Below are 57,671 nucleotides of genomic sequence, written 5' to 3'. Positions count from 1 at the left end.
GACCTTCCCTTGCGGAGTGATTTGCTCCGTTATAGCATCAATTCGAATCGGAGCGAATTGCTCCGTTTAATATCGATACCGGTAAGAGGATTATGATGCGCGCTATTGTGATGAACGAGTTCGGACCGCCAAGTGTTCTAGAAATAAGTGAACAGCCCGAGCCGATTGCCGACCCAGACCAGGTCGTTATCGATGTGGACTACGCGAGCGTCACCTTCGTCGAGACGCAGGTTCGCGCCGGAAATGGGCCGTTTGGCAATCCGGGGCTACCCCGTGTCCCCGGCAATGGCGTCGGCGGAACCATCGTTGCCACCGGCCCTGGGGTCGATCAAGCCCTCTTGGGGAAAAGCGTTGTTGCAACAACGGGCGGCGCCGGCGGCTATGCCGAACGCGCACTCGCCAATGTTGACGACGTCGTCTCACTACCCAAAGGTGTCGAGATCAAAGCCGCAGTCGCGCTGATCGCCGACGGTCGAACAGCACTCATGCTCTTCAAACAAGCTGAGATCAAACCCGGTGAACGGGTACTTGTAGAGGCTGCCGCAGGTGGCGTCGGAAGCCTGCTTGTTCAACTTGCTCTCAATAGTGGGGCAGTCGTCATTGGCGCGGCGGGAAGTGCCCAGAAGGAACCGCTCGTGCGTTCTTTTGGCGCGACCTTTATCGATTACAGCCTGCCTGACTGGAGTGAGAGCGCACGAGCAGCTCTCAGGCAGCATGGCACGTCGGAACTTGATGTTGTCTTTGATGGTATCGGCGGTCAGATCGGAACAGAAGCCAGCAAACTCCTCCGTCGGGGAGGACGCATTAGTCTCTACGGAATCGCGAGCGGCTCCGACACCGACCTTTCTCACACCCACTCCATCCAAGTCATGGGGCTTTCCACCGCGCCACGTGCTTCGGAGACTTTTTCATATATCCAGCAAGCTCTCGAGCTTGCTGCTAACGGCATAATTCGGCCTGTGGTCGGACAGATATATCCGCTTGAGGATGCCGCGCTGGCGCATGCGGCGATCGAAGCGCGCACGACCGTGGGAAAGACGCTCCTGACCGCGAAGCGTCTTAGCGTGTCATAATGGACGTCGCATTTGAAACACCCCCGGTTCGAGCAGGTCTACGAGAGTGGCTTGCTCTTGCAATTCTCGGATTCACCGCAGTCCTCGTCATGATGAACATGTCGACGCTGTATCTGGCTCTCCCTACCATCAGCTTGGCAATCTCGCCTACCGCTGCCCAGTTGCTCTGGATCATGGATGCCTATGGTTTGGTAATCGCGGGCACTCTGATCACCATGGGTGCATTCTCAGATAGATTTGGGCATCGTAGAATACTTCTGCTCGGCGCTACGATATTTGCGGTAGCATCGACCCTTGGGGCCTTTGCCACAAGTGCCCCGGCACTCATCGCGGCACGTGCACTCCAAGGCTTGGGGGCGGCGGCACTTGCCCCAACGTCCCTCGCGCTCATTCGCTCGATTTTTGAGGATACTGGCCAACGCTCGCTTGCGATTACGATATGGATGGTCGGATTTCTCATCGGAGGAGCTTTAGGTCCCGTCGTCGGAGGAGTTATCCTGACGTACTTCGCCTGGACTGCCATCTTCCTCATTTTTCTTCCGGCAATGATATTGCTTGTGTGCACTATACCTCTCCTAATTCCGGAGCGGCGCGAGAAGGGACGAGGCAGCATCGATGTCTACAGTGCGGTAATGTCGTTCCTTATCCCACCCATGATCGTCGTGACGATCAAACAAGGCACGATGACTGGCCTCAACGCCAATACAGCTGCAAGTTTACTTGCCGCCGCATCCCTTATAGTCCTGTTCATGCGGCGACAGTCCCGACTGGATAGGCCCTTCTTGCCTATTTCACTGTTCAAAGGTCGCACGAGTACATGTAGTCTGGTGGGCATGACGGTCGCAGGTGCAATCCTGTTCGGCACTAGCCTCATCACCTCCCAATATCTGCAGTTAGTGTTCGGGTTTTCCCCTCTCAAGGCGGGATTGTGGCAACTACCGGGTGCAATAGGCAGTGCTGTTATTGCAGTCTGGGTCTCTTCCCTGGTCGTGCACTATCAGGCACGAATGCTAATGGCAGTCGGGTCGGTCGCGGCGCTTTGCGGCCCGCCTCTTCTGATGTTGGGAAACAATAGTCCACTTTTTCTCGTAATCGGCTCGGCTTGTTTGCTGGCGGGCCTCACGCCATTTATGAGTCTCGGAACAGGTCTGTTTCTTCAGGCAGCTCCTGAAGGTGCAGCTGCATCAGCCTCAGGATGCACAGAAACCGGTGCCGAGCTCGGCGCAGCGCTCGGAATTGCAATATTCGGCAGCCTGGCAACGTCGGTCTATCGAGCTCATATGACCGAACACATTCCGGCCGATCTGCCCTCGAGCATTTCCAATGTCGCAAGCGAGACTCTCGCCGGGGCCATTTCATCAGCCCAAGCTCTACCGACGCATCAAAACGCCATGCTGCTATCTATAGCTCGGGAGGCTTTCTCAAGCAGCCTCTACATGCATGCTTGCATGCTGTTACCGGCCGTCCTGAGTCTCGTAATTATCGCACTTGCAATTCCAGGATCGACCAAAGCCAGCCGAACATCATGAGAAAAGTCTTTCAATTGCTCATCCTTCCGATGCAATCAGAAGGCCCCCGTACGACGGGCAGGTTGAGAACCTGATCGTTGCGCGGACGGGATCAAGGGCGCAAGCGTACTATCCTCTGCATTATTTGGGCCCGGTTGGAGATTGACCGGATTATCGGAGCGCTAGCCTAGCGATCGGCCCGACCGTCGACGACGGCATGGGCCGGTCGGCCCTCCGCCGACTGCAACGAAAACCGCAGGGCCATAGGAGCCGTTGTCGACGACATGTCGATAATCCTGTTCGCTCAGATTGCTCACTTAGTTGGAGATGGTCGAAACGACACCAAATCATGGCGGTGCAAATTAGCCGGCCACTTACTTTGCAAGCACTACATCGCCACGAGATCTTATTTCGATTGGTGTCGTTCTTGAATTCGATAGGACGCGACGCCGCAAAAAGAACGTTTCAGTTGAAGATATGGTTCTTACGGAGGCTTTCGATAGCGATATCCAGAAACGCGCGGACCTTTGCGGAGGCATGTCCCCCCTCGGGATGCAAGATATGTATCGGCATCGGCGGTTCTTCGTATTCGCTGAGCACGATCTGAAGATTTCCGGCTATGAGCTCCGGACCTACCTGATAGTGGAGGACCCTCGTAAGGCCATAGCCTTGTCGTGCGAACGCGATCGCCGCGTCATTGGTATTGCACCGAAGCGTCACATCAACTGTAACGCGCTGGCCGTCGGTGAATCGCCAATCAGGCGATGACCAGGCGCCGGTGGACGCAGCAACACTGTGACCTTTGAGATCCGCCGGCGTGCTCGGAACGCCGTTCCGCTCAAGATAGTCCGGCGAACCGCATATAACTCTTCGGACCGTTCCAACTTTGATCGCTGTGAGGCCCGAATCCGGGAGATGGCCAATACGCACGGCCACGTCGATCCCTTCATCGACTATGTTGACGGGGTGATCGATGAAGAGAGTCCTAGCCTTCATGGCCGGATATGTCCTGAGATACTCCATCAATATCGGAAGCACATGCATTTGGCCGAACAACGTCGACGCGGTCAGAGAGAGCGTGCCGGTCGGAGTGGCATACGAGCCTCCCGCTGCGGCCTCAGCTTCTGCGATGTCCTTGAGGATCCGGCGACAATCCTCCAAATAGCGCGATCCGGCCTCGGTCATCTTTACCGAGCGGGTCGTGCGCACGAACAGGCGCGCTCCGATCAACGCCTCAAGCGATGCCACGGCTCGTGTCGCGGCAGGCGCGCTCATGTGCATGTGGCGAGCCGCCTCGGCAAAATTCCCGGTTTCGGCTACCTTCACGAAAACCCGCATTGCCTGCCAACGATCCATCCGCTTCCTAACTCCTCGATTTACCGGGAATAATAGTAGGATGCTGCCGGAGGCAAAGCAGCAGTTTCCATGCGAGTTCGTTCCCAATCGCGAGCCAGGCTGGTAAATGCGGCCGCCATTTTCTCGATTTCCGCACAGCTTCGCGGGGACAGGCCCGGACGAAGAGCGCGTTGACGGTTTTCCTCGCCAGCCCTCAGCGCCAAGGCCACTGCCGTCGATGCCTTGATATCGAAGCCGCCTTCCCCTTGCGCGAATCCAACTCTGCCGGTGTCATGCCTGTAGCGCGGGCAACGTCTCCCTATCCTCGGGGCAAGGAAGAATTTCCGTGCGCCGCAATGAGCGTGAGTTCCACCGATGGTCGGAGGCGCTCGTCGAGCTTGAACTCGGATATGGTCGATCCCTCCGAAAGGTAGCCTGTGATCTAAAAGCCGAAATCACTGAGGCCGGGATGGTCTTCCGGTCGACGGCCAAGCGTCCAGCGAAACTTGCGGTCGACCTCTGTAATCGGATGTTCGTTGATGCTGGCGTGGCGGTTCCGCATCAGGCCGTCCTCAGCGAATTCCCAATTTTCGTTCCCATAGGCGCGAAACCACTGGCCGCTGTCATCGTAATACTCGTAAGCGTAGCGCACTGCGATCCGGTTATCCTGGAAAGCCCATAGCTCCTTGATTAGACGGTACTCTAGTTCCTTGTTCCACTTGCGGGTCAAAAAGGCTTCGGCTTCTGCGCGGCTAGTCACGAACTCAACGCGGTTTCGCCAACGCGTGTCCAGAGTATAGGCGAGAGCAACCTTAGTGGGATCACGGGTGTTCCAACCATCTTCCGCAAGACGGACCTTTTCTATTGCGCTCTTTTTAGAAAATGGGGGCAGCGGGGGGCGAAACATTCTGTATCTCCTCTAGTTCTCGGAACGATACTCTCGTGTATCTCAGTTATAGTGGCCTGAAAGCGGACATAGAGTCGGGACGGCGGAGTAATCCCGCCGTCAGACAGCAAGCTGGATGCCGCCCCGGTTCTGGTCCGAGGGAACGGCGCAGCAGAGCAGGATTTCATTTTCGTCGACCTTAGCGGTCGGCTCCTTCAGATACGTAACACCACCCTTGATCAGTGTGGTGCGGCATGTGCCGCAGTTACCAACCCTGCAACTGAATTCGGGTTCGAGACCGCGTCGTTCCGCTAGCTCCAGTAGTGTTCCGGATCCGGGCGTCCAACGCGCCTCCTTTAGAGAGTTTGTGAACATGACTGGCACGGGGTGGGTGGATGGAGGCGTGCGGGCGGAAGCCGGTACAAGCGCGCTCCAGTCAGCGGCCCGGTTCAGGGACGAAAGGCCAAAAGCTTCAGCATGGATGCGATCGTCGGCGATGTTGAGCCCGCGAAGGCCGTCATAAAGCATTTGAGAAAATTGCGGCGGACCACAGAGATAGAAATCATAGTCGTTGAACGGCAGATGGTTGATAAGCAGCGCAATGTCGATCCGGCCAGCAGCCTCGTAATCGATACCCATTTCGGCCCCGTCGATGTTGCTCAGGACCCGAACAACCCGCATGGCACCTTTCGACGCTCCCGCAAGTGCCGATATCTCTTTTTCGAAAGGACGTTCAGCCAGCGAGTGGACGGCGTGGAACAGCGTCACGGGACGGATGCGCTGTTTTCGGAGCCCCTCGTAGACAACATGGCGGAGCATTGCGAGCAGTGGCGTGATTCCGATGCCACCAGCAAGAAGCACGGCGGGCCGCTTCTCATTCGCGTCCATTATGAAGTGGCCGGCTGGTGCCCGGGCCTCGATAGAGTCTCCCACGGAAACTGCATCGTGCAGGAACCGCGATACCAGCCCGTCTCGCTTGACGCTGATGCGGTAGACGCCATCAGAGGGTGCAACCGAGAGGGAGTACGTGCGTATAACGGACTTGCCGTTCTCTATAGGCTTTACCCGTATCGGCAGGTGTTGCCCGGCGACATATGGGAGCAGTCCCGCCCCATCCCCTGGTTGCAAGTAAAACGAGCGAATGGTCTTGCTTTCCTCTACGATTTTGGTCACCGTCAGTGGGCGCCAGTTCCGGGCAAGTCCGGCAGCGCGGAGCCTGTCCGCGGCCTGCTTCCAGCTCCCCGTCATCAGTGAGCTCGGAGACCAGCCGTCCTTCTGAAATGCCCAACGCAGGGCCAGCGCATTGGCTCGGCGGACGATCTGCCGGGGCCTGAACGTCCAGAACCGTTCGGCTCCCTGGAAGGCGGCGATCTCGGGAGAGTCCAGAACAAGCTCCGCGTCACCGGTCATCTGCAGCATGTCACCAGTGGAGAAGTCCACAAAGAGCAGGCCGGCCTTCCCGTTCAATAGGATATTGCCGAGCGTCGAAAAGAAAAGGTTGCCGTCAAAGTCTGGTATCGTCAGCGTCGCATCGTCGCCCACACGCACGAAGCCGGCATTCCCACCACGATGGGAAACATCCACCTGACGTCTGTCCCCACGATCAACATAGGACGCAACAAAGAAGGCGTCGGCGCCGGCTATCATCGAGCGTGCGGGATCATCGAGTTCGCGCAGGCGCTCTATGGACTTCAGAGGGGCTTGCCCCGCTTCGCGGCTAAAGGCGAAATCACGCAATTGGATATAGCGTGGGCAATTTCCGAAGCTTTGGTCGACGTTGACGCGAAAGCCCTCAGCCATCGCAGAAACGAACCCGTTCATACGATTGCGCCGCCGCGTATGCATTTCAATACCGAGCAGACCCACAGGCTTGCCGTCCGCGATACCATCGCTGGCTGGGTCGTCCGGGTTCGTTTGCGCGGCAATATCCAGCATCGTGGGCGAGGGAGAATGCATGAAGCCCGGTTGGCCCTCAACAAAGGTCGCCCAGGCGTCGCCTCCTTTATCGACGCTGCCGAGCACAATATATGGAAGCTGGGCGTAGAAGTCGCGATGCTGGTCCGGCATGTAGGCGCGCACGACACGCCGACCGACCTCTCCCATACGTTCTAGGGCTCCCGCTTTCTTCTGCAGAAACAGCTCGCCTTCGTGCCATGTCGGTAGCTCTTGGTAGATCATGCGCTGCCCCGAAAAAGGGTATTGGAGCGCGCCAATTGGCACGCTCCGATCACATTCAGGCGGCTGCAAGCCCTGCCGGCGTACGAACAAAATCGACGAAACCCGGCAGTGCCTCTACGCGGCTGAGAAAGTCACCAACCGCGGAGTAGGTCGACAGTTCGACATTTCCTTCAGGCGCGCGCGCAACATAGCTGTAGATCGCGATGTCTGCGACTGTCGGACGGTCGCCAACCAACCAGTCGCGGCCCGCAAGCTTGCGTTCGAGTCGGTTCAGCACCGTATGTGCGCGATTGATGACTTCTTCCGCGTTGAACTTGGCACCGAAGACAGTGATCAATCGTGCTGCGGCTGGGCCATAGGCAATTTCGCCGGCAGCCACCGATAGCCAGCGCTGGACAGCGGAGGCGCCGATAGCGTCTTCCGGCAGCCATTCGGAGCGGCCGGTCTTTTTGGCGAGATAGATCAGGATGGCGTTGGAATCAGAGATGAACGCACCGTCATCTTCGAGGACGGGAACCTGACCAAACGGGTTCATATCGAGAAATTCCGGTTGCTTGTGCGCACCCGACTTGAGATCGACCTCGACCAGGTCGTGTGGCAGGCCGAGCAGTGAGAGGAAGAGGCGTGCCCGATGGGAATGGCCAGACAGAGTGTGATGATAAAGTTTCAATTTGCGCTCCTGCAAGAAATAGGCCGGGCCTTTTCCCGATCCGCAGTCGCAGGGTGCACCGGACAATGTTGAGGCAGAACGCCCGAAATCGTCATTTCATTATTGCGCTGAGCGCAACAATCTAAGGCCGCAGCGACTCATCTAAACGCTCGGCGCACGAAATGCGCCGGTCCCGACCCACGACAAGCAAAGGAACGTGTAGGCTTCTATCCAATCAGGTCCAGGACAGTTCGATAGAGATGGCTGTGGTCACCATCGAACCCCTCGACACCTTGTTTCGTCACCATATTCCGCGTTGGCGGATCGAGATACCAAATGGCCCTCTCTGAAGGCCCTTGATACCAGCGGATATTGAAGGCGCAGAGAGTCCTGAAGAAGAACAGCTCGGAGTAGCCTTCAATGTGGTCACGTATCCACCACGCCAGAGGCAGATGATTCCCCGTTTTCCTGTAATGCTTGAGATAGGCCGGGATAAAAACGGTAACAGTTCCGCCTAAGAACCCTTCACTATCGCACCGGTCCCAGATGTGTCGTGCGGCATTAAGGTCGTTATCGGTACACCAGCAGGAGCTGTCTCCCTCCTTGAAACGCTCGTTGCAAAAAGCATTCAGCGTCGGGGAGCGGTATGCGCTGCGAATTGATACATGGCCGAACGCGCGCTTTAGGGGCTCTAGCAACCGAGTTGCGACCTCGCGGCCTACCTGCAGGGCAAGCTCCGGATCTTCAGGAATGTTTGGGATTCCGTAGAAATTGCCCACCTCCGAGTACAGCATCTCACGCATAAAGAAGTTTTCGGAAAGTTGCTGCCGACCCAGTTCAGTCAACGCAGTAACGTTTTTGATCGATTGAGGCAGTGCCATCTAACTAGCTCATCATGTTGATCGGAGGTTGCTGCTGTCGTCTTCGCTTTGCGATCGTTCAAAGAGGGGGTGTGGACGCGGCAGGATGATTGAAATGATCGCTCGGGCGTTGGGACCAGGAAATCCAAGACCTATCGCCCGGGCATGACGTGTCACTCACCTTGGTGCTTATTGACTGGCAGGCGCACACGCCAGATTCGATCGTCGTCCACGCGGTCGCCGAGGTGAAATGTGCATCGGCCGACCTCTTCAAAGCCGTGACGAGCATAGAACCGTTTGGCCCTCTCGTTGTGATCAAAAACTGTAAGGTATACTTCGCGTGCACACGTGGCAGCTGCGGTTTCCAGAGCCCACCTTGTCAACCGATCGGCAACGCCGGTACCGTGCCACAGCCGCACAACATACAGTTGCTGCATTTCCAACGCAGTCGGTTCCGGATCGACGGCGGGCGCCCGCAGTGGGGTCAATTTCGCATAGCCAATCGGCTGCCCCGCTGTCACTGCCACGAGCCAGCGTATGTCAGGCGCGTTGAAGTCGTGGGACATAGTCCCGCCGGGACGATACACTTCGTCACAAAAGCGCTCGAACGCCTCTGACTCGTACCGATGTGAGAACGTATCGGCAAATATGCTGCGTGCGACCGGCAGAAGGCGATGGAGCAGGTGCTCGTCTGGCTTTAGGAAAGCCACTTCTTCTAACAACATAGATATGTATCCCTCATGGTTCGGAGGCGGCTTGTTCGAATTATCAGAGCGAAACCGCGACTAATTTGCGCACCGTCGCTTTCCCAGTCGACATTACCGATACCTCTCGGTTGCCTTTCCGAACGAGGCGCTAGTCATGATGGTCAGGCAGAAAGCTGGCGCCAATGCCACGACGATGAACAGCCATCGCGCCGCATTCGCGACATCCATGCCTCCAGACAACGTGCTCCCTCCAGCCAGATTGACGGCCAGGCCTGCCAGGGCAGCGCCAAAGGCCGTGGCACAGAGCTGCACCGTCATGATGGAGGACGCAGCATTGTCGGCTTCGGCCGGCGGCGCCACGCGGAGGACCATTGCGGACAGATGTGGGTATGCCAGGCCGACGCCGGCCCCTCCGAGCACTAGAGCGCCGCAGATGAGGGTCAGAGGCAGCCAATCGCCGATCTGTCCTGCCCAGGGCAAGGCAGCCGCGAGAATAATCATGGCACCAAGCGAAAGAACCGGCCCAGCGCGCATCGCAATATTGCGCCTCCGGTCCTGGAGGCCCGACGCCAATATTGCTGCCGCAGTCCAGCCCGCCGACATGACCGCTGCGATATAGCCGGCTTCGAGGGGCGAGCGACCATGGAGCTCCTGCAGGAAGAGCGGCAGGAAAATCTCTGTACAGGTCACGGTGACCGCCAGCAGCGCCGACGTCGCATAGAGGCTTCCAAGAGCTGCCGGAAGCCGAAACGTATCCCGGGGCAGCAGCTTCCGACTTGACCACCGTTCCATCAACACAAGCATCACAATCAAGACGGACGCAGCGGCCATTCCTAGGGCGATCGACCCTAGGTCCCTACCGATTCCGCCCCAGGATGCCGCGAAGACGGCAAGCGTCAAAAGGAGAAGCTGGGCGAGGGGCAATGGCTCTGCCGGGCTCCTCTCGGCCTCGCGTTTCGGCAACACAAACACCGCAGCTAGGACGACAAGCGCGGCAACGGGCACCAGAGCCAGAAAGGCGCCGCGCCACAAGCCTAGCTCGGCAAATACGCCGCCAACAGCAGGCCCCAAAAGCGTTGCAATGCCCCACATGCTGGACAAGAGCGCGAGTGCACGCGGCCAGAGCGGCTCGACATAAACTCGGCGAACCATCGCGTATGCCAAGGCCAGCAAGATACCCCCGCCCAATCCTTGTACCATCCTGCCGACAAGCATGATTGGCGTATCATTGGCCCAGGCGCAGACCAGTGTTCCAATGATGAAGATGATACCGGCTGCGCCATAGCCTCCCCGCGGCCCCGCATGCGCAAGGATAGGAGAGGACAGTGCCGCCCCCAGAATTGAAGCAACCACGAAAAGCGTGGTGTTCCATGCATAATAGTCCATCCCACCAATCTCGCGCACCACGGATGGCAGGATCGTGGTCGAGATGTAGAGATTGACTGCATGGAGAGCGACACCGCCACTCAGTGCAATTGAACGGATAAGGTTGCTGCCGGAAAGCAGCTCGCCCCAACCTGGGGCCGTTGAGACCGCGTGCGTGTCGGTCATTGAATCGTCCTTTCGGCATCAGCAAGGTGGGCGAGCTTGTCGGGATTGCGCATGATGTAGATGCCCGAAAGATTGCCCTGCCCGTCACATCCAAAACTAACAGACGCGACGATGTTGGGGCCGTCGAACACGATGGCGCCTCGTGCCCCATTGATGTCGACGCGCTGCCACCTAAAGCCGGCCCAAGACTGATTGAGGGTTCCACCAACAAAGGCGAGGACATCGGCCTTGCCTGACAGAGGATCCAGAAGCGCCAGCGCCTTGCCTCCCCCGTCGGTGCGAAGTTCGATGTCTTCTCGCATGAGGTTTGCAAGCTGCTGCGTGTTTCCAGTCACGATTGCCTGCTGGAAAGCCCCCAGCAGTTCGTCCTGGCGTTCCTTCGGAACGATGGAGCCAGGCTCCTCACGACCGATACGACTGCGGGCCCGGGAGACGAGTTTACGACAAGCCGCCTCCGTCACGTTCAAGGCCGCAGCGACATCTTCGTAAGACTGGTCGAATATCTCGCGCAGGAGATAGGCAGCGCGTTCCTTGGGCGCGAGCCTCTCCAGAAGGAGCATGAAGGCGAGAGAGAGTGTGGATGACAGTTCAGCCGCATCCTCAGGCCTGTCTTCGGTCATCGTCTGGATCGGCTCCGGAAGCCAAGCGCCGACATAATCTACCCGCGACCGACGCGCAGATCTCAGCATATCAATGCATCGGTGCGTGCAGGTTGCAGTCAACCAACCCGCAGGGTTGCTTACCCCCCCCTGGTCGCACCCCTGCCACTTCAGATAGGTATCCTGGACCGCATCCTCCGCCTCGGCCAATGACCCGAGTATGCGGTAGGCCAAGCCAGTCAGAAACGGGCGGCGCTCTTCAAACAAATCTGTCTCGGGCCTGGCCATGTCAGTGTGTCGACACCTGAATGCGGTTCCAGAGGTTGATCATCGCAATAGTGGCGGTCAGCGCGCTGATCTCTGCATCACTGAAGTGCTGACGCAGATCGGCGCGCAGGGCGCCATAGTCGGTCTTTCGATCGAGTTGCGTGAGCGCTTCGGTCCAGCCGAGTGCCGCGCGTTCCTTCGCCGAAAAGTCGCTGACATGCTCCCAGACCGCCAGACGGTCGAGCCGCTCATTGGTCTCACCATCATCGCGGGCTTCCTTGGTGTGCATCTTCACGCAATAGGCACACGCGTTGATCTGCGAGGCGCGCAATTGCACCAGATGATGCAGCATCCTGTCGAGACCGTGCTCATCAATTGCACCATGGACTTTCTCCAAGCTGGCGAAGACGTTGGGTACATTCTTGTAGTGATTTACGGGATTGGTCGTCACTGCAGGCTCCATCTGTAGGGTTGCATATATGTGACGATCCAGACAGTTGAGTTGTGACGTGTTCCCGACCAAATTTTCGCTGTTGACCGTTTAGACCCGGACCAACATCACGGGGAAATGACTGCCCGCAGTCACTGCACTTGAATAACGCTCAAGGCCAGTGCGGTCAGAACCGATGCCATCACCCATCGCTGAACTCTTGTCCAAACCGGCCGGGTGGCGAACCAGCTTGCCACCGAGGCCGCGGCCAGGATTATCACCGAGTTCACGACGAAGCTGACTGCGATCTGTACGGTACCCAACAACAGGCTTTGCGCGAGCAGGTGACCTTTGGTCAGGTCAAGGAATTGCGGCAAGAGCGACATATAGAGAAGCGCAATTTTAGGGTTCAGGAGGTTGGTCAGAAATCCCATTGCAAAGAGGCGCATTGGTGGGTCGAAGGGGAGGTCAGTTCGCGGGCGGAATATTGACCCGGCGCCAAGCCTGATTGCGCACCAAGCGAGATAGAGCAAATACACCGCACCAACGACCTGGATCGCCCTGAACGCGAATGGAAGCGCAAAGATCAGAGCCGTCACACCGAATGCGGCGCAAAGCATGTAAAATATAAATCCGGCGATAAAACCGAGCAGCGAAACAAAGCCGGCGACGCGCCCCTGCAATACGGCTCGGCTGAGCAGATAAATCATATTTGGCCCTGGGGTTAGAACCATCCCAAGGGACACAAGGGCAAACGCCGTCAGATTTGTGTATGAAAGCATGGCCTCCCTCCGCACATTGCAAAGTGAGCGTCGCTCATCCACACTCTCGGTGCAATTTTAACATTGCACTCGGAGCAATATAAGTGAACGACTATCGTAAGATTGCGGACGCCGTCTGCGAGGAGATTGCTTCGGGCAAGCGCAAGCCGGGAGAACGCCTGCCCCCACAGAGGGACTTCGCCTATGAGCACGGAATAGCGGCCTCCACTGCATCCCGCGTCTATGCCGAGCTTGCAAAAAGAGGACTGGTTACCGGCGAAGTCGGTAGAGGTACATTTGTCCGTCTCCCAGCTTCGCGACAAACTCCAGCTCTTACCGAACCGGCGACTTCGGCCATCGACCTTGAGCTGAATTCTCCCATCGTTAGCGGGCAGTCGGCGATCGTGGAGCAATCCCTCAAGGCATTGCTGCATGCCACCGCTCTAGAACAGCTATCCAGACCGGCGGGAGCAACAGGAACACGTTCGGCGCGGACTATAGCTGCCAACTTCGTTGGCCGTGGCGCCTGGCATCCCGATGCTGAGGCAATCATGTTCACGGGCAATGGGAGGCAGGCCATAGCAGCAGCCCTTTCTGCACTTGCACCACCTGGTAGCAGGATTGGTGTCGAGGCACTCACCTATCCCGTCATCAAGGGTGTCGCTGCGCGACTCGGGATCACCCTGGTGCCAATTGCCTGTGACACCGAGGGCATGGTGCCCGCTGCGATCCGACGCGCGCACAGTGCCACTCCCCTGAACGGCATCTATGTTCAGCCGAGCCTGCACAATCCGCTGGGTATGACAATGAGCTTGGAGCGGCGCGGAGCGATAGCCTCAATCCTCGCGCAATCCGACCTGGTTGCGATCGAGGATGGCGTCTATGGCTTCCTCGTCGATGAAGAACCACTCGCCAAGCATGCACCGGATCATGTGGTACTAGTAGACAGCCTCTCCAAGCGGATTGCACCCGGTACAACGCTGGGTATCATTGTTGCGCCAGCACACATGCGCGAGAAAATGCTCGCTAGCGTGCGAAGCGGTGCCTGGTCACCCTCGGGTCTGCCCCTGGCGCTGGGCCTACAACTGATGCTTGACGGTTCCGCGCATCAAATTGGCAAATTAAAGCGGGAAGACGCCAAGGCTCGCCACGCCCTGGCCAGGCGAGTGCTCAGCACCTTCGAGGTTAGCGGTGACGCGCGCGCCTACCACATTTGGGCAAGTCTGCCCGACCAGTGGCGCGCCGAGACCTTTGCCATATTTGCAGCGCGACAGGGTGTCTCCGTGTTGCCTGCGAGCGCCTTCGCATCTTCGCCAGGGCACGCACCGAACGCCATTCGCCTAGCCTTGTCGGCTCCGACCATGCCGATGCTGGCCACCGGCCTCAATATACTCAATAGCCTTGCAGCATCTTCACCGCATCTGATCGAGTGAAGCGACAGCGCGTTGCCGTTTGACAGCCAATGCTTCACCAGATGGGCCTTGGGGTAGCGAGAGCAACGCTATCGATCCGTTGCACGGGAAAAAGTAACGTCCTGCAGAGCGCAATCCACCTCTGCCGAAAATCGGCACGGTTATCCAAGGAATGATATTCGTACGATCGATTTTCTTGATCATCTTCATCGATTTTACGGCTCTTAATATATTGCAAATTTCAGCGCAGCATTGAGATACCGGTGCGCCGATGCTCTGCCAGCAGCTGGCCATTTTCGCACCTTCTGGCCCACTATCAAGAAAGCAAAAGGGAAGTGCCATGAAGGTGCGCTTCGATTTCCCCACAGTTGCGCCTGATGCTTACGACGCGGTCGTGGCTCTGGAAGCCTATGTCCGCCGAGAGTCTCGTATCGAGCCCCGGCTCCTACACCTCATCAAGGTGCGAGCATCACAGATAAATGGCTGCGGCTACTGTATTGATATGCACACCAAAGAGGCGCGCCGTGACGGCTTCAGCGAGCAGTGGATTAACCTTATAAGCGTCTGGTGGGACTCGCCGGTCTTCGATGCCCGTGAGCGGGCGGTGCTTGGCTGGACCGAGGCGTTGACCAACGTCGCACAGACACGCGCACCGGACGTGGCCTTCCAACCACTCCAGTCGTTTTTCACAGAGGCGGAGATCACCCGCATCAGCGTTGCAATTGCGACGATCAACGTCTGGAACCGCCTTTGCATTGGATTTAGATCACAGCATCCAGTGGATGCGAGCTGACCCACCCTGTGACGTTTGTCCTTTCTGTCCGATCAACTGATTTCTTGGGTGAACGATGTCCAGCTTAGCTCGCCCAGCGCGGCCACCCTTTGCGGAAGCCTTTCCTTTGCTGATCTTGACGGGCACATTTCTGGCCATAGCGGTGCTATTGTCCAAACTGGCCGCAGCCAATGGCGCACCAATGCTAACTTACCTCTGCACAACGATGGGGAGCGCTGGGCTGATAATAGCCGTTGTTTTGAAGGGGCAAGCCAAATCCGGTACGGCCCCCATAGTTCTCGGCGCGTATAGTCTGGGTGCCGGTGCTCTAATGGCCCTTGGCAGCGCGATTGGCTATGTGACGATCGACAAAGTGGGGGCGTCATTCATCGCCGTAGCCATGGCCTTTCCCCCATTGTTGACCTGGCTTCTGTCATTGCTCACCGGGCTCGAAACGTTTTCGCTCCATCGTGTCCTTGGGCTGGTGGTCAGCCTCATTGGCGGCGCGCTGCTTGCCCTCGGAAAGGGGCTAGAAATGCCGAGCACGGAGGCCGCCACGGTGCTGCTGGCCTGTGCTATGCCGATCGTGCTGGCGGTTGGAAACGTCTATCGTTCTCTACTATGGCCAAAGGACACTTCCGCGCGGCAACTAGCGGGTCTGATGCTGCTTTCCGGCGCAGCGCTGACTTTGCCTATCGCCCTTTGGCGCGAAGGTGCCGGTGCGTTTGTTGGGCTGTTTCAGCCGTCATTGGTGCTAATCCTGTTCTGCGCAATCGCTTCATTTGTCGTCCAGTATCTAACCTTCTTCCGCTTACAGCAAATCGCAGGGCCGGTCTATTTGAGCCAAACCGGCTCGGTTGCCGCCATCATGGGCACGCCGATTGCGATCTTCATCCTTGGGGAGGCCGTGCCGAACGGGTTTGCGCTGGCTGCAATTTTCATCATTATTGGTCTTACGATATTTCAGCTGTCTGCGATCCGGTCAGGCTGGCGGTCGTGACTGCAAATAATCCAGCGGATACGGCGCTTGCGCTGCGACAGTATATGTCGCGCGCATCGGTGCGCGACGCATTCTCATCATCGGGCTTTTGGTCACGACAGCCGGCGCGGCCCTTGGCGCGGCGATACCAGGACTGCTCAGCCTGTTTTCCGGCCGAATTATCGAAGGGGCGGGTTTCCTGCTGGTGACAGTCGCGGCGCCCTCGTTGCTCCAAGAAGTTACGCGACCTGCTGATCGTGATCTGGCCTTCGCCCTCTGGAGCTGTTTCATGCCGATAGGCATGGCGGCGGCGATGCTGGTGGGACCGTTCTTCGAGGACTGGCGAACAATGTGGTGGGTAAGCGGCGCCCTGGCGCTGGCCATCTGCATCGCCGTTCCACTTGTCATTTCCGCCGGCGGGCAAGGCCAGACCATGTCCTGGAGCAGCTTGCTCCGCGACAGCATGACCGTGTCGCGCGACCGGGGCGCTATTGGACTGGCGATCACCGTTGCGCTCTACAGCATGATGTACTTCGCGGTCTTCAGCTTCCTGCCGGTGCTGCTGATGGAGCGGTTACAGGTGACGCACCAGACGGCCGGACTGCTCAGCGCACTGGCTTCGGCCGTGAACGTTATCGGCAATCTGACGGCGGGTCTGCTCCTCTACAGGGGATTTAGCCGCCCGGCGCTCCTGATCGCCGCATGCATTGTCATGGGATTGGCCGGCTTCGGGATCTTTCTCCCCGTGCTGCCAGATAGTGCGGCATTCGGGCTGTGCCTTTTGTTCTCGACTGTCGGCGGTGTGATCCCCGCGATCCTGCTGTCTTCCGCGCCACTCGTGGCGCCAGCGGCAGGATTGGTTCCGATCGTTCTGGGTCTGATCATTCAAGGCAGCAATCTCGGGCAGATTCTTGGCCCGACAGCCATCGGCGGCGCACTGGATCGGTTCGGCTGGGATTCCGCCGCCTACATCGTGGCGGGCACGGCGGTGATCGCCGTGCTCGTAGTGGCCTCGACGCTCAGGCGAGTCGGGGCAGAGCGGGTAGGCTGCGGGATGGGAGAGCACTGATGAGCATCGAATTCAACCGCACGATCCTTGCGACGCGAGACGCGCACGGCACTGCCCAGTTTGTGGCTGAAATGCTCGGGCTCCAGCTGCCGCGCAAATGGGGCCCTTCTGGATGGTCACCACCGATAATGGCGTCAACCTCGCCTACATGGATGCGGGCCATTGGGCGCATCGTCGAAACTGGCTAATGCGGAGTGTGGGGGACCGTTGCACGTAAATGCCGCTGTGCAGTCGCTACTAAATGATGTCGTGCGAGGAGCGCGCGCAGGCAAAGGCGTCGCCCCTGCCCATTTCACAGGTGCCCACCGCGCGGCGCACTTAATGGCAGCTTTCGGAATTTTTTAAGCTTCGTCCAATGACTGATAAGGGGCGCAGTGACGACAGCCCTCGACAGTCAACGGCGCCGTTTTCTTGGTGGCAGTTTGGCTCGGATGCGAAGTGCGCGGCCTTCGGGTTGATCGAGCTCAAACGCCTCAGTTTGCCGAACCAGGTCGCTAAGCTTGCGGAAGCCAAAAGTGCGTGGATCGAAATCCGGAGCTAAGTTTGCGAGCTGATTGCCCACTGCCCCGAGTGGTACCCAACCGTCTTCGGTGTCCATCTGCTCGATGACACGCAATAAGATAGGCACCGCATCCACTGGCAACTGAAGGGGGGCAGCTTTTGCGCCCGAGTCTTCCACGTTCGCTGGTGCCTCGGGCAAGAGGTTTTCGGTGTAGACAAAGCGGCGACAAGCTTGTCGGAAACTTTCCGGCGTTTTCCGCTCGCCAAATCCAAACACATCGATACCCTGCTCTCGGATACGAGCAGCAAGCCGAGTGAAGTCACTGTCCGATGACACCAGGCAGAAACCGTCAAACCTCCCGCTGTGCAGGAGGTCCATAGCGTCGATTACCAATGTGATGTCGGAGGCATTCTTACCAGTAGTATAAGCGAACTGCTGTTGGGGAATAATGGCGTGCTTCGCCAACACTTCAGCCCAAGCCTTCGAACGCGAACTGGAAAAGTCCCCATATATGCGGCGGACACTCGCCTCGCCGATCTTGGCTATCTCCTCGAACAGGCCGTCGGCAATTCGAGCAGAGGCATTGTCGGCATCGATGAGGACGGCCAGGCGTGGTGAGCGAGTTTCAGGCATCTGGAGATCCATTGGCAGCCGTTGAATATGGCCAGGCTTGGCGGCAACTGGTCAAGGGCTGATAGAGTGGTCGACAAAACGTCCGCTTTCGGTAGGCCGCCCCGCCGGCTTCAATGACTGAAATGGGGGCGCGATGCGGTCGCTTCCAAGTGAGCATTGGGAATGACTGCGTCCCGCCCAATGAAAAGCCCCGGTTTCCCGGGGCTTTCGCTTGTCATAGGAAGTTGAGGCCAACTGATGACGACATTGAGTGCGCACAAATCGGACTTTTGACCATCCTTATGGGGCGATCATACCTCACCAACAGACGCATTTAGCAGTGGTGGTCCCTCAACTCTCACACCCCAAACACGTCCCGATTTGTCCCAATGCCCGCTGACTGCATTCAGCTTGAAGGAGGTGAGGCAAACTTTGCCCCACTTCTCTGCGTCTGATGCCAGGAATCTGGTCAAACCTCATGGGCAGCGACAACCAACAACCGTCTTTCAACCTCAACTACACCCCGTCGTCGTGCCACACGTGTCGCACTTCAGACACGTGCCGTTTCGCACCATGGTGAAGTTGTTGCACTCGGTGCACTGATCCCCCGTATAGCCCTTCATCTGGGCCTCGGCTCGCAGTAGCCCGGCGTCGCGTGACGGGGGCGGGGCGGGGATGGGCGAGAGTTCAGCGGTGTTGAGGGCGGTGGGCGCTGGATCGATCTTGAGGGCTGTGGCGCTGCGCATCGTGGTGACAGCCGAAGTGCTCGCTGCGGTCGGGGCGTAGCGGGCGGCCTCTGCCGTCGGGACCAGCATCAGGCTGACATTGGCCGTCTTGCCGCGGGTCATGCCACGGGAGACAAAGCGCTCAGCGGGCACCGGGGCGGGCACAGGCGCGGCGCGCGTGCCCTGTTCCTCGGCAACGCCCTTGCTGAGCGAAGTCGGGCTTTCGGGATTGACATGGGCCAGGTCGTTTCGATCGAGATAGGACACGGCCAGTTCGCGGAACACATAGTCGAGGATCGACGTGGCGTTCTTGATGCGATCATTGCCCATGACCATGCCGGCCGGCTCGAAGCGGGTGAAGGTGAAGGCCTCCACATATTCGTCCAGCGGCACGCCATATTGCAGGCCCAGCGAGATGGCGATGGCGAAATTGTTCATCATGGCGCGGAAGGCGGCGCCTTCCTTGTGCATGTCGATGAAGATTTCGCCCAGGCGTCCGTCGTCATATTCGCCGGTGCGGACATACACCTTGTGGCCACCAACGACGGCCTTCTGGGTGTAGCCCTTGCGACGGTCGGGCATTTTTTCGCGTTCGCGTAGGCGCTCGACGATCTTTTCGACAATGACTTCGGTGCGCGCGGCGGCGGGCAGGGCGGCGATGGTTTCCACCACGTCGTCCTCATCCTCGTCGTCAGCGGCGGCGAGAATGGATGAATTGAGCGGCTGGCTGAGTTTCGAGCCATCGCGATAAAGGGCGTTGGCCTTCAGAGCCAGACGCCAGGACAGCATGTAGGCGTTCTTGGCGTCCTCCACCGTCGCGTTGTTGGGCATGTTGATGGTCTTGGAGATCGCGCCCGATATGAAGGGCTGGGCCGCCGCCATCATCAGGATATGCGATTCAACCGAGAGGTACCGCTTGCCGATCTTGCCACAGGGTGTGGCGCAATCGAAGACGGGCAGGTGCTCGTCCTTCAGAAAAGGCGCGCCTTCCAGGGTCATCGCGCCGCAAACGTGGATATTGGCGGCCTCGATGTCCTTCTTCGAAAAACCGAGGAAGGGCAGCAGCTCGAATGAGAAATCGGCGAGCTGTTCGTCGGTGACGCCGAGCGATTTCAGGAAGTCGGCGCCGAGCGTCCACTGATTGAAGACGAACTTGATATCGAAGGCAGACTTCATCGCGGCGTTGAGTGCGGCGATCTTGTCATCGGTGAAACCCTTGGCCTTGAGCGAGGCGGGGTTGATGGCGGGGGCCTGGTTCAGGTTGCCATGGCCGACTGCATAGGCTTCCATTTCGGCGATCTGGTCTTCCGAATAGCCCAGGGTACGCAGGGCCGGGGGCACGGCGCGATTGATGATCTTGAAGTAGCCGCCGCCGGCGAGTTTCTTGAACTTGACCAGCGCGAAATCGGGCTCGATGCCGGTGGTGTCGCAATCCATGACGAGACCAATCGTGCCGGTGGGCGCGATAACGGAAACCTGGGCGTTACGGAATCCATGCTGTTCGCCGAGAGCGAGTGCATTGTCCCAGGCGGTACGGGCGCGCTCGGACAGATTGGCGTCGCCGACATTGGCATGGTCGAGGGCGACGGGATTGATGCTGAGGCCTTCATAGCCTTCGGCATTGCCATGGGCGGCATTACGATGATTGCGGATGACGCGCAGCATATGCTTGGCGTTGCGCTTGTAATCCTTGAACGGCCCGAGCTCCTTGGCCATTTCGGCCGAGGTGGCATAGGAAACGCCCGTCATGATGGCGGTGATGGCACCAGCGATGGCGCGGCCCTCGGCGCTGTCATAGGGAATGCCGGAGGTCATCAGCAGGCCGCCGATATTGGCGTAGCCGATGCCGAGTGTGCGGTACTCGAAGGAGCGTTCGGCAATGGCGCGGGACGGGAACTGGGCCATCATCACCGAGATTTCGAGCACCACGGTCCAGAGGCGGACGGTGTGTTCGAACGCGGCCGTGTCGAAGGACGAGTCGGCGTTGCGATAGGGCAGCAGGTTGACCGAGCAGAGATTGCAGGCCGTGTCATCGAGGAACATGTATTCCGAGCACGGATTGGACGCGACGATGGGGCCGGCGGCCGGCGAGGTATGCCACTCGTTGATCGTGGTGTGGTACTGGATGCCCGGATCGGCCGAAGCCCAGGCGGCGTAACCAATTTGTTCCCAGAGGTCGCGGGCCTTCAGCGTCTTGATTGTCTTGCCATTGCTGCGCGCCGTGAGGTTCCAGTCGCCATCGGATTCGACGGCCCTGAGGAAGTCATCAGTGACGCGGACGGAATTGTTGGAGTTCTGGCCCGAGACCGTGAGATAGGCTTCGCTGTCCCAATCCGTGTCGTAGATGGGGAACTCGAGATCGGTATAGCCCTGGCGGGCAAACTGGATGACGCGGAAGATGTAGTTTTCCGGAACCAGTGCCTTCTTGGCAGCGCGGACTTCGCGCTTGAGGGCGGGGTTCAGGGCCACGTCGAAGCAGTCGTCGCCATTGCCTTCGCAATTGACGGCGGCCTTCATGATGGCCTTGAGGTGCTTGGACACAACCTTGGAGCCGGTGACGAGAGCGGCGACCTTCTGCTCCTCCTTCACCTTCCAGTTGATGTAGGCTTCGATATCGGGGTGATCGATGTCGATGACGACCATCTTGGCGGCGCGACGGGTGGTGCCGCCTGACTTGATGGCGCCGGCAGCACGATCGCCGATCTTCAAAAAGCTCATCAGGCCCGAGGACTTGCCGCCGCCGGAGAGCTTTTCGCCTTCGCCACGAAGTTTCGAGAAATTGGTGCCGGTGCCCGAGCCGTATTTGAACAGGCGAGCCTCGCGGACCCAGAGGTCCATGATGCCGTTGTCGTTGACGAGATCGTCGTCGACGGACTGGATGAAGCAGGCATGCGGCTGCGGGTGTTCGTAGGCCGATTTGGACTGAACGAGCTTGTGGGTGAAGGGGTCGACGTAGAAATGGCCCTGTCCGGGGCCGTCAATGCCATAGGCCCAGTGCAGGCCGGTATTGAACCATTGCGGGGAATTGGGGGCGACCCGCTGGGCGGCGAGCATGTAGGCGAGTTCGTCGAAGAAGGTGCGCGCGTCATCCTCGCTGTCGAAATAGCCGCCCTTCCAGCCCCAGTAAGTCCAGGTGCCGGCGAGGCGGTCGAAGACCTGGCGCGAGTCCATTTCCGAACCGAAACGTTCGGCCTCGGGAAGTTTGGCGAGGGCTGTCTCGTCGGGGACGGAGCGCCAGAGCCAGGATGGGACGTCGTTCTCTTCGACTTTCCTGAGAGCCTTGGCGACGCCGGCCTTGCGGAAGTATTTCTGCGCGATGATGTCCGTAGCGACCTGCGACCACGCCGCGGGCACGGCAATGTTCTCGAGCTTGAAAACCACCGAGCCATCGGGGTTCCTGATCTCGCTTGTTGCCGAGCGGAACTCGATCGAGCCGTAGCGATCCGCGTTGGCAGTCGTAAATCGGCGTTCAATGCGCATGGTCGTCGTTATCCCCAAGTGTCGGACACGCATGTGCCCACCAGCCGAAAATCGGCTTCTCATCCAGATCTGTGTGACGCTTTACCAACCGAAGCCCGCGGGAGGTGCGGACCTCAGATTTTGCCCCGTGTCCCGGGCCTGCGGCGGTCGTGTTGCCGACGCTTTCTACCCGGGATCTGGTCCGGCACTTCGCATGGTCCCGAACCAGCAATCAGAGTTAGGCGATTCAGGGGGCGCGTCAACGCTGGAAATCACTAGACCTTGTGTTGGGGGTTTGTGCTCAAACAAGGTCTAGTATGGGTAATATGTGAATTGCGGGGACAAATGGCAAGCAAATCAGCGCATTTGCAAGTCGATTTGAACGCCAGTTCTGGATCGTAAACACGCCCGAGGAACGGCACGAAAGTCCAACGCTAACCGCGTATGATTCCTAGCAGTTCGACCGAGGAGGCTGCTCGTTCAGTAAGCGTTATCTATATCAGGGCAATGCCAGAATCAATTCAGCCAAGTCGCTGTCAAGGTCAGAATTTTTGGCGATTCGATGACACCTTGGCACACCACATCTAGTCGGTTGCCCTCAGGCCCTGGAGCTGCTTGTAGATCACCCAGATGGCGAGCGGAACCATGGCCAGGCCCGCCCAGCCATAGGCGGGCAGGATGCCAAGCCGGTCCGCCAGCAAACCGAAGGCGAGCGTGCCCAGGATGCCCGAGACGTTCTCGGCCATGACGAGGGCAGAGGTCGTCGTGGCGCGGCTCCGGCCGTCCATGACCCTGTGAAAACGGGACTCTGCCAGCACACTGATTGGCGCCATGACGACATAGGCGGCGCACAGCAGCAGCACATACCAGGGGCTGGTGCCAATGGAGGCCAGGACAAGCAGTGCGCCGCCGATCAACGGGAGGAGCCAGGCGAGATATGGTCTTCCCGAAAGGCGGTGGGCGAATATGCTTGAAAGCGCGTAGATGAATTCAACTGCCGCTCCTGAGACACCCCACATCCAGATCGGGAGCGAGACGGCAAGGTAGTAAAGCTGATCGAACTCTTCGATGAGTTCGAAAACGATCAAGCCGGCCGCGATATAGGTGGTCACGAAGCGCAGGTCTGCGTGTTTCCTGAACTCGTTGCCGGCGTCGATGAAATGCGAAAAGTAACTGCTTGCCGGTTCGTCGGCTTCGGATGCGGGTCCTGACCGTCGGGGGTCGTGCAGGAAAAGCGCCAGGCCAGACGCGAGCAACAGTGGCGGGATGGAGAGCCAGAGGCCGTATTCGAAACCATAGTAGGCGACGAAACCACCGAACAATGTGCCGGCGCCGATACCGAGCTCCTCGGCTGCGTTGTCCCGTCCCAGCACCTTGTCGAATTCCGCCTCCCGCCCTTCATGTGCCATCCGCTCGTAGAGCAGCGCCTCGCGGGAACCGGACTGGAGGGCCTGGGCGAGGCTCCAAGACAGGAAGCCCAGCGCATAGAGCCAGAAATTTCCGGCTGCAGCGATCCAGAGCAGAAAGGTCAGCGCTTTGAACAAAGGAGCGGCGACCAGCAGCCATCGACGATCAAAGTGATCGGAGAGCGCGCCGGAAGGCATTTCCAACACGATTGCGGATGCCGACCAGAGAGCGAGCAGCACGCCTATCTGGGCAATCGAGATTCCCTCGAGCTCGAACAGGGCCGTGTAGAAGGCATAGGCGAGGATGAAGTCGAACAGAAAGGCATAGCCATAATAGCAGCCGAGAAACCGCTTCAGGCTCATGGTGCTTCGCCGAGCGTATGGGCGAGGAGGGCGACCAGATGCTCCCGCATGGCAGGGTCGGATGGTCCCGGATTGCCATTGAAGCTCATGCCGTGCTCGGACATGAAATTGAGCAGGAGCTCGGCCACGTAGAAAGAGTAGATGGAGTCCTGCTGCAATTGCATCCGGGCCATCCAGGGGTCGACATAGCTGGCCGGGCCGACGCCGAAGGCGAGGAGGGCTGCGCGCGTCAGGGCCGGGGCATAGCGGGGATCGCCGTAGCAAAGGTCGTCGACATCGACAATGCCGGAAAACTGGCCAGTTGCCGTGACGATGACATTCTTGGTGGTCGTGTCGTGAAGGAAGGGCGTCGGGGCCATGTCATCGAGCACGGTCCGTTGGCGCTCGAAGCGCTCAAGGACCGGAGCGGCGACGCTGACCGGAAAGAGGCCGTTGGCGGCAATGCGCTCGACGGAGCGCCGGATGCCGGCAGCGATGACGTCACTCCAACACCGGTGTGGTGTTGTCTCAGGCCGGGCAGCGAAGCCGAAGCCCGGGGCCGGGCCGAGTCGCGCAGTGGCCAACTGGGCATCAGCGACGCGAACCGCAATTGCGGCGAGCCGCATGCTGTCGAGTCCCGCCATGACGTTTCCCAGATCGGTGCCTTCGAGACGGGTCATGATGACAAAGGGCAGGCCGGCGTTGATGCCGTGGGCAATCACCGCGGGGAGAGGAACGCCTAGGGGAGTCAGGCGCTGCCAGAGGGCGAGGCCGTCCGCCATGGCCTCTGCCTGGTCGGGAAGGCCAATACGCAAAACAACATTCTCGCCGTTATCCTCTATATCGAAGACGTAGTAGGCGAGGCCGGTGGTGAAACGGCGCGCTTTGGCATTTTGCCAGTCAAGCACGTCGGCGACGATGGCGCGGGCCGTTGCTTCGTTTGGAATATGGGGCTGGCCGGTCATACGGGCATCTGAGCGCAGCGGCGGGGCGTTGTCGAGCAGTGGCCTTGCCCGCGACGACTTTTCCCTGTCATGCACTAGGCTCCCTCGCGCCAGCGTGCTAAACCGCAGGCCAATTCGCCTACTAATTCGGAATCGTCCCGTGGCCCAATCCGGTATCAAGCAGTTCCTGTCCGAAATCTTCGCCTGGTGGGGCGGCAACACCTGGGGCACGCGCCTCTGGATTCGCCGTTTTGGGGACTACGTTGGCTCCGACGAATTCGGCAATCGCTACTATCAGGATCGCAAGGCGAACCGCCGCTATGTCACCTATGCTGGTGGTTATGCCGACGCCTCTTCGATCCCGCCGGGTTGGCATGGCTGGATGCACCATCGTTCGGATGTCGTGCCGGCAAATGCAAAGTATGAGCCGCGCGCCTGGGAAAAGCCACATCAGCCGAACCTGACCGGCACCGCCGCGGCTTATCGGCCGGATGGCAGCCTGCTCAACAAGGGCGAACGCCCCCGCGTGACTGGCGACTACCAGGCCTGGTCGCCCGAATAAGGGCAGGGCGGTTTGCGTATTTCTTTAAAAACTCTGCTCCGGCCGCTGCTGACAGCGGCCGTTTTGGCCTTGGCGGGCCTGGCTCCTGCACAGGCGCAGCCGCAGGCCAATCCCGTCGCGACTTTTGCCGGGCTCGACAAGATCACGGGACGCATCACCCGCTTTGACGTCTATATCGACGAGACCGTGCTTTTTGGCGCGCTCGAGCTGACACCGCGGGCCTGCTACAGCCGGCCCAGCAACGACACGTTGCAACGGACCTCGGCTTTCCTCGAAGTCGACCAGCGCAGCCTGGATGGCACAACGGAACGAATTTTCACCGGTTGGATGTTTGCCGATAGCCCGGCGCTGAATGCCGTCGACCACGCGGTTTATGATGTCTGGCTGATCGAGTGCAAAACCTCGACAAACGTCCCGCCGCCCGACCAGCGCTGATTTTTTCTCCCATGCGTGTTTAATCCCTGACCGGCCCTTCGTCGCAGAAGGGAAGCGCATTTGCGCGCGGGGAGAACAGCATGTTGCTCAGGGACAAGGTGGCAGTGGTCTATGGAGGAAGCGGCGCCGTTGGCAGCGCCGTGGCGCGGGCATTCGCGCGCGAGGGGGCGGTCGTTCACCTCGCGGCGAGGCGGCTCGAACCGCTCGAAGCGTTGGCCCGGGAAATCCGCGAAGCTGGCGGCAAGGCCTATGCGGGCCGGGCGGACGCGCTCAGTGCGGATTCGGTTGCGGCGCATCTGGAGCAGGTGACGGCCCAGAGCGGGCCGGTAAAAGTCTTCTTCAGCGCCATCGCCTGGGGTGACTCGCAGGGCACAGACCTCGTCGACCACGACTTCGAAACCTTCATGCGGCCGATCCAGACCGGGCTCAAATCCTGGTTCCATGTCGGAACAGCCTATGCCCGCCATATGGGCGAGAACGGGGGCGGTGTGATCCTGGGCTTTACCGCCAATGCCGGTCGGCAGGCGTTCAACCAGATGGGCGGATTTGGCATTGCCTGCGCGTCCGTGGAGCACTTCCTGCGGCATCTCGCGGTCGAGAATGGTCCCAAGGGTGTCCGTTGCTGCTGGGTGCGCTCGCCGGGATCGCCGGATACGCCCGGGATCAAGGAAGTCTGGACTATCCACGCCAAGGAGCGCGGCATGACCTTTGACGAGCTGCATATGGAATTTGCCAGGGATACGCCGCTTCGGCGGATTTCGTCGCTCAGCCAATGCGCGGATGCTGCCGTGCTGCTGGCTAGCGATCTGGCCTCGAGCATGACCGGAACGCTCGCGAACGCTACCAGCGGCGCACAGGTCGACTGAGGGGGAGAGCTGAATGCTGACATTGCCGAAGACGGAAGAGCGCAAAGCTCAGGCTTATGTGTATGTGCCCTTCACCGTGACCATGCGGCAGATGCAGAAGCCGGCAAAGGAAGGCTTTCCGCTGGTGTTCGCGCATGTTGAAGTGCATGGCCTCAGGCCATTGGGCGCCGCCTTCTACAATTACCGGCGCATCAACATGTCTGACACGCTGGACGTCGAGGCCGGCATTGCCGTCGAAAAGCTCGGGCCGGAAGAGGGCAGGGTGAGGAACGGCACGCTGCCACCAGGAAAATTCATCGGGTTGAGCTGGACGGGGCATCCGGATCAGCTGATCACCGTCACCGGCGTGCTGATTGGTTGGGTGAGGCAGACTGGGCAGCAGTTCGATGTCGAGGAAAAACCCGACGGCGATCACTTTGCCTGTCGGCTGGAAACCTACGACACCGATCCGGCCGAGGAGCCGGATATGGATAAGTGGGTGACGACACTGGCTTTCAAGCTGAAGGAGTGAGGGCGGGCTGACTATGCCCGAGCTGCCGCGAAGCCGCCCTCGGGCCTGACCCGAGGGCCACTCGTCGCGGGCACATATCTTGTCTGGTGCTGTTGAGAATGGCCCTCGGGTTAAGCCCGAGGGCGGAACCGTGAGTTGGCGATATCTTGCGTTGACCGTTGCACCGCGCCTTCAGAACATCTCGTCCAGCGTGCAGTAGTAGTGATACTTTTCCTCGTCCCATTCGGCGCCATATACGGCGAGGAATGGCGCGATGTGTTCCTTGCCGATATTGAACTCGATACTGCGGCAGGCCAGGGCCAGGTCCTGCCAGACATCGGCTAGACCCATGCGCCCGCAATCGACCATGCCCGAGAACCGGCCATCCAGCGCCAGCACATTGGGCGTGGAAGCATCGCCATGGGTGACGATGAGCTGTTCGGTGGAAGGGCGATGGGCGCGAAGCCAGTCGAGTATCTGGTCGGTCGTCCACCCCTTACGCTCCCTGTCGAAGTCGGCTTCGTCGACAAGGCCAGCGGCCACGCGGGCTTCGGCTTCAGTCAGACGGGCCTCGATGCCGTGATTGAAGCTGCAGTTGGTCGTGTCGAGCGCATGCAAGCGCTTCAGGCCCTGTGCAAAGGCGCGCACGAAGACTTCGGGCTGACTGGTATAGTGTGTCAGGTCCTCGCCGGGCACGGCGCTCATCAACAGCCAGAGGCGGTCGGCGGACTGTTCGGCGTCGATGACGCGCGGAGCCTTGAAACCCATGCGCGTAAGCCAGTTGAGGCGTTCGATCTCGCCCGGCAATTCGGATAGCGCGTGCACCGGCTCAGATTTCAGGAAAACGGAATTGCCGTCGCCGAGCGTAATGCGCCAGACCGAAGCGCCAGACTCGCCAATAGTGACGGGCGACCATTCGAGGTCGCGCAGGGGCGAGAGGCTTTCCGGGAGGGCTGCGGGCTTGGTCATTGGTGATCCAGGGCGTGCCAGTCGGCGTCGCGCGAGGTCGCGCGGACCAGACGGTCTTCATATTCGGAACGGGTGATCTCGATGCCGCCGAGCGAGGCAAGATGATCGGTGATGAACTGCGTATCGAGCAGTTCGAAGCCGCCGGCATTGAGACGCTCGACCAGGTGCGCCATGGCCATTTTTGACGCGTCGGTGCGGCGGTGAAACATGGATTCGCCGAAAAAGGCAGCGCCGATGGCGAGGCCATAGAGTCCGCCGATGAGTTCGTCGCCATCCCAGACTTCGACCGTGTGGGCGACACCGCGATTGAACAGTTCGCCGTAGACGGAGCGGATCGTGGCGTTAATCCAGGTGGTGTCTCGGTCCGAGCCGACCGTGGCACAGCCTTCGATGACCCCACCCCAATCACTGTCGACGCGAATGTCCCAGCCGGATTTGCGCATGGTCTTGCGCAGGCTCTTGCTGGCGTGAAAGCCATCGAGCGGGAGGATGCCCCGCATGTCCGGGCTGACCCAGAAGATGTCGGTATCCTCAGCGTCCTCGGCCATGGGGAAAATGCCGGCGCGATAGGCGCGCACGATCAGTTCGGGCGTGAGTTCGACGGTAAAGGGGTCGGTGCGCCGGGCCATGCTGGAAATATAAGGGGCGCTGCCGCGCCCCTCAATGCCTTAAGCCTTGTTATTGGCCAGGAAGTTTTCCAGCCAGTGGATGTCGTAATTGCCGGTCAGAATGTCCTGCTCCTTGAGGAGGCGCTGGAACAGCGGCAGCGTGGTCTTGACGCCATCGATGACGAACTCGTCCACCGCGCGACTGAGGCGCTTCAAACACTCTTCGCGGGTGCGGCCATAGACGATCAGCTTGCCGATCAGCGAGTCGTAATAGGGCGGGATTTTGTAGCCCTGGTAGACCGCCGAATCGACGCGGATGCCGACGCCGCCGGCCGGGTGGTAGAAGGTGATGGTACCGGGCGAGGGCGCAAAGGTCTGCGGGTCCTCGGCATTGATCCGCACTTCGATGGCGTGGCCATAGAACTGCACCTGATCCTGCGTCATCGAGAGCTTTTCGCCCGAAGCGACCTTGATCTGCTCGTAGACGATGTCGATGCCGGTGATGCGCTCGGTGACCGGGTGCTCCACCTGAAGGCGGGTGTTCATTTCGATGAAATAGAACTCGCCGTTCTCGTAGAGGAACTCGATCGTGCCGGCGCCGGAATATTTCAGCTTGCGCATGGCGGCGGCGCAGATTTCGCCGATTTCGTCGCGTTCGGACGGCGAAATGGTCGGGCCACCGGCCTCTTCCCAGACCTTCTGATGGCGGCGCTGCAGCGAGCAGTCGCGCACACCCAGATGCACGGCATTGCCCTGGCCATCGCCGAGCACCTGCACTTCGATATGGCGCGGCTTGCCCAGGTATTTTTCCATGTAAACCGAGTCATTGCCGAAAGCGGCCTTAGCTTCGGTACGGGCTGTCGACCAGGCTTCGAGCAAGTCCTTTTCGGTCTTGGCGACCTTCATGCCGCGACCACCGCCGCCGGCCGTGGCTTTGATGAGGACAGGATAGCCGATTTCCTTGGCAGTCTTCTTGGCGTCTTCCTCGGTCTCCACCGCGCCAGCGGAGCCGGGGACCACGGGAATGCCAAGTTCTACGGCGGTCTTCTTGGCCGTGATCTTGTCGCCCATGATCTCGATATGGTGCGCCGATGGGCCGATGAAGGTGACGTTGTGTTCCGTCAGGATTTTCGCAAAGCGGGCGTTTTCCGAGAGGAAACCGTAGCCCGGATGCACGGCGTCTGCGCCGGTGATCTCACAGGCAGCCATGATGGCCGGGATGTTGAGATAGCTGTCGCGCGCGGCATTGGGGCCGATGCACACGCTTTCGTCGGCGAGGCGCACATGCATGGCATTGGCGTCAGCCGTGGAATGGACAGCCACGGTCTGGATGCCCATTTCCTTGCAGGCGCGAAGGATGCGCAATGCGATTTCGCCTCGGTTGGCGATGAGAACCTTATGGAACATGGTCGCCCCCTTACTCGATGACGACGAGCGGCTCGCCATATTCGACCGGCTGAGCGTCGTCCACCAGGATGCGGGTGACGGTGCCCGAACGATGCGCCGGGATCTGGTTCATGGTCTTCATCGCTTCGATGATGAGGACTGTCTGGCCCTCGGAAACTTTGGTGCCGACATCGACGAAGGCAGGTTTGCCCGGCTCAGGCGAGCGGTAGGCCGTGCCGACCATGGGTGACGTCAGCGTGCCGGGATTGGATGCCAGATCTTCGGTCTTTGCTGGTGCCGCGGGGGCTACCGAACCGGCTGGAGCGCTGGGAGCAGCAGCGGCAGGTGCGGCGTGCGGCGCCATGTATTGCATGGGGGCAGGAGCGTAGGCGGGGGCCTCTACAGGGTAGGAGCGCGTAACGCGAACGCGAAGGTCGTCCTGCTCGATCTCGATCTCAGCGAGGTTTTCCTTGTTGAGCAGTTCGGCGATGGCGCGGATCAGGTCCTGATCCACTGATGACTTGGTCATTCTGTCGGTCTCCCGGCTTCTGGCGTGGAAGCGTTATTTGAGTTTTTCGGCCAAGGCCACGAGGGCCAGTTTATATCCAAGCGACCCAAAGCCGCAAATGACGCCGAAAGCGACCGACGACACATAGGAATGGTGCCGGAATGCTTCGCGCTGATGGATATTGGTGAGATGAACTTCGGCTACTGGCAGGTTCACGGCCCGCAGGGCGTCGTGAATGGCGACCGAAGTGTGTGAATAGGCAGCCGGATTGATGAGGATGCCGTCGGCGGTCTTGCGGGCATCCTGAATCCAGGTGACCAGCTCGCCTTCGTGATTGGACTGACGGAAATCGAGGCTAAGGCCGAGTTCATCAGCCGCAGTCTTGCAGAGGTGCTCGATATCCTTGAGCGTTTCAGAACCATAAGTGCCCGGCTCGCGCGTGCCGAGCAGGTTGAGGTTCGGGCCATTGAGGACGAGAACGCGTTTGGTCATGATCCAAGCCTTGTGCACCGGCGCTTTTGACCGGCGCAAGGGCGGTTACACGAAATGCACTAAAAAGCAAAGAAGGCAGAAGCAAGCCGAGGCCGCTAGCTGCACTGGCTCTGCCCGCAGGCACGCATGTCTGCGATACGCGCGCGCAATTCGTCCACGCCGATCGCACCGGGAATGATCTCGTTACCAATGATGTAGGTGGGGGTGCCCGTAATGCCCAGAGCCTGGGCAATTTCATAAGACGCCTGAATGGTTTGAGCGACGTTATCGTCATCCATTTTAGGTTCGAGCTCAGCGGATGACAGGCCCAGGGTTTCGGCAGCCGACAGGGCAACGGCCTTGTCGACCTTGCCACGGCTGGTGAAAAGCGCCTGATGGAACTCCCAGTAGTCGGCATCGGTGGCCCCGACCAGAACACCGACGCGTGCGGCATCGATGGATTCGTTGGAGAGGATGGGGAATTCCTTCAGGATGACCTTGAGGTCCGGGTCTTCAGCGATGAGAGCCGCCATATCGGGCAGCGCGGCACGGCAATAGCCGCAATTGTAGTCAAAGAACTCCACCAGCGTGACGTCGCCATCGGGATTGCCGAGGACGATCTGGTCCGGTGCGTTGAAAATCTTGTCATGGAAGTCGGCCATGGCCGTTTGCGTGCGGACGCTTTCTTCTTTGCGAAGCGTCGCCTCAAGCGCTGTCGATACGCGCTGCAGCACCTTCGGATCGCTCATCAGATATTGCTCGATCAGGGGGTTGAGCACCGCTGGATCGATGGATGCCGCGGTCGTCTGTGGCGCCACCTCGACGGGAGTTGGCGTGACCGAGGCGCTGATGGCTGCCAAGGCGGCCTGTTCCTGCATGATCTGCTCGACGATGGCTCGTACCGCAACGGGATCAGTCTGCGGCTGGGGTTGATTGACCAGGGAATAGCCCAGCGCGCCGGCGAGAAGGCCCGTGGTTGCGGCCAGCACTATGGAAAGGCGATTCATGGTCGGCTCCGGTCGAAACAGTTTTCCATATCTATCAGACCTCAGGCGCGAGTCGCAGCCGGTTGGGGCGATGATGGCGGCTGGGTGTTCAAATGTTGTTGAGAAGCGCGGCGCTTCGGGCTAGGCCGGGGGCAATATAAGGACGATGGCATGACGATTTCCGCCGACGGGTTGATGCCCTTTTTCGCCATGGATATTCTCAAGCGCGCAAAAGCGCTTGAATCTCAAGGTCGTACCGTGTGCCACCTGGAAGTGGGCGAACCCGGTGCGCCGCCGGCGCCGAGGGTGATCGAGGCGGTGTCGAAGGCCCTGCCGGAGCCGCAGGGCTATACCAATGCCAAGGGGCTCACGAGCCTGAGGGAGGCCCTGGCTACCTATTATGAACGGCAACATGGGGTCAGCTTAGACCCGGAATTGATCCTGGCGACGATGGGATCGTCGGCCGGGTTCATCCTGGCTTTCCACACGGCGTTCAGGCCGGGCGCCCGCATCGCCATCACCCGGCCGGGCTATCCGGCCTATGTGAATACGCTGCTGGGTCTGGGCTTCGGCATTGCGGAAATTCCGGTGAGTGCTGAGAATGGCTGGCGCCTGACCGGCGCCCAGATCGAGGCGGCACACGCGGGACAACCCTTCGACGGGTTGCTGTTTGCCAGTCCGGCCAATCCGACCGGCGCGTCAGTCGATCGCGAACAGCTTGCCGACATTGTGGCGACATGCGCGCGGCTGGGCGTGACCTTTATATCGGACGAGATCTACCATGGACTGGACTATGCAGGTCCTTCGGTCAGTGCGCTCGAGCTGACGCGCGACGCCATCATCATCAACAGCTTCTCGAAATACTATTGCATGACCGGCTGGCGCATCGGCTGGATGGTGCTGCCGGAAAGCCTGATCCGGCGTGCGGAAATCCTGCAGCAGAACCTGTTCATCTCGGCGCCGACCCTGAGTCAGATTGCGGCGACGGTGGCGCTTGGTGAGCGCGACTATTCGGAAATGCAGAAGGCAGCCTATTCGCAGAACCGTCGATTGCTGGGGCAGGGGCTTCGCGAGCTGGGTTTCGACCTGCCTGCCGATGGCGACGGGGCCTTTTATGCCTATGCCGGGATCAGCCGGTTCTCAAATGATGCGATGGATTTCTGCCTCACCATGCTTGATCGCGCCGGTGTCGCGGCGACCCCTGGGATCGACTTTGACCGGACAGACGGCAACGGCTTCGTGCGGTTCAGCTATGCGGGTACCGAGCGCTCAGTCGAAGAGGCGCTGGAGCGGATGCGGGTGTTCCTGGCGACGGGTGGCTAGATGGGCAGTATTCCAGTTCTGACAACAGAGCGCCTGTTGCTCCGTGCGCCCACCATGGCGGATTATCCCGCCTACGCGGAATTCATGGCGTCGGAACGATCGCGGATGATGGGCGGACCGCATCTGCGCTGGGCTGCGTGGGGGATGTTCTCGAGCGATGTCGCCATGTGGGAGCTCTATGGCCACGGCGCGCTGATGGTTGACCTCAGGGACACTGGAGAGTGCGTGGGTCAGGTCGGGATCAATCACGGGCCGATGTTCCCCGAAAAGGAACTGGGCTGGATGCTCTATGACGGTTTTGAGGGCAGTGGCTTTGCCACCGAGGCCGGTGGTGCGTTGAAAGATTGGGCGTTCGACGTGCTCAAGCTTGATACCCTTGTGAGCTACTTCGATCCAGAGAACCACAAGTCGATGGCTGTGTCGGCGCGGCTTGGTGGCGTCCGCGACGATGCGGCGACGCCCCAGGACGAGGGCGATGTGGTTTACCGATATTTTGCTGGGCACTGAGACGCTGTGCTTTTGTTCAGTGTCATTGCCCGGCTTGACCGGGCAATCCATGCGGCGGCTTGCGCGTAGACGTGGACCACCCGGTCAAGCCGGGTGGTGACGAAGAACGCGTTGGCTTTCGGGTGAGCTCGGAGAGGCCCTCGGGGCAGGCCCGAGGGTGGCACTGTGGGTTTTGCGGCAATGGCGCATACCCCGAAATGAAAAGGGCGGCCCGAGGGCCGCCCTTGCTGTTTCTAGCCGAGGCCGAGGCGGCGCTGCCACCAGCCGGCCTTTTTCTTCGGCGGCTCGGTCTCGCCTTCGGCGGGGGGCGCTGCCTGCTCGGCGGGGGCCGGGCTGGAGGTGACCACGACGCCTTCAGGCGGCAGTTCCTTCTTCACACGGCGGGCACGGGCCGGCTTCTCTTCAGCGGCAGACGCTTCGGCTGCCGGGGTTTCGGCGACGGGCGCCTCGGCTGCCGGAGCTGCGGCCTTGGCCTTGCGAGCGCGCGGTGCCTTGGCCGGGGCGGCTTCGGTGACCGCCACATCGGCTGCGACTTCCGCCGTTTCAGCTTTCTTGCGTGTCCGCGGCTTGCGCTTGGGCTTTTCGTCTTCGCCCGGCGCAGCAGAGGCATCAGTGGTGGCTTCAACCGGAGTGGTTTCAGCGGGTGCCGATTCCTCGGTTTCAGCAACCTTCTTGCGACGGCTGCGCTTGGGCTTTTCTGCCGAAGCGTCGGCTTCCGGAGCTGCTTCGACCGCGGGTTCGGCATTCACCTCGACATGGTCGACAACCGCATCCACCGGAGCGGAGACAGCAGCTTCGGCGGTTTCGCCAGTGCCGTCACCATTCTGATCACGGCGGTTGCGACGCCCACCACGACGGCCACGACGGCGACGACGGCGGTTTTCGCCATCAGCATCACCCTCGGCGCGTGCGGATGCCTCGTCGCTACCCTCGCCTTCGTCCTCCGAGTCGCCTTCTGCGTCGGCATCGGAACCGGTGGCGCCATCTGCTGCCTGCTGGCTCGGCTGATCTCCGCCACGACCACCGCGACGACGACGGCGGCGGCGACGACGACCATTGCCTTCGCCCTCGCCCTGCTCAGTGGTGCGGACCTCGGCTTCTTCGGTCTCCTCGACTTCGACTTCGGCATCGTCTTCTTCTTCGACGATGTCCTCGATGACGGCGCTATCAACCCGGACGTGGGCGGCCGCACGCTGATCGGCATAGGCCGAAACGCGCGTTTCGCCCTTTTCGATAGCGAACTGGTGGCCGGTCATCTTGCCGTCTGCAGTGATGGTGATGCTGAGGCTGTTGCGCACTTCAAGCTGCGAAAGAGTCTCGCGCTTGTAGTTGAGGATATAGAGCGCGACTTCGACCGGAACGCGGACGTTGATCGACTGGCCCTGCTTGCGCAGAACGTGATCCTCGATGTGGCGCATGATCATCAGCGCCAGCGACTCGACCGAACGCACGAGGCCCGTGCCGTCGCAGATCGGGCACTTGTGGGTCGAGCTTTCGACCACGCCGAAGCGGATGCGCTGGCGGCTCATTTCCATGAGGCCAAAATGGGAGATGCGGCCGACCTGGATGCGGGCGCGATCATCCTTGAGGCAATCCTTGAGCTTGCGCTCGACCGCCCGGTTGGAGCGGTTCTCCATCATATCGATGAAGTCGATGACGATGAGGCCGGCCAGATCGCGCAGGCGGAGCTGGCGGGCGACTTCCTCGGCCGCTTCCAGATTGGTCTGGAGGGCGGTGTCCTCGATATTGTGCTCCTTGGTGGAGCGGCCTGAGTTCACGTCGATCGAAACAAGCGCCTCGGTCGGGTTGATGACGATATAGCCGCCCGAGGGCAGGGTGACCGTCGGCGAGAACATCTGGTCGAGCTGGTTCTCGACGCCGAACTTGGAGAAGAGCGGCTGCTCTTCACCGTACGGCTTCACGTTCTTGGCGTGGGACGGCATGATCATCTTCATGAAGTCCTTGGCCTCGCGATAGGCATTTTCGCCGGCCACGAGAACTTCATCGATGTCCTTGTTGTAGAGGTCGCGGATGGTGCGCTTGATCAGCGAGCCTTCCTCGTAGACGAGGCATGGCGCCGAGCTTTCCAGCGTCAATGTGCGCACGCTTTCCCACAGGCGCATCAGGTACTCGAAATCGCGCTTCACCTCGGCCTTTGTGCGCGAGGCACCGGCGGTGCGCAGGATCACGCCCATGCCCTGGGGCACTTCGAGATCGGCAGTGATTTCCTTCAAGCGCTTGCGGTCGGCAGCATTGGTGATCTTGCGCGAAATGCCGCCGCCACGGGCGGTATTGGGCATGAGCACGGAATAGCGACCGGCAAGCGAAAGGTAGGTGGTCAGGGCCGCGCCCTTGTTGCCGCGCTCTTCCTTGACGACCTGCACCAGCATGACCTGGCGGCGCTTGATGACTTCCTGGATCTTGTACTGGTGGCGGCGCTGCTGGCTGGAACGGCGACGTTCCGGCACTTCCTCGAGCGCGTCCGCGCCGCCGATCGATTCGACCGGTTCGGTATTGGCGGGGGCCTGCTCGATATGGCTGGCGTCGCCCGGCTCCTGCGGGTCGGCCTCCGCGTCAGGCTCGGTCACACCCTCGGGCAGCGAGATATTGTCCTCGGCCTCGTCGTGGTGCTCTTCCTCGTGCTCTTCGTCGCGCAGCAGGGCTTCGCGGTCGGCCACCGGGATCTGGTAATAGTCGGGGTGGATTTCCGAGAAGGCGAGGAAGCCGTGGCGATTGCCGCCGTATTCGACGAAGGCAGCCTGCAGGGACGGTTCGACCCTGGTCACCTTGGCGAGGTAGATATTGCCTCGTAGCTGGCGGCGGGCCGCCGATTCGAAATCGAACTCCTCGAGACGGTTACCTGAGGTAACGACAATCCGCGTTTCTTCCGGGTGGATGGCATCCACCAGCATTCTTTTGGTCGCCATATTGAGCTCCGCGCACCCGCGCGCCGACAAAGGGGAACCGGATAGCCGGCATCCTGTTCGTGGCGCATTGCGGGGCGAATAGGTTTGATGTTTGGCGGCGCGAACCTCTCACGTTCAGCGCCCTGGTGTGTTCGGTCTTGGCCGGCGAATAAGGCGAAGCAAAGCGGCAATCGGTAGTCTCGATCGCGTCGCGCTCTGTTCGCCAGCGGGCCATATGACCTCTTCCTTTTGGATGTCAGGCCGTCGGCCTGACACCGTCCGGTCCGGCTGGACCGAAATTCGTTATTGCAGGCCGTAGAACCGCAACTTCCGTTCCGGGCCATAGGGGGCGAAGTGATTGCCCCGAAAACGACCGCGAAACACACGTGCCTGCTCCCTAAGCGTGTAGAAAAGTTGCACCCGAATGGCAACAGGAAAGTCAAATTGGTGTCAGCCGAGCGGATTTACCACCTCATTCCTTGGCCCATGGCGCAAATCATCGCATAAGGCCACATCTGCCGAAGAATCGCCGTATCTGCGCGGCAACTAGCGGCCCAGTCTCTGGGGAGCCGGTCGACGTCTTGACCAAGAATTTTCTGATACGCCTTGCACTGGGCGCCCTGGCCGTCCTGGCCAGCCTTGTCTTTGCCCAGGCGCAGGATGCGGCCGTACTGCCTCCTTTGCCCAACGTGATCGACGCGCGGGTTACCGCGACGGCCGACAGGGCCCGACTGGTGGTCGACCTCGCCGAGCGCACGGCCTTTTCCTTCGTTTCACTGGAAGATCCCGATCGGTTGGCGATCGACGTGCGGGCTGGCACCTTTTCGGTGCCAGACCCCGAAGGCGCACCGGAAGAGGGATTGGTCGAGGCCTATGTCATCGAGCAGGCCGCTGCAGATCGTGTCCGGACGACGTTGACGCTGCGTGGGCCTGCTCAGGTCCAGCAGGCCTATGTTCTGGACGCTTTTGACGGTCAGCCTGCCCGCCTTGTGGTCGACATCATTCCGGCTACAGCCGAGGAGTTTGCGGCCAATGTCGAGCGTGACAAGCAAGCGTCCGAGTCGGTGGCCGCGCCGGCTGTGTCCACGCCGGCCGGTGGTTCGGAAGTTGCCAGCGACAGCCGCCCGCTCGTCGTCATCGACCCCGGCCATGGCGGTATCGACAGCGGCGCAGAGACCGCCGAGGGCGTAAAGGAAAAGGACATCGTCCTCGCCTTTTCTCTGCGTCTTCAGGAACTGCTGGTCGCGTCCGGCCGGTTTGACGTCGCGCTGACACGCGAAGACGATTCTTATCTCCGCCTGGAGGAGCGGGTCGACCTCGCCCGTGCCAACAAGGCGGATCTGTTCATTTCGCTGCATGCCGACAGTTTCCAGCAGCCCGAGATTCGCGGGGCCTCTGTGTATACGCGCGATGAGAACGCGACAGACGTGCTCGACAAGGTGCTTGCCGACAACGAGAACGCCTCGGATGTGATCGCCGGTTTCACCATGCCGACGACGATGGCCCCCGAAGTGGTCGATATTCTGCTCGACCTGATGCGCCGCGAAATGCGGGTGCAATCCTATGACGCAGCCCAATCCATCGTGCACCAGCTTGAACCAAGCGTGCAGCTGCGGCGTTTTCCGGTTCGCCAGGCGGATTTCTTTGTGTTGCAGGCCCCCGATGTGCCTTCGGTTCTGGTGGAACTGGGTTTCCTGTCCAATGCCAACGACATGGCCAACCTGATGCAGTCGGACTGGCGGGATCGCACCGCAGAAGCCATTGCCCGCGGTATCTCGACCTATTTCGATGGCCTGGAGGAAGAACAGTGAGGCGCGCTCGAGTGATGAACAGGGCGACGTGCTTCTGCTATGATTCCGGCATGACCGCTTTCGCGTCCGGGAGGGTCTGACCAGATGTTTCGTCTGCTTGGATGGCTGTTCGGTTTCGGCATGTTTGTCGCCCTCGGCGGGGTCGGCGTTGCGGCCGTGTATCTGGTCGCGGTGACGGCGCAACTGCCCGACTATACCGTGCTTCAGGACTATCAGCCGCCGGTGACGACGCGCGTGCATGCGGCCGATGGCACGCTGCTCGCTGAATATGCGCGCGAGCGCCGCCTGTTCCAGCCGATCGAGACGGTACCTCCATTGGTGGTGGAAGCGTTCCTCTCGGCCGAGGACAAGGATTTCTACAGCCATAGCGGCATTGCCGTGGATGGCGTGATCCGCGCGCTGCGCGACAATGTGTTGGCGCGGCTCGACGGGGACAGTTCCATCCAGGGTGGCGGCTCGTCCATCACGCAGCAGGTGGCCAAGAATTTCCTGCTGACGTCGGAGCAGACCTGGGATCGCAAGATCCAGGAAGCGGTGCTGGCACTGAGGATCGAGTCGACCTTTTCCAAGGACAAGATCCTCGAGCTCTATCTCAACGAAATCTTCCTCGGCCTTAATTCCTACGGTGTGGCGGCAGCGGCACTCAATTACTTCGACAAGGCGCTGTACCAGTTGACGCTGCCGGAGGCCGCCTATATCGCGGCGCTACCCAAGGGGCCGAACAATTATCATCCGTTCCGCCGGGCGGAAGCGGCTATCGAGCGCCGCAACTGGGTGATCGATCGCATGGTCGAGAATGGCTACGTGACCTATGAAGAAGCGTCTGCCGCCCAGAAGGAGCCGCTCAATGTCATTCCGCGCGCTGCAGGCAGCCAGCTCTATTCGGCCGAGTATTTTACCGAGGAAGTACGGCGCGACTTGGCCAAGCTTTATGGCGAGGACCAGCTTTACGGTGGCGGGCTTTCGGTGCGCACGACCCTCGAGCCACGACTGCAGGAATATGCGCGCCGGGCATTGATGGACGGTCTTGTCGATTTCGACCACCGTCGCGGTTTCCGCGGGCCGGTCGCGAGTATCGAGCTGGGTGAAGATTGGGGCACGGCGGTCGCGGCGATTGCTCCGCTGAGCGACGTGCCCGAATGGCAGCTTGCCGTTGTGCTGGAAGTGGGCGGCAACCAGGCGCGCATCGGGTTGCGGCCGGACAATGATGTCGACGGTGCCATTGCCAGCGACCGTATCGAGGGGACCTTGTCGGGACCCGAGATCAAGTGGGTTTCCCAGCCGGTGCAGGATCTGCTCAAGGTTGGCGACGTCGTCTATGTTTCGCCGGTGTCCGGTCAGAGCGGCGTCTACACGCTGGAGCAGGTGCCCGAGATCGAGGGGGCGCTCGTGGCCATGGACCCGCGCACGGGGCGCGTGTTGGCCATGGTCGGCGGCTTCTCCTTCGCCGAAAGCGAGTTCAACCGCGCGACGCAGGCCTTGCGGCAGCCGGGCTCGTCGTTCAAGCCCATCGTCTATGCCGCAGCGCTCGACAATGGCTATACGCCGGCCTCGGTGGTGCTCGACGCGCCGGTGGAAGTGCGGATGTCCGATGGCTCGGTCTGGCGACCGGAGAACTACTCGCAGGAATTCTATGGCCCGCAGACGCTGCGGCGTGGCATCGAGCGCAGCCGCAACGTGATGACTGTGCGGCTGGCGCGCGACATAGGCATGCCGCTGATCGCCGACTATGCACAGCTCTTCGGCATCTATGACAATATGCAGCCCGTGCTGGCCATGGCTCTTGGCGCCGGGGAAACCACGGCCATGCGCATGACCGCCGCCTATGCGACCATCGCCAATGGCGGGCGCAAGATCGTGCCGACGCTGATTGACCGTATTCAGGATCGCTACGGCGAGACCGTTTACCGCCATGACCAGCGGGTCTGCGAGGGCTGCGAGGCGACGGACTGGCACGGGCAGGGGGAACCCCGCATTCTCGACAACCGCCCGCAGGTGCTCGACCCGATGACGGCCTACCAGATCACCTCGATGATGGAAGGCGTCGTGCAGCGCGGCACGGGCACCAAGGCCAAGGCACTCAACCGCCCGGTCGCGGGCAAGACGGGCACAACCAACGACTACAAGGACGCCTGGTTCGTGGGCTTCACGCCTGAATTGGCCGTCGGCATCTATATTGGCTACGACCAGCCGCGCTCGATGGGTTCGGCCTCGACCGGCGGCGATATGGCCGTGCCGATCTTCACCAGCTTCATGGCCAACGCGCTGCAGGGGAAGCCCGCTACGCCGTTCAACGTGCCTGCGGGCATGCAGACGGCATGGATCAACCCGTCCACAGGCGTAAAGGCCTTCGAGGGCGAGGCGGCCATTGCCGAGGCCTTCAAGCCGGGTACGGGGCCGAATTTGATGACTTCGGTCATTGGTCTCGATGTCCAAGCGTTCGATGCCATGCAGCGCGAGCAGATGATGCAGCAGCAGTATGGCGGGGGCTATACGACGCAACCGAGCGGCAATGGCACCTTCCTGGACCCCAGCTTCGAGCAGTCGCCCGGCCGCTGGTGAGATCGTCGCGCAGGCTGTTGCGCGGCGCAGACTTCTCGGCTAGGAACCGTGCCCGTGCCCCTCTGGCGGAATGGTAGACGCAGAGGACTCAAAATCCTCCGCCGCGAGGCGTGCCGGTTCGAGTCCGGCGGGGGGCACCAGTTCCTCGAAATTGTCGCCTTGACGCAATCCCTGTGCCGCTATGAGCCACGGGGCAGCATTGTTTTTGCGCCAGATTGACGCCTTCGTAGGTGAGGCGTATGCAGTCGCTCGTCATTGCCCAGCCTCCAGCGCCCGTCCAGCCGGCACCGCAATTTCCGCGGTGTGAATTGGTCCCCCCGGCCGACTGCCAGCTTTTTCGACAGCAGCCGGATATGGGGCCAGAGCTATGACGCGCCCATTGTTGTTTTCCGGAGCGTTCGCATGAACCCCCATTCCACCCGCCCACTTTGGCAGCGGTTTGCATTTTTCCTCGTGCCGCTGATGGCTTCGAATATCCTTCAGGCGCTCTCTGGCACGGTCAATTCCATCTATGTTGGACAGATGATCGGCGTTGAAGCCCTGGCGGCGACCGCGACGTTCTTCCCCATCATGTTCTTCCTGATGAGCTTCATCATCGGCTTGTCCTCCGGCTCGACGGTGCTGATTGGCCAGGCCTGGGGCGCGCGCGACATCAACAAGGTCAAGCAGATCACCGGGACAACGTTGACTGCAGCTATTGTCCTGGGACTTGCCGTGGCGGTGTTTGGCGGTATTTTCACCGAACAGATCATGACTGTCCTCGGTGCGCCCGAAAACATCCTGCCGATGGCGGTCAGCTATGCGCGGATCGTGCTGATCGGCATGCCCGGCTTCTTTCTGTTCCTCGTCGTGACCTCGGTGCTGCGTGGGGTGGGCGACACGATCACACCCTTGCTGTCACTGATCATGTCGATGGCCGTGAGCCTCGTCGTAACTCCCGCCCTGATCCAGGGGTGGTTCGGCCTGCCGCAATTGGGCGTCGATGCCGCTGCCTGGGCCATGATCGCCGGCTTTGTGACCGTGCTTGTGTTCCTGTTCGTCTATATGCGAGCGCGGAACATGCCGATGGCTCCTGACGCCGTTCTGCTCGGAGCCATGCTGCGCCCGGACTTCAGGCTGCTTGGGCTGATCCTGAAGCTTGGTGTTCCGGCGGGTCTGCAAATGGTCATCTCGTCCATCGCCGGTATCGTTGTTGTCGGCCTCGTCAATCGCTTCGGCTCCGATGCAACGGCAGCCTATGGCGCGCTGGGGCAGGTGATGAGCTATGTCCAGTTCCCGGCCATGTCGATTGGCATTGCAGCCTCGATCTTCGCCGCACAGGCCATTGGCGCCCGCCGCAATGACCAGTTGGGCGAAATCACCCGTACGGCCCTGGTCCTCAATCTGATCATAACCGGCGGCCTCATCATTCTTGCCTATCTGTTCAGCCAGCACCTGGTGGCGCTGTTCATCACCGATCCGGCCGTGGTTGAGCTGACTGAGACACTCCTTCATGTCGTGCTGTGGAGCATCCTGTGCTTCGGCTGGAGCGTGATCTTTTCGGGTATCATGCGTGCCAGCGGCACTGTCTACGCGCCGATGATCCTGTCGCTGGCCTGTATCCTGCTGATCGAACTGCCGGGCGCCGTCTGGCTGAGCCAGACCAGCCTGGGGCTGACCGGTATCTGGGTGGCCTATGCGGCCAGCTTCACCGCCATGCTGGTGCTGCAGGCCGCCTGGTATCAGTTCGTATGGAAGCGCAAGAAGATCGAGGCGCTTGTCTAGGGCGCGGTAACACGATCAACGCCAATGGCCCGCCCGGCAGATCGTCGGGCGGGCCATTCTATTGCTGCTGGTTGCCCGAAAGCTCTCCTTGCCGACTGGGGCCTCGGGCCGGAAAACGAAAAGGGCCCCGTGGGGCCCTGCATTGCCGAAAACTATTGGCCGGAAAGCTCAATTCTCGCCAAGGATCATGCGGATAGCGCGCTTGCCACCAGGGGCGAAGACGTCGACTTCGACGTGAACCGGGTCCTGGGCCATGCGACGGGTTCGGGCCGAGAGGGCCATGACCACGCCTAGCAAATCGCCCACAGAACGCTTCTGGCGCGGCAGCATGCGCTCCGTCATGCCCGAGAGTGCCTTGTTGCGAACCTTCATATCCGGCGAAGCGAGAGGCGAACGACCAACGAAGTTGGCCAGTTCGATCAAGGCATTGCGGTCACTCATTGGGCTACTCCATACACAAGCACCAATTGATCCCAGAAGCGGCAAACACGCGCCGCCTGTCTGCTCTGGACCTCACTGAGGTCCGTCCAGCCGGCGGTTGGTCCGCCGTGCCGGAATTTGCCTCAGCCCTGCATCGCCAGGCACGACATGTCCTGGTCCTTGAGCTGGTTACACATGGTGGTAGCGGCATCGCGGTCGCCAAAGCCGACGAAGCGGGCGCGGTAGAAGGTCTGGCCATTCTTTTCGAATGGCTCGACATAGGAGCGGAAGTCACCGAGCGAACCAACCTTGCCGGCCGCATCGGAGAGCATGGCGCGGGCACTGGTTTCGGACGGGCCGGCACCGATCTGGACGATCCAGCCGCTGACTGGGGCCGCATCGGCAACCGAACCGGAATGCATCAGGTCAACCGGCTGGCCGGAGGCAGCGGGAGCAGCACCATCGTCGACCGATCCCGGCGGGAGGAGCGGGCTGGAGGGAGCAGTCTGGCCAAGGGCGGCCGGAGGAGCACCAAGGTTGTAGGTTTCGCTCAGCCACGCACCGATCACGTCCTGGTTGGGATAGATGGCTTCGGGCTGGCTCGGCGCTGCAAGGACGGCGGCGGCCTGTGCTGCCGACGTGAGGCCAAGGTCGGTCGGGGCGGGAGTCGGCATGCCGACGGGGCTGGCCGATGCCAGGGCAACCTGCGGCTGAGCGCCGTTGTTGGCAACCAGCTCTGCCAGGCGGAAGTCGGGCATGGGCGTGGGCATGGCGAAGGTCGGCTTGCGGGGCTGGGCCAGTGCGAACTGGGTGTTGCCCTGACGGCCTGGAACCGGAACCATGGCGGTCTGCAGGTAGTCGCCGCGGCGGCCCTTTTCGAGGTAGTTCGAGACCAGCTGGCGAACTTTTTCGTCACGCGAGGCGGCCGAATTGAAGCCGAAGGCGACGACGACGATGTGGCGATCGTTCTTGCGGGCCGCGGTCAGCAGGTTCGAGCCGGCGGCGTTGATATAGCCGGTCTTGATGCCGTCGACGGCGCCCATATAGCCCAGCACGCGGTTGTGGTTGCCATAGGTCTTGCCACCATAGCGGAAGCTCGTGGTCTGGAAGAACTCGTAATACTGCGGGAAGTGCTGGTAGACGGCGATGCCGAGGATGGCCTGGTCGCGCACGGTGGTGACCTGGCCACCATCGGGCAATCCCGAAGCGTTGCGGTAGGTCGTGCTGCGCATGCCCATGGCCCGGGCCGTGGCGGTCATGCGCTCGGCGAACTTGGATTCAGTGCCCGAGATATGCTCGGCGATCACGCGGGCCATGTCATTGGCCGACAGCGTGACGAGGGATTTGATGGCGTCTTCTACCGAAATCGTCGAGCCGGCGCGCAGGCCGAGCTTGGTCGGCACTGCCGAGGCAGCATGCCGGGAGACGGTCATCTTGGTGGAGAGGCTGAGGTTCCCGGCCTGCAGCTCCTGGAAGAGCACATAAAGCGTCATCACCTTGGCGACAGAGGCCGGGTAACGCTTTGAATCTGCTTGCTCTTCGTAAAGAATGCTACCGGATTTCGCGTCGACGACAATGCCCGCATACTTGCGGAGATTTTCGATCGCGTGAGCAGGTGCTGCAGCTGAGATGCTGACGGTCAGAACAAAAGCAATGGCCGCGACAGCACGGAAAAAGACGACGTGAAAGGGGGTCTTAGCCAGGAAAATCACCCGGTACTCCAATTACTTATCGGACTTCTGCCCGTACGCACACATTCAACGCAGCCGGCCCTCGCGTGTCCCCAAACCGCGAAATTCCAGCCCTTGTGCAGGTTAACGATCGCCCGTTACGAAACCGTAAAATGTGATCGATTTCTGACGGTCTGGCTCAATTGGGCAACAGACTGCCCGCGCCAGGGCCGCCTTGGGGGTGAAAAAGGTTCCCTGACGGGGACTTCGGGCCTGGTCACATTTTCGGGATGGGTTGGCCCTTAACACGGGCCTGATTTTGCCTACATAATGGGTCCAACCCACTGCTTCGTTTCCTCTGGCGACAGAGCGACTGCCATGACCATGACTCCCTTACTGCCTCACCCGACCCTGCCGTCCGAAATCCGGCCGCAGACGCTTTCGCGCCTCACCGCTGGTCCCAAGGACGACGATGGCGGCCGCCGGGGCGGGAACGATGCCGATTTCGAAACCGGGACGGTGACCAAAACGCGTCCCAAAACCAAGCGCCCGAACCTCTATCGGGTGCTACTACTCAACGACGACTACACGCCGATGGAATTCGTCGTTCTGGTGCTCCAGGACGTCTTCAACAAGTCACGCGAAGACGCCATGCGCATCATGCTGCACGTACACCAGAAGGGGGTGGGTGAGTGTGGCGTATATCCATACGAGGTTGCCGAGACCAAGGTGACCCGCGTGATGGATACGGCTCGCAAGAACCAGCATCCGCTGCAATGCGTGATGGAAAAACAGTAGGAACATCATATGCCCTCATTTTCGCGCGGACTCGAAAAGGCCCTGCACCAGGCGATGAACCTGGCCCGTGAGCGCAACCATGAGTTTGCGACCCTCGAGCACCTGCTCCTGGCCCTGACCGACGACCGCGACACCGTGGCCGTGCTGACAGGGTGCGACGTCGACATCGACGCCCTGAAGAGCGACCTCGAGGACTTTATCAATGAAGAACTGGACAGCCTGGTCGTGCAGAACGGCCAGGACGCGCGGCCGACCGCCGCGTTCCAGCGCGTCATCCAGCGCGCTGTCATTCACGTCCAGTCATCCGGTCGCGAAGAGGTTACGGGTGCAAATGTGCTCGTCGCCATCTTTGCCGAGCGCGAGAGCCATGCCGCCTATTTCCTGGAACAGCAGGACATGAGCCGGCTCGACGCGGTCAACTTCATCTCCCACGGTATTACCAAGTCTGGCCCCAGCGAAGAGCGCAAGGTGCGGGGCGCCGAGGATGGCGAGAGCCATGCCGAAGGTGGCCCGGAAGCCAAGAAGAGTTCGGCGCTTGCCGATTTCTGCGTCAACCTCAACGAGAAGGCGCGGCTCGGGAAGATCGACCCGCTGATCGGGCGCGATGCCGAGCTACGTCGCACGATACAGGTGCTTTGCCGCCGCTCGAAGAACAACCCGCTCTATGTGGGTGACGCGGGCGTGGGCAAGACGGCAATTGCCGAGGGCCTCGCACGCAAGATCATCGAGGGCGATGTGCCCGAAGTCCTGCAGGAAGCGGTCATTTATGCGCTCGACATGGGCGCGCTGCTGGCCGGCACCCGTTATCGTGGCGACTTCGAGGAGCGCCTAAAGGCGGTGATGAAGGAACTCGAGAAGATGCCCAATGCGGTGCTCTTCATCGACGAAATCCATACCATGATCGGCGCCGGCGCCACTTCGGGCGGTGCGCTCGATGCTTCGAATCTCCTGAAGCCGGCCCTGGCTTCGGGTGCGATCCGCTGCATCGGCTCGACCACCTACAAGGAGTATCGCCAGTTCTTCGAGAAGGACCGTGCCCTGGTGCGGCGCTTCCAGAAGATCGACGTCAACGAACCAACCGTTCCCGATGCCATCGAGATCGTGAAGGGCCTGAAGCCTTATTTCGAGGAATTCCACAAGGTCACCTATACCGACGAGGCCATCAAGTCGGCCGTGGAACTGAGCGCCCGCTACATCACCGACCGGAAGCTTCCGGACAAGGCGATCGACGTGATCGACGAGACTGGGGCCAGCCAGAAGCTGCTGCCTGAAGACCAGCGCAAGAAGGTGATCGACGTCGAGGATATCGAAGCCACGGTTGCCACGATCGCGCGCATTCCGCCCAAGTCGGTCAGCAAGTCCGACGCGGAACTGCTGTCGGGTCTCGAACAGAGCCTCAAGACGGTGGTGTTCGGGCAGGACTCGGCGATTACTGCGCTGTCTTCAGCCATCAAGCTGGCGCGTGCGGGCCTGCGGGAACCGGAAAAGCCGATCGGCTCGTACCTGTTCACCGGCCCGACCGGTGTCGGCAAGACGGAAGTTGCAAAGCAGCTCGCCGATACGCTCGGCGTGGAACTGCTCCGTTTCGACATGTCGGAATATATGGAGCGCCACACGATCAGCCGTCTGCTCGGTGCCCCTCCGGGCTATGTGGGCTTCGACCAGGGCGGCCTCCTGACCGATGGCGTCGACCAGCATCCGCATAGCGTGGTGCTGCTGGACGAAATTGAGAAGGCGCATCCGGATCTCTACAATGTGCTGTTGCAGGTGATGGATCATGGCAAGCTGACCGATCACAACGGCAAGGCGGTGGACTTCCGCAATGTCATCCTGATCATGACGTCCAATGTCGGCGCTGCAGAACTGGCTCGTTCGCCTATCGGCTTTGGCCGCAAGCGCGAGCAGGGGGACGACGAAGAGGCGATCAATCGCACCTTCAGCCCCGAATTCCGCAACCGGCTCGATGCCATCATCTCCTTTGCGCCGCTGCCGCGCGAAACCGTGCGTCGCGTGGTGGAGAAGTTCGTGCTGCAGCTTGAGGGCCAACTGGCCGAACGCGGCGTCACGATCAACCTCACGCCGGAAGCTGCCGACTGGCTGGCCGAGCATGGCTATGACGAACGCATGGGCGCGCGCCCGCTGGGCCGCGTGATCCAGGAACACGTCAAGAAGCCGCTGGCCGACCAGGTGCTGTTCGGCGAGCTGGTCAATGGCGGGTCGGTGACCGTGGCCGTTGTCGGTGAAGGTTCCGAAGCCAAGCTGGAACTGGTAGCGGTGCCGCCGCGCCCGGCCAAGCCCAAGGCGCTGCCGCGGCCCAAGAAGCCGAAGGCGACCGCCGAAAAGAACTGAGGTTCTGCGGCGGAGTGAAATGCGAAAGGCCCGGAGCGATCCGGGCCTTTTGCTTGATTGGTGAGGCTAAAGTCCGCGTCGGCCCGGACTCTATCCCAGGTAGACTTTCAGATTCTTGAGCGAATAGAGCGGGATCAGCGGCAGCAGGATGGGGACTTCGCGCTGGTAGCGCTGGAACTCTTCCTTGGTGTCGTAGCGCTCGGCCTGCTTGAATTCGAGCCGGCGGGCGGAGCCGAGCATGATGAGCTGGATGCAAACCAGGCCGATCAGCGCCAGGGCCCAGTCAAACAGGCTGGCATAGGCGGAGAGGCCCGATACGAAGATGCCCAGCCAGAAGACCATTTCACCAAAGTAGTTTGGGCAGCGCACGAGCGAATAGAGGCCAGTGTCGCAGAAGCGATGAGGATAGGCCTTCTTGAACTGGGTCTTTTGCCAGTCGGCGAGGGTTTCGATGCCGAGGCCAAGGGCGGCGATGGCAAGACCCCAGGGGAGCGAGGGCAGCGCGGCGCCAGTCGATTGCGCCCAGAGGCTGATGAGGGCCGGCGCGTACATGGCCACGTAGAGGGCGGCGACACTGGCCCAGATGACCAGCTTCAACCAGCCCTTGATGTGCAGGGAGCGCTCCTTTGAGGCCTCCAGTTCGCGTGCGAAGCTCGGCTGCCGCTCCCGGGCAATCAGGTGGCTGGACAGGCGCAGGCCATAGACCAGGAGCAGCGCCGACTGGGAAAGGGTGAAGAGATCGAGGGTGGGGCGGTAGGCAAGGGGAAAGACCACCGCCAGCACAGCGATGGAAAAGCCGTAGCCGAGGCTGACGAAGTAGTCGGTGCGGATGAAGCCGAGGGCCGAAACAACTATTGTCAGGAAGAAGGCGAAGGGCAAAGCGGGCCAGGGATAGGCTGCGAGCATCAGGGGTCTCCAATCGACTGACCGCATAACGGAGGAGGCCCGTCATTGGATCGACGCGCGCCACAAGTCGACGCATTGGTGCGGTCTCAAACTGGCCTGGTGCAGATCTCTTCGAATTTGCGCGCGGCGACGGAGAGGCGGCGCTCCTTGTGGTGGAGCATGGTGAAATGCCTGACCGGCAGTCTGATAGCGACCTGGGCAAGTTGCCCGCTGGCAAGAAACGGTGCGACCACAAGCCGTGATAGCGCCGTGGCGCAGGAGCTGTTCAGGACCGCGTGGAGCACGGCCTCGTTGGTGGGCAAGGTCAGGCCGATATCCAGCTCATCGAGGGACACGCCAAGTCCCGTCAGTGCGTGTTCGAACTCGGTCCGAGTGCCGGATCCAGGCTCGCGCATAATCCACTTGAACGCGTAAAGCGCGGAGACGCCGGACGGGACGGGCGCAAGCGAACCAGGGATGACGATGACCAGTTCGTCGGAAAACACATGCCTGGCGGACAAGGCCGGTTCATCGATAGTCCCTTCAATGAGACCAAGCTCGGCCCGGCCATCGAGAACCGAGCGGGCAACGCTGGCAGTATTGCCGATTTCAAAACTGACAGCGACACCCGGATGGCGGGCGGAAAAGTCCATGAGACGGGTCGGCAACCAGTAATTTCCAATGGTCTGGCTGGCTTCGATACTGATGCGACCCATGCGCAGGTCGCCCAGATCATCGAGCACGCCTTCTGCCTGACGGATGGCCGCTAGGGTGCGGCGCGCTTCGGGCAGGAAGGATCTTCCGGCTTGCGACAGCTCGATGCGACGGCCAACGCGCTCAAAGAGGCGAATGCCATGGGCCGCCTCGAGCGCCTTTATGGCCGCGCTGACCGCAGAGGGCGTCAAGCCAATGGCCTCGGAAGCGCGAGTAAGGTGTTCCCGCTCCGCAACGGCGATAAAGATGGCGAGCTGCTCTAGTGTCATCGTTCGATTGTTCGGAATGAAACGTCGCTAATTATGTGATGGAGCGTGACGGTTGCAATCTCTATCTAGAGGTAACACCTCTGGAATAAAATTGTGCCTCGTTTGCCGCGTCTTTTAGCAATCTGGCCCGGTCTGGCCCTCTGTATTGGTATTGCTGTACTCGCCTGGATTTTCGAGTGGGGCGAAATGGCTGTCCTCGGCCACCGTTGGCTCGATGGGCTTGTCGTGGCCATTCTCCTCGGGACCGGCTTCCATACCGCATTCGGTCTTGATCCGCGCCTCCGGGCGGGTGTGAACTTTTCGGCCAAATATGTGCTGGAGCTGGCGATTGTCCTGTTGGGCGGGACGATCAGCGGGGCAGCAATCCTTGGATCGGGTGCGCCGCTGCTGCTGGCCGTGGCGGTCGTGGTGGTGGTGGCGCTGGGCCTGAGCTATGGCATCGGGCGATTGGTCGGGCTCAATGCGCGGCAGGCGACGCTGGTGGCCTGCGGCAATTCCATCTGCGGCAACTCCGCGATCATGGCGGCTGCGCCGGTGATCGACGCGAAGGCCGAGGACGTCGCCGCGTCTATCGGCTTCACGGCCGTATTGGGAATTCTCGTCGTGCTGTTGCTGCCCGCGACGTTCCTGCTGCTCGATCTGTCGCTGGGCCAGTATGGGATCGTCGCTGGTCTCTCCGTTTATGCCGTGCCGCAGGTCCTGGCGGCGACGGCGCAGACTGGGCCCGTGAGTAGCCAGATTGCCACGGTGGTAAAGCTCGTCCGCGTGCTGATGCTCGGGCCGGTGGTGCTGGCTCTGGGGCTCATTAGCGGTACCAGGCAGAGGCGGCGGGTGTCGCTGGGTCTGCTGGTCCCCTGGTTCATCATCGGCTTTGTCGCATTGATGCTGGTACGGAACGCCGGGATGGTGCCCACCGAGTTGGTCAACGGGCTGAGTGCGGCGTCCGGTTATCTTACGCTGGTCGCCATGGCCGCCCTTGGCCTTTCGGTGGACCTGCGCTCGATCCTGGCATCGGGCGGCAGGGTGCTGCTGGCGGGGAGCCTGTCCATCCTGGTTCTGGTGATGCTGGCCCTGATCGCCGTCGCAGTGCTGCCGCCGCTATAGCGCCTACAGTCGCGCTGCGATGTCCTTGGCGAGGGCGGCCAGTTCAGCGTCGTCAGCCCGACCGGTGGCGTGGGCGCCAAGGGCGGTACCTTCATAGGCCGGGATCAGGTGGAAATGCAGGTGGAACACGGTCTGCCCGGCCGGGGCCTCGTTGAACTGGGCGAGGCGGATGCCATCGGCATTGGTGGCGGCTGTTACCGCGGCGGCAACGCGCTGCACCAATGGCATGACGCCGGAGAGGGTGGCAGGATCGGCATCCAGAAGGTTGCGCGATGCGGCCTTGGGAATGACCAGAGTATGGCCCTTCGACTGGGGGAAAATGTCCATCATGACCAGCGCCGTATCGTCTTCGTAGACCTTGTGGCAGGGCAGTTCGCCCTTGAGGATTTTTGCGAAGATGTTGGTGGGATCGTAGGTCATGATTGGCTCTTTCGTTTTAGGTACCCTAGCGGAGTGACCATGGGCCCGAAAGCCCCGCCCTTCGTCATTGCCGGGCTTGTCCCGGCAATCCAGCGGGTGGGGAGGTGGACCACCGGGACAAGCCCGGTGGTGACGATGGAACCGGGTGGCGGCGTCTTGGCTAGGTCCGGGCTACCGCTCCTGCCGTTCGCCCTTGCGGAATGGCGTAAAGGTTTCGAGCAGCTCCTGTTGCTGTTCCACGGCCGGGCGCTCGTCTTCGAGGTAGTCGGCGACGGCGCGGCGGAGTCCGGGATGGGCGATCCAGTGGACGGAATGGGTCAGGACCGGCTCATAGCCGCGGGCCAGCTTGTGTTCGCCCTGGGCGCCTGCTTCGACCACCGCCAGCTTGTGGGCAATGGCGTAGTCGATGGCCTGGTAGTAGCAGACCTCGAAATGCAGGAAGGGTACGTCGCGGACGGCGCCCCAGTTGCGGCCATAGAGGCGGTCCCTGCCGCGGAAGTTGATGGCGCCGGCGATGGGGGTGTCGCCGTCATAGGCGAGCATGAGCACGACGCGGTCGGCCATGTACTCGCCGAGCAGCGAAAAGAAGGTGCGGTTGAGATAGGGGCGCCCCCATTTGCGGGCGCCGGTATCCTCATAAAAGTCGAAGAAGGCGTCCCAGTGCCGCTCCTCGATTTCGCGGCCGGTGAGCCAGCGGACGGTGATGCCATCGGCAAGGGCGTCGCGGCGCTCGCGGCGGATGGTCTTACGCTTGCGGGATGAGAGGGTTTCGAGGAATTCGTCGAAGCTGGCAAAGCCTTTGTTGTGCCAGTGGAACTGAGTGTCGACGCGGCGCAGCCAGTCGAGCCCGTCCGCCAGTTCGGCTTCGGCCTCGGGGACAAAGGTCAGGTGGACCGAGGAGGCATCGAGCCGGCCTGCGAGCTGCTGGGCGGTCGCTAGAAGGGCAGCCCGGGCGTCGAGGCTGCCAGAGGGTACCAGGAGCTTTGGCGCAGTCGCGGGCGTGAAGGGCACGGAGCCCTGAAGCTTCGGGTAGTAGTTGCCCCCGGCGCGTTCGAGTGCATTGGCCCAGCCATGGTCAAAGACATATTCGCCCATGGAGTGGGACTTCAGGAAAAGCGGCAGCAGGCCGACTGCCTGTCCGGTTTGGTCCTTGAGGAGGATGTGCTGCGGCTGCCATCCGGTCTTGCCGGTGGCGCAGCCTGACTCTTCGAGGGCGCGAAAGAAGGCGTGGTCGAGGAAGGGGTTGTCCGGGACGCCCGACGTGGAGGGGACGAGGCTGTTCCAGACCTCGGCGGGAATGGACGCCGTGGAGGGATGAATATTGGCCGTGAAACTGGATTCGGACACTGGGACGGATATCTCTCAGTGGTGAGGTCTGGCCGATATGGGTAGGAGCGGCCCCGGCTTCAACCGGGGCCGGAAAGACTAAACCTCGACGACGGCTTCGATTTCGACGGCCGCACCAAAGGGCAGGGCGGCGACACCGAAGGCGGCGCGGGCATGCTTGCCCTTGTCGCCCAGGACACCGACCAGCAGGTTGGATGCGCCGTTGGCGACCAGGTGGTGCTCGAAGAAATCGGGCGTGGAGGCGACGAGCACGGTCAGTTTGACCACGCGCTTGACTTCGCTGAGCGGCACGCCGGCCATATGGACGATCTGGGCGAGGATGTTGACGGCGCAGAGTTCGGCGGCATTGCCGCCCTGCTGGACATTCATGGTGTCGCCGAGGAGGCCCGTGACGACGCCCTGGTCGTTGCTGGAGAGCTGGCCGGAGACATAGAGAAGGTTGCCGGTACGGGCCACCGGGACGTAGCTGGCCACCGGCGCCTTGGGGGCGGGCAGTTCATAGCCATATTCACGGAGCTTTGCGATCGGGTCGGTCATCTGGATTTGCCTTCGAGGTCGTCTGCTTCTTCTTCGGATACCGGAGCCGATGGTGCATCGGGCCGGGATGAGTAGAGCTTGCCGCGAACCACGGCAGTGCGCCCGAAACGGGTGCGAACCTTGTCCATGGCCCGCTCGGCGGCGGCCTTGCGGGCCACCATGGGCTCCAGCAGGTCGCTGGGATCGGAGCCGTCGGCAGCGTCGAGGCCGGACACGCCAATGCCGATGAGGCGGAAGGCCGTGCCGTCGATTTCGCGCTGCAACAGGCTCATACCGGATTCGTAGAGCACGTTGGCAAGCTGTGTCGGCATCATCAGGTGTCGGGCGCGCGTGCGCAACTTAAATCCTGCCGTCTTGAGCTTGAGCGTGACGGTATCGCCGACCAGCCCCTTCGACTTGAGGCGTTCGGAGAGCCGTTCGGAGCATTTCAGCAGTTCCGTCGACAGGTCATCGAGCGAGGCAATGTCTGAATTGAACGTGGTCTCGGAGGAGACGGTCTTCATCTCGCCGTCGATCGAGACCTTGCGAGCGTCCTGGCCCTGGGCCAGCCGCGCTAGACGGGCGCCGGATTCGCCGTAGAGGCGCATCAGCCTTGTCGGGTCCTCCTGCTGGAGCTGGCCGATCGTGTGATAGCCATCCTTCTTCAGCGTTTCGGAAAACACCTTGCCGACGCCATAGATCAGGCTGATCGGTTTCGGCGCGAGGAAGCCCAGGGTCTCGGCCGCGCCGATGACGGCAAAGCCGCGGGGCTTGTCGAGATCCGAGGCAACCTTGGCCAGAAACTTGTTGTGGCTGAGGCCAACGGAAATGGTGACTCCCACTTCCTGCTCCACGGTGCGGGCGAAACGGGCGAGGCTAAGGGCAGGGGGGGCCTTGTGGACGCGCTCGGTGCCGGTCATGTCCATGAAGGCTTCGTCGATGGACAGCGGTTCGACCAGGGGCGTCAGGGCATCCATGTACTTGCGGATCTGCCGGCTGACCTCCACATACTTGGACATATTGGGCGGTATGATCACGGCGTCGGGGCACAGCTCGCGCGCCTTGAACATCGGCATGGCGGAGCGAACACCGGACTGGCGAGCGATATAGCAACAGGTGGACACGACGCCGCGCTGTCCGCCCCCGATGATCAGGGGCTTGTCGCGCAGGCTCGGGTCATCGCGCTTTTCGACGGAGGCATAGAAGGCATCGCAATCGACGTGCGCGATGGACAGTGAGAAAAGTTCGGCATGGCTCCTGAGTCGCGGCGAGCCGCAGTGCGGGCAGCGGCCGGGAGCGACGGCGCTGCTGCCCGGTGTCAGGCAATCGCGGCAGAACCAGTCGGTCGCCATGTCACTCCGTCCGGTTGAGCTTATGCCAGACGCGCATGAAAGTTTCCGGCGTCAGGCCGGCATTGGCGCACAAGGCGAGCAGAATCGCTTCGTTTGCGGCAAAATAGTCGATGAGGCCGTGCTGCAGACGCACAGTGCCGAGCGCGGCGCGCAGCGATTGAGGGTCGAGGCCCGCATGCTGCATGAAAGCCAGGAGTTCCTCGGGATGTTCCGCAAGGTAGCCCAGGCACTGGTCGGCAAGGGCGGCAACGTCCGGCGCGCGATCGGAAACAGGCAAGTGGTGGCCTCATATGGTGTTTTGTTTAAGTTTCAATGCTAGCCCAGAAGCAATGGAAAGCGAAGTCACGGGACAGCCGCGACAGCGCTTTCGGGCGGGATGCCAGACAGGCGTCCAAGCGAGGTAGAATGCCCAAGAGTGTGATGATCGTCGAAGACAACGAGCTCAACATGAAGCTCTTCAACGATCTGCTAGAATCGCGCGGCTACACCGTGATCCAGACCCGGAACGGCATGGAGGCGCTCGACCTTGCGCGGGCCCATATGCCGGACCTGATCCTCATGGACATCCAGTTGCCCGAGGTCTCGGGGCTGGTGGTGACCAAGTGGCTCAAGGATGACGAGCAGCTCGCCCATATCCCGGTCGTGGCGGTGACGGCCTTCGCCATGAAGGGGGATGAGGAACGCATCCTGCAGGGCGGCTGCGAGGGATATATTTCCAAACCGATCTCCGTGTCTCACTTTCTGGAAACCATTGCCGAATACATTGGTCCAGCCTGAGCGGCGCTGTTTTTTCTGGCGCCTGCGGGCTTTAGTGCTTCCGGGCAGCGCGTAACCTGCGGTCCGGCCAATTGATTGTGTGGTGTGACAGGTCAGAGCAACGGCGCTCGGCGGGTCGCGCATGAGTAACGGGGTGCTGTTGTGACCGCGCGCGTGCTGATCGTTGATGACATTCCAACCAATGTCCGTCTGCTCGAAGCGCGGCTGACCGCCGAATACTACGAGGTCGTCACGGCCAGTTCCGGCGCGCAGGCGCTTGAAATCTGCCAGAACCAGGACATCGACATCGTCCTGCTGGATGTGATGATGCCAGAAATGGACGGTTTCGAGGTATGCCGGCGCCTCAAGGCCAGTTCGAAGACCCATCATCTGCCGGTGCTGATGATCACCGCGCTCGACCAGCCCTCGGACCGAGTTCAGGGCCTGGACGCCGGCGCGGACGATTTCCTGAGCAAGCCCGTTGATGACACCCAGCTGATGGCGCGCGTGAAAAGCCTGGTGCGCCTCAAGTCGCTGACGGACGAATTGCGTGACCGTGCCCTGACTGGCCAGCAGATCGCCATCGAAGATGCGCTGCGGGCCATGGACACTATTTCGGCCAGCGGCGGCAATATCCTCATCATCGACACCGATCGACGCCATGCGGAGCGGATCAAGGGCTACCTCTCCCCCGACCACAGGGTCGATATCCTCAGCGAGCCGGCCGACGCTGTGTTCCAGGTGACGGGCGCCAGTTATGAACTGGCGCTGGTCAGCATGAGCCTCGAGGATTTCGACCCGCTGCGGGTATGCTCGCAGGTGCGGACGGTTGATCACTCGCGCAACCTGCCGATCATCCTGATGGCCGATGTTGCCGACAAGCCCCGCGTGGTTCGCGCGCTGGATCTGGGGGTGAACGATTTCATCAGCCGGCCCGTCGACCGCAATGAGCTGATGGCGCGGGTGCGTACGCAAATCCGCCGCCACCGCTATGCGATGGAGCTGCGGGAAAGCGTCAATAACACCATGGCTTTGGCCGTGACCGATGCGCTGACTGGTCTCTACAACCGGCGCTATTTCGACCGGCATCTGGGCGTGCTTCTCGGCAAAGCGCAGGAGCAGGACCGCGAGATGGCGATGATGATCCTCGATATCGACCACTTCAAGTCCGTCAATGACAATCATGGCCACGATATCGGCGACGCGGTGCTACGAGAGTTCTCAGCACGCCTTAAGCGCAATATCCGTGGAGTCGACCTGGCCTGCCGGTTTGGCGGCGAAGAGTTCGTGGTGCTGATGCCAGATACCGATATCGGGCAGGCTGAGGCCGTGGCGGAGCGCGTTCGCCAGGCCATGGCGGAGAAGCCATTCGAAGTTGGCGCTACGCGTCCGCTGTCGGTTACCGTTTCAGTGGGTGTCTCCATCCGCGAGGGCATGGCGGACACGCAGGAAAGCCTGATCAAGCGTGCCGACGTGGCGCTCTACCGCGCCAAGCGTGAGGGCCGGAACCGCGTCATTCTCGACGCGGCCTGACGCCGATTGGCTAAAACCCTCTCTATTAGGGTTAGGCGTTATAATTAACAAAGAGTTGCTGACCGCAAGGCGCTGGATTCTCTTGGCCTTTCTGCGGCTTGAGAATAGGGTCCTCTTCATAGGGCATAGGGATATTTCCCAATGCTCGATGAGTTCCCTACGGCTTTATCTCAGGTCCGCCGCAACTCCTGAGTTCCCGTAGGGCGGTTGGTCCGGACGCGGACAGAGTGGCCTCTTCGACATGCCGCTCCGGACCAGCCACTCTCTTCCCATACCTGTGGACGTACAGGCGCTCCGCTTCCGTGTTCCTTGCCGCAGGGCGACGGCCGGGAGTGGAGCAGCGCGGCCTGGAGTCCGA

At 60.9% G+C, this 57,671-nt stretch carries 50 protein-coding genes, 1 tRNA gene and 1 pseudogene; 22 read left to right on the top strand and 30 right to left on the bottom strand.

Annotated elements, in window-relative coordinates; translation table 11 throughout:
- Positions 1-95 precede the first annotated feature (95 nt).
- Positions 96-1,073 carry a zinc-binding dehydrogenase gene (locus MQW79_RS03180; RefSeq protein WP_476586795.1) on the top strand — a complete coding sequence of 326 codons (978 nt, stop codon included), beginning with the start codon at positions 96-98 and terminating at the stop codon, positions 1,071-1,073.
- Complete coding sequence (locus MQW79_RS03175) at positions 1,073-2,602, top strand: MFS transporter (protein WP_476586794.1); 1,530 nt, start codon at positions 1,073-1,075, stop codon at positions 2,600-2,602. Before MQW79_RS03180 ends, MQW79_RS03175 begins: the two co-directional genes overlap by 1 nt.
- A gap of 444 nt (positions 2,603-3,046) precedes the next feature.
- On the opposite strand, the gene MQW79_RS03170 is transcribed toward MQW79_RS03175, so the two are convergent.
- The 10 genes from MQW79_RS03170 to MQW79_RS03125 all read right to left on the bottom strand — a co-directional run bounded on the left by MQW79_RS03170 (position 3,047) and on the right by MQW79_RS03125 (position 12,825).
- The gene (locus MQW79_RS03170; protein WP_476586792.1) at positions 3,047-3,937 is read right to left on the bottom strand and encodes a LysR family transcriptional regulator; all 891 of its coding nucleotides are present in this window, start codon (positions 3,935-3,937) and stop codon (positions 3,047-3,049) included.
- A gap of 421 nt (positions 3,938-4,358) precedes the next feature.
- Positions 4,359-4,823: a nuclear transport factor 2 family protein gene (locus MQW79_RS03165; protein WP_476586790.1), complete on the bottom strand. Its 465-nt coding sequence runs from the start codon at positions 4,821-4,823 to the stop codon at positions 4,359-4,361.
- 99 nt (positions 4,824-4,922) lie between these two features.
- A complete protein-coding gene (locus tag MQW79_RS03160) occupies positions 4,923-6,980 on the bottom strand; it encodes an FAD-binding oxidoreductase (protein ID WP_476586789.1) in 2,058 nt (685 codons plus the stop codon).
- 55 nt (positions 6,981-7,035) lie between these two features.
- Positions 7,036-7,650: a glutathione S-transferase family protein gene (locus MQW79_RS03155; RefSeq protein WP_476586787.1), complete on the bottom strand. Its 615-nt coding sequence runs from the start codon at positions 7,648-7,650 to the stop codon at positions 7,036-7,038.
- Between the two features lie 206 nt (positions 7,651-7,856).
- On the bottom strand, positions 7,857-8,510 hold the full coding sequence (locus tag MQW79_RS03150) for a hypothetical protein (RefSeq protein WP_476586786.1): 654 nt from the start codon (positions 8,508-8,510) through the stop codon (positions 7,857-7,859).
- A gap of 152 nt (positions 8,511-8,662) precedes the next feature.
- A complete protein-coding gene (locus MQW79_RS03145; RefSeq protein ID WP_476586784.1) occupies positions 8,663-9,214 on the bottom strand; it encodes a GNAT family N-acetyltransferase in 552 nt (183 codons plus the stop codon).
- A gap of 93 nt (positions 9,215-9,307) precedes the next feature.
- On the bottom strand, positions 9,308-10,747 hold the full coding sequence (locus tag MQW79_RS03140; RefSeq protein ID WP_476586783.1) for an MFS transporter: 1,440 nt from the start codon (positions 10,745-10,747) through the stop codon (positions 9,308-9,310).
- Complete coding sequence (gene sigJ / locus MQW79_RS03135) at positions 10,744-11,634, bottom strand: RNA polymerase sigma factor SigJ (RefSeq protein ID WP_476586782.1); 891 nt, start codon at positions 11,632-11,634, stop codon at positions 10,744-10,746. Before sigJ ends, MQW79_RS03140 begins: the two co-directional genes overlap by 4 nt.
- 1 nt (position 11,635) lies before the next feature.
- The gene (locus MQW79_RS03130) at positions 11,636-12,064 is read right to left on the bottom strand and encodes a carboxymuconolactone decarboxylase family protein (protein ID WP_476586781.1); all 429 of its coding nucleotides are present in this window, start codon (positions 12,062-12,064) and stop codon (positions 11,636-11,638) included.
- 131 nt (positions 12,065-12,195) lie between these two features.
- Complete coding sequence (locus MQW79_RS03125) at positions 12,196-12,825, bottom strand: LysE family translocator (RefSeq protein ID WP_476586779.1); 630 nt, start codon at positions 12,823-12,825, stop codon at positions 12,196-12,198.
- Between the two features lie 83 nt (positions 12,826-12,908).
- Between MQW79_RS03125 and MQW79_RS03120 the strand changes: the two genes are divergently transcribed.
- The 5 genes and pseudogenes from MQW79_RS03120 to MQW79_RS03100 all read left to right on the top strand — a co-directional run bounded on the left by MQW79_RS03120 (position 12,909) and on the right by MQW79_RS03100 (position 17,224).
- Positions 12,909-14,237 (top strand): aminotransferase-like domain-containing protein, encoded by a 1,329-nt coding sequence (locus MQW79_RS03120; RefSeq protein WP_476586778.1) that lies wholly within the window; start codon positions 12,909-12,911, stop codon positions 14,235-14,237.
- 319 nt (positions 14,238-14,556) lie between these two features.
- Positions 14,557-15,009 carry a carboxymuconolactone decarboxylase family protein gene (locus tag MQW79_RS03115; protein WP_476586776.1) on the top strand — a complete coding sequence of 151 codons (453 nt, stop codon included), beginning with the start codon at positions 14,557-14,559 and terminating at the stop codon, positions 15,007-15,009.
- A 106-nt stretch (positions 15,010-15,115) separates the two neighbouring features.
- Positions 15,116-15,988 carry a hypothetical protein gene (locus MQW79_RS03110; RefSeq protein ID WP_476586774.1) on the top strand — a complete coding sequence of 291 codons (873 nt, stop codon included), beginning with the start codon at positions 15,116-15,118 and terminating at the stop codon, positions 15,986-15,988.
- Positions 15,989-16,022: 34 nt separating this feature from the next.
- Positions 16,023-17,036, top strand: a pseudogene (locus MQW79_RS03105) (MFS transporter); the annotation flags it as partial.
- Positions 17,036-17,224, top strand: a complete 189-nt coding sequence (locus tag MQW79_RS03100) for a hypothetical protein (RefSeq protein WP_476586773.1) — start codon at positions 17,036-17,038, stop codon at positions 17,222-17,224. The pseudogene MQW79_RS03105 and the gene MQW79_RS03100, both read left to right, overlap by 1 nt.
- Before the next feature lie 206 nt (positions 17,225-17,430).
- Here MQW79_RS03100 and MQW79_RS03095 read toward each other — a convergent pair whose 3' ends face one another.
- The 4 genes from MQW79_RS03095 to MQW79_RS03080 form a co-directional block, all read right to left on the bottom strand.
- Positions 17,431-18,171: an NYN domain-containing protein gene (locus tag MQW79_RS03095; protein WP_476586772.1), complete on the bottom strand. Its 741-nt coding sequence runs from the start codon at positions 18,169-18,171 to the stop codon at positions 17,431-17,433.
- A gap of 491 nt (positions 18,172-18,662) precedes the next feature.
- Complete coding sequence (locus MQW79_RS03090) at positions 18,663-22,355, bottom strand: vitamin B12-dependent ribonucleotide reductase (RefSeq protein WP_476586770.1); 3,693 nt, start codon at positions 22,353-22,355, stop codon at positions 18,663-18,665.
- 563 nt (positions 22,356-22,918) lie between these two features.
- Positions 22,919-24,103: an MFS transporter gene (locus MQW79_RS03085; RefSeq protein ID WP_476586769.1), complete on the bottom strand. Its 1,185-nt coding sequence runs from the start codon at positions 24,101-24,103 to the stop codon at positions 22,919-22,921.
- Positions 24,100-25,047 carry a phosphotransferase family protein gene (locus tag MQW79_RS03080; RefSeq protein ID WP_476586768.1) on the bottom strand — a complete coding sequence of 316 codons (948 nt, stop codon included), beginning with the start codon at positions 25,045-25,047 and terminating at the stop codon, positions 24,100-24,102. The genes MQW79_RS03085 and MQW79_RS03080 overlap by 4 nt, the downstream gene beginning before the upstream one ends.
- Positions 25,048-25,201: 154 nt before the next feature.
- On the opposite strand from MQW79_RS03080, the gene MQW79_RS03075 reads away from it, so the two are divergent.
- The 4 genes from MQW79_RS03075 (at position 25,202) to MQW79_RS03060 (ending at position 27,400) form a co-directional block, all read left to right on the top strand.
- Positions 25,202-25,588, top strand: a complete 387-nt coding sequence (locus MQW79_RS03075) for an NADH:ubiquinone oxidoreductase subunit NDUFA12 (RefSeq protein WP_476588175.1) — start codon at positions 25,202-25,204, stop codon at positions 25,586-25,588.
- Between the two features lie 12 nt (positions 25,589-25,600).
- Complete coding sequence (locus tag MQW79_RS03070) at positions 25,601-26,023, top strand: DUF2155 domain-containing protein (protein ID WP_476586767.1); 423 nt, start codon at positions 25,601-25,603, stop codon at positions 26,021-26,023.
- 80 nt (positions 26,024-26,103) lie between these two features.
- A complete protein-coding gene (locus MQW79_RS03065) occupies positions 26,104-26,889 on the top strand; it encodes an SDR family NAD(P)-dependent oxidoreductase (protein ID WP_476586765.1) in 786 nt (261 codons plus the stop codon).
- A gap of 13 nt (positions 26,890-26,902) precedes the next feature.
- Positions 26,903-27,400, top strand: a complete 498-nt coding sequence (locus tag MQW79_RS03060) for a GyrI-like domain-containing protein (protein ID WP_476586764.1) — start codon at positions 26,903-26,905, stop codon at positions 27,398-27,400.
- 171 nt (positions 27,401-27,571) lie between these two features.
- On the opposite strand, the gene MQW79_RS03055 is transcribed toward MQW79_RS03060, so the two are convergent.
- The 6 genes from MQW79_RS03055 to MQW79_RS03030 all read right to left on the bottom strand — a co-directional run bounded on the left by MQW79_RS03055 (position 27,572) and on the right by MQW79_RS03030 (position 32,328).
- Positions 27,572-28,348 (bottom strand): APH(3') family aminoglycoside O-phosphotransferase, encoded by a 777-nt coding sequence (locus tag MQW79_RS03055; RefSeq protein ID WP_476586763.1) that lies wholly within the window; start codon positions 28,346-28,348, stop codon positions 27,572-27,574.
- Positions 28,345-28,977 carry a leucyl/phenylalanyl-tRNA--protein transferase gene (gene aat / locus MQW79_RS03050; RefSeq protein ID WP_476586762.1) on the bottom strand — a complete coding sequence of 211 codons (633 nt, stop codon included), beginning with the start codon at positions 28,975-28,977 and terminating at the stop codon, positions 28,345-28,347. The genes MQW79_RS03055 and aat overlap by 4 nt, the downstream gene beginning before the upstream one ends.
- A gap of 39 nt (positions 28,978-29,016) precedes the next feature.
- Positions 29,017-30,363 carry an acetyl-CoA carboxylase biotin carboxylase subunit gene (gene accC / locus MQW79_RS03045; protein ID WP_476586761.1) on the bottom strand — a complete coding sequence of 449 codons (1,347 nt, stop codon included), beginning with the start codon at positions 30,361-30,363 and terminating at the stop codon, positions 29,017-29,019.
- A 10-nt stretch (positions 30,364-30,373) separates the two neighbouring features.
- Complete coding sequence (accB, locus tag MQW79_RS03040; protein WP_476586760.1) at positions 30,374-30,871, bottom strand: acetyl-CoA carboxylase biotin carboxyl carrier protein; 498 nt, start codon at positions 30,869-30,871, stop codon at positions 30,374-30,376.
- Between the two features lie 33 nt (positions 30,872-30,904).
- Positions 30,905-31,342, bottom strand: a complete 438-nt coding sequence (aroQ, locus tag MQW79_RS03035) for a type II 3-dehydroquinate dehydratase (RefSeq protein WP_476586759.1) — start codon at positions 31,340-31,342, stop codon at positions 30,905-30,907.
- A gap of 95 nt (positions 31,343-31,437) precedes the next feature.
- Complete coding sequence (locus MQW79_RS03030) at positions 31,438-32,328, bottom strand: DsbA family protein (protein WP_476586757.1); 891 nt, start codon at positions 32,326-32,328, stop codon at positions 31,438-31,440.
- 150 nt (positions 32,329-32,478) lie between these two features.
- Here MQW79_RS03030 and MQW79_RS03025 point away from each other — a divergent pair, with 150 nt between their 5' ends.
- Both MQW79_RS03025 and MQW79_RS03020 read left to right on the top strand, forming a co-directional pair.
- Positions 32,479-33,630 carry a pyridoxal phosphate-dependent aminotransferase gene (locus MQW79_RS03025; RefSeq protein ID WP_476586756.1) on the top strand — a complete coding sequence of 384 codons (1,152 nt, stop codon included), beginning with the start codon at positions 32,479-32,481 and terminating at the stop codon, positions 33,628-33,630.
- Positions 33,631-34,137, top strand: a complete 507-nt coding sequence (locus MQW79_RS03020) for a GNAT family N-acetyltransferase (protein ID WP_476586755.1) — start codon at positions 33,631-33,633, stop codon at positions 34,135-34,137.
- Between the two features lie 233 nt (positions 34,138-34,370).
- Here the strand turns inward: MQW79_RS03020 and MQW79_RS03015 are convergent, their stop codons facing one another.
- Positions 34,371-37,064, bottom strand: a complete 2,694-nt coding sequence (locus MQW79_RS03015) for an Rne/Rng family ribonuclease (RefSeq protein ID WP_476586753.1) — start codon at positions 37,062-37,064, stop codon at positions 34,371-34,373.
- A 560-nt stretch (positions 37,065-37,624) separates the two neighbouring features.
- Here MQW79_RS03015 and MQW79_RS03010 point away from each other — a divergent pair.
- The 4 genes from MQW79_RS03010 (at position 37,625) to MQW79_RS02995 (ending at position 43,180) form a co-directional block, all read left to right on the top strand.
- A complete protein-coding gene (locus MQW79_RS03010) occupies positions 37,625-38,854 on the top strand; it encodes an N-acetylmuramoyl-L-alanine amidase (protein WP_476586751.1) in 1,230 nt (409 codons plus the stop codon).
- An 84-nt stretch (positions 38,855-38,938) separates the two neighbouring features.
- Positions 38,939-41,416: a penicillin-binding protein 1A gene (locus tag MQW79_RS03005; protein WP_476586749.1), complete on the top strand. Its 2,478-nt coding sequence runs from the start codon at positions 38,939-38,941 to the stop codon at positions 41,414-41,416.
- A 56-nt stretch (positions 41,417-41,472) separates the two neighbouring features.
- Positions 41,473-41,556 (top strand) — tRNA-Leu (locus MQW79_RS03000).
- 262 nt (positions 41,557-41,818) lie between these two features.
- A complete protein-coding gene (locus MQW79_RS02995) occupies positions 41,819-43,180 on the top strand; it encodes an MATE family efflux transporter (protein ID WP_476586748.1) in 1,362 nt (453 codons plus the stop codon).
- A gap of 168 nt (positions 43,181-43,348) precedes the next feature.
- Here the strand turns inward: MQW79_RS02995 and MQW79_RS02990 are convergent, their stop codons facing one another.
- Together MQW79_RS02990 and MQW79_RS02985 are read right to left on the bottom strand one after the other, a co-directional pair.
- Positions 43,349-43,621 (bottom strand): hypothetical protein, encoded by a 273-nt coding sequence (locus tag MQW79_RS02990; RefSeq protein ID WP_476586746.1) that lies wholly within the window; start codon positions 43,619-43,621, stop codon positions 43,349-43,351.
- Between the two features lie 122 nt (positions 43,622-43,743).
- Positions 43,744-45,312 carry a serine hydrolase gene (locus MQW79_RS02985; protein ID WP_476586745.1) on the bottom strand — a complete coding sequence of 523 codons (1,569 nt, stop codon included), beginning with the start codon at positions 45,310-45,312 and terminating at the stop codon, positions 43,744-43,746.
- Positions 45,313-45,648: 336 nt separating this feature from the next.
- On the opposite strand from MQW79_RS02985, the gene clpS reads away from it, so the two are divergent.
- Both clpS and clpA read left to right on the top strand, forming a co-directional pair.
- Entirely contained in the window at positions 45,649-46,068 is a 420-nt protein-coding gene (gene clpS, locus MQW79_RS02980) for an ATP-dependent Clp protease adapter ClpS (RefSeq protein WP_476586744.1), read from the top strand.
- Positions 46,069-46,077: 9 nt separating this feature from the next.
- Positions 46,078-48,417, top strand: coding sequence for an ATP-dependent Clp protease ATP-binding subunit ClpA (gene clpA, locus MQW79_RS02975; protein WP_476586743.1), 2,340 nt, complete (start codon positions 46,078-46,080; stop codon positions 48,415-48,417).
- 90 nt (positions 48,418-48,507) lie between these two features.
- On the opposite strand, the gene MQW79_RS02970 is transcribed toward clpA, so the two are convergent.
- Both MQW79_RS02970 and MQW79_RS02965 read right to left on the bottom strand, forming a co-directional pair.
- On the bottom strand, positions 48,508-49,323 hold the full coding sequence (locus MQW79_RS02970) for a DUF1295 domain-containing protein (protein ID WP_476586742.1): 816 nt from the start codon (positions 49,321-49,323) through the stop codon (positions 48,508-48,510).
- Positions 49,324-49,409: 86 nt separating this feature from the next.
- Positions 49,410-50,285 carry a LysR substrate-binding domain-containing protein gene (locus MQW79_RS02965; protein WP_476586741.1) on the bottom strand — a complete coding sequence of 292 codons (876 nt, stop codon included), beginning with the start codon at positions 50,283-50,285 and terminating at the stop codon, positions 49,410-49,412.
- A gap of 93 nt (positions 50,286-50,378) precedes the next feature.
- Between MQW79_RS02965 and MQW79_RS02960 the strand changes: the two genes are divergently transcribed.
- Complete coding sequence (locus tag MQW79_RS02960) at positions 50,379-51,389, top strand: YeiH family protein (protein WP_476586740.1); 1,011 nt, start codon at positions 50,379-50,381, stop codon at positions 51,387-51,389.
- A gap of 3 nt (positions 51,390-51,392) precedes the next feature.
- Here MQW79_RS02960 and MQW79_RS02955 read toward each other — a convergent pair whose 3' ends face one another.
- From MQW79_RS02955 to MQW79_RS02935, 5 genes are all read right to left on the bottom strand, one after another.
- A complete protein-coding gene (locus MQW79_RS02955) occupies positions 51,393-51,809 on the bottom strand; it encodes an HIT family protein (protein WP_476586739.1) in 417 nt (138 codons plus the stop codon).
- A gap of 171 nt (positions 51,810-51,980) precedes the next feature.
- Positions 51,981-53,156, bottom strand: coding sequence for a GNAT family N-acetyltransferase (locus MQW79_RS02950; RefSeq protein WP_476586738.1), 1,176 nt, complete (start codon positions 53,154-53,156; stop codon positions 51,981-51,983).
- Between the two features lie 78 nt (positions 53,157-53,234).
- Positions 53,235-53,693, bottom strand: a complete 459-nt coding sequence (locus MQW79_RS02945; protein ID WP_476586737.1) for a RidA family protein — start codon at positions 53,691-53,693, stop codon at positions 53,235-53,237.
- Positions 53,690-55,024 (bottom strand): DNA polymerase IV, encoded by a 1,335-nt coding sequence (locus tag MQW79_RS02940; protein ID WP_476586736.1) that lies wholly within the window; start codon positions 55,022-55,024, stop codon positions 53,690-53,692. The genes MQW79_RS02945 and MQW79_RS02940 overlap by 4 nt, the downstream gene beginning before the upstream one ends.
- Before the next feature lies 1 nt (position 55,025).
- On the bottom strand, positions 55,026-55,301 hold the full coding sequence (locus MQW79_RS02935) for a DUF3572 family protein (protein ID WP_476586735.1): 276 nt from the start codon (positions 55,299-55,301) through the stop codon (positions 55,026-55,028).
- Between the two features lie 128 nt (positions 55,302-55,429).
- Between MQW79_RS02935 and MQW79_RS02930 the strand changes: the two genes are divergently transcribed.
- The gene (locus MQW79_RS02930; protein WP_476586734.1) at positions 55,430-55,801 is read left to right on the top strand and encodes a response regulator; all 372 of its coding nucleotides are present in this window, start codon (positions 55,430-55,432) and stop codon (positions 55,799-55,801) included.
- A 141-nt stretch (positions 55,802-55,942) separates the two neighbouring features.
- Positions 55,943-57,313, top strand: a complete 1,371-nt coding sequence (locus MQW79_RS02925) for a PleD family two-component system response regulator (protein WP_476586733.1) — start codon at positions 55,943-55,945, stop codon at positions 57,311-57,313.
- The last annotated feature ends 358 nt before the right edge of the window (positions 57,314-57,671 follow it).

The organism is Devosia sp. Micro-HW1, from assembly GCF_056341075.1.
The sequence above is the reverse complement of the archived record's forward strand: the minus strand, read 5'-3'. Positions and strand labels throughout refer to the sequence as shown.

Coding starts and splice junctions, on each gene's coding strand:
- clpA (WP_476586743.1), top strand. CDS start 46,078: ATGCCCTCATTTTCGCGCGGACTCGAAAAGGCCCTGCACCAGGCGATG.
- accC (WP_476586761.1), bottom strand. CDS start 30,363: ATGTTCCATAAGGTTCTCATCGCCAACCGAGGCGAAATCGCATTGCGC.
- MQW79_RS03170 (WP_476586792.1), bottom strand. CDS start 3,937: ATGGATCGTTGGCAGGCAATGCGGGTTTTCGTGAAGGTAGCCGAAACC.
- MQW79_RS02970 (WP_476586742.1), bottom strand. CDS start 49,323: ATGCTCGCAGCCTATCCCTGGCCCGCTTTGCCCTTCGCCTTCTTCCTG.
- sigJ (WP_476586782.1), bottom strand. CDS start 11,634: ATGGCCAGGCCCGAGACAGATTTGTTTGAAGAGCGCCGCCCGTTTCTG.
- MQW79_RS03125 (WP_476586779.1), bottom strand. CDS start 12,825: ATGCTTTCATACACAAATCTGACGGCGTTTGCCCTTGTGTCCCTTGGG.
- MQW79_RS03160 (WP_476586789.1), bottom strand. CDS start 6,980: ATGATCTACCAAGAGCTACCGACATGGCACGAAGGCGAGCTGTTTCTG.
- MQW79_RS03115 (WP_476586776.1), top strand. CDS start 14,557: ATGAAGGTGCGCTTCGATTTCCCCACAGTTGCGCCTGATGCTTACGAC.
- aat (WP_476586762.1), bottom strand. CDS start 28,977: ATGGCCCGGCGCACCGACCCCTTTACCGTCGAACTCACGCCCGAACTG.
- MQW79_RS03020 (WP_476586755.1), top strand. CDS start 33,631: ATGGGCAGTATTCCAGTTCTGACAACAGAGCGCCTGTTGCTCCGTGCG.
- MQW79_RS03165 (WP_476586790.1), bottom strand. CDS start 4,823: ATGTTTCGCCCCCCGCTGCCCCCATTTTCTAAAAAGAGCGCAATAGAA.
- MQW79_RS02955 (WP_476586739.1), bottom strand. CDS start 51,809: ATGACCTACGATCCCACCAACATCTTCGCAAAAATCCTCAAGGGCGAA.
- MQW79_RS03030 (WP_476586757.1), bottom strand. CDS start 32,328: ATGAATCGCCTTTCCATAGTGCTGGCCGCAACCACGGGCCTTCTCGCC.
- MQW79_RS03065 (WP_476586765.1), top strand. CDS start 26,104: ATGTTGCTCAGGGACAAGGTGGCAGTGGTCTATGGAGGAAGCGGCGCC.
- MQW79_RS03145 (WP_476586784.1), bottom strand. CDS start 9,214: ATGTTGTTAGAAGAAGTGGCTTTCCTAAAGCCAGACGAGCACCTGCTC.
- MQW79_RS03085 (WP_476586769.1), bottom strand. CDS start 24,103: ATGAGCCTGAAGCGGTTTCTCGGCTGCTATTATGGCTATGCCTTTCTG.
- MQW79_RS03015 (WP_476586753.1), bottom strand. CDS start 37,064: ATGGCGACCAAAAGAATGCTGGTGGATGCCATCCACCCGGAAGAAACG.
- MQW79_RS03100 (WP_476586773.1), top strand. CDS start 17,036: ATGAGCATCGAATTCAACCGCACGATCCTTGCGACGCGAGACGCGCAC.
- MQW79_RS02930 (WP_476586734.1), top strand. CDS start 55,430: ATGCCCAAGAGTGTGATGATCGTCGAAGACAACGAGCTCAACATGAAG.
- MQW79_RS02995 (WP_476586748.1), top strand. CDS start 41,819: ATGAACCCCCATTCCACCCGCCCACTTTGGCAGCGGTTTGCATTTTTC.
- MQW79_RS03025 (WP_476586756.1), top strand. CDS start 32,479: ATGACGATTTCCGCCGACGGGTTGATGCCCTTTTTCGCCATGGATATT.
- MQW79_RS03180 (WP_476586795.1), top strand. CDS start 96: ATGCGCGCTATTGTGATGAACGAGTTCGGACCGCCAAGTGTTCTAGAA.
- MQW79_RS03150 (WP_476586786.1), bottom strand. CDS start 8,510: ATGGCACTGCCTCAATCGATCAAAAACGTTACTGCGTTGACTGAACTG.
- MQW79_RS02945 (WP_476586737.1), bottom strand. CDS start 53,693: ATGACCGACCCGATCGCAAAGCTCCGTGAATATGGCTATGAACTGCCC.
- clpS (WP_476586744.1), top strand. CDS start 45,649: ATGACCATGACTCCCTTACTGCCTCACCCGACCCTGCCGTCCGAAATC.
- aroQ (WP_476586759.1), bottom strand. CDS start 31,342: ATGACCAAACGCGTTCTCGTCCTCAATGGCCCGAACCTCAACCTGCTC.
- MQW79_RS03140 (WP_476586783.1), bottom strand. CDS start 10,747: ATGACCGACACGCACGCGGTCTCAACGGCCCCAGGTTGGGGCGAGCTG.
- MQW79_RS02965 (WP_476586741.1), bottom strand. CDS start 50,285: ATGACACTAGAGCAGCTCGCCATCTTTATCGCCGTTGCGGAGCGGGAA.
- MQW79_RS03175 (WP_476586794.1), top strand. CDS start 1,073: ATGGACGTCGCATTTGAAACACCCCCGGTTCGAGCAGGTCTACGAGAG.
- MQW79_RS03090 (WP_476586770.1), bottom strand. CDS start 22,355: ATGCGCATTGAACGCCGATTTACGACTGCCAACGCGGATCGCTACGGC.
- MQW79_RS02990 (WP_476586746.1), bottom strand. CDS start 43,621: ATGAGTGACCGCAATGCCTTGATCGAACTGGCCAACTTCGTTGGTCGT.
- accB (WP_476586760.1), bottom strand. CDS start 30,871: ATGACCAAGTCATCAGTGGATCAGGACCTGATCCGCGCCATCGCCGAA.
- MQW79_RS02940 (WP_476586736.1), bottom strand. CDS start 55,024: ATGGCGACCGACTGGTTCTGCCGCGATTGCCTGACACCGGGCAGCAGC.
- MQW79_RS03080 (WP_476586768.1), bottom strand. CDS start 25,047: ATGACCGGCCAGCCCCATATTCCAAACGAAGCAACGGCCCGCGCCATC.
- MQW79_RS03060 (WP_476586764.1), top strand. CDS start 26,903: ATGCTGACATTGCCGAAGACGGAAGAGCGCAAAGCTCAGGCTTATGTG.
- MQW79_RS03095 (WP_476586772.1), bottom strand. CDS start 18,171: ATGCCTGAAACTCGCTCACCACGCCTGGCCGTCCTCATCGATGCCGAC.
- MQW79_RS03005 (WP_476586749.1), top strand. CDS start 38,939: ATGTTTCGTCTGCTTGGATGGCTGTTCGGTTTCGGCATGTTTGTCGCC.
- MQW79_RS03055 (WP_476586763.1), bottom strand. CDS start 28,348: ATGACCAAGCCCGCAGCCCTCCCGGAAAGCCTCTCGCCCCTGCGCGAC.